Source organism: Methyloversatilis discipulorum (assembly GCF_000527135.1).
In the GTDB taxonomy this organism is placed as follows: Bacteria; Pseudomonadota; Gammaproteobacteria; order Burkholderiales; family Rhodocyclaceae; genus Methyloversatilis; species Methyloversatilis discipulorum.
This window is the reverse complement of sequence record NZ_AZUP01000001.1, coordinates 2,368,148-2,424,562: the sequence shown is the minus strand read 5'-3', so window position 1 is coordinate 2,424,562 and position 56,415 is coordinate 2,368,148. Positions and strand designations below refer to the sequence as shown.

General features: G+C 68.4%; 52 protein-coding genes (2 of these 52 only partly in view). 24 read left to right on the top strand and 28 right to left on the bottom strand.

What is annotated here, in order from left to right; translation table 11 throughout:
• The 10 genes from METFAM1_RS0111260 to METFAM1_RS0111215 form a co-directional block, all read left to right on the top strand.
• Positions 1-107, top strand: partial view of a hypothetical protein gene (locus tag METFAM1_RS0111260; protein ID WP_019915354.1) — the 3' portion only. The gene continues 613 nt to the left of window position 1, outside the view; the window shows 107 of its 720 coding nt (coding positions 614-720); the start codon falls outside the window, past its left edge; it ends in the stop codon at positions 105-107.
• Between the two features lie 32 nt (positions 108-139).
• Positions 140-460: an antibiotic biosynthesis monooxygenase family protein gene (locus tag METFAM1_RS0111255; protein WP_019915353.1), complete on the top strand. Its 321-nt coding sequence runs from the start codon at positions 140-142 to the stop codon at positions 458-460.
• 519 nt (positions 461-979) lie between these two features.
• Positions 980-1,303, top strand: a complete 324-nt coding sequence (locus METFAM1_RS0111250; RefSeq protein WP_019915351.1) for a YggL 50S ribosome-binding family protein — start codon at positions 980-982, stop codon at positions 1,301-1,303.
• A gap of 58 nt (positions 1,304-1,361) precedes the next feature.
• Positions 1,362-1,580 (top strand): hypothetical protein, encoded by a 219-nt coding sequence (locus tag METFAM1_RS20860; RefSeq protein ID WP_019915350.1) that lies wholly within the window; start codon positions 1,362-1,364, stop codon positions 1,578-1,580.
• Between the two features lie 55 nt (positions 1,581-1,635).
• Positions 1,636-2,199 (top strand): hypothetical protein, encoded by a 564-nt coding sequence (locus tag METFAM1_RS0111240; RefSeq protein WP_019915349.1) that lies wholly within the window; start codon positions 1,636-1,638, stop codon positions 2,197-2,199.
• A 22-nt stretch (positions 2,200-2,221) separates the two neighbouring features.
• Positions 2,222-2,857, top strand: a complete 636-nt coding sequence (locus METFAM1_RS0111235; RefSeq protein ID WP_019915348.1) for an HAD hydrolase-like protein — start codon at positions 2,222-2,224, stop codon at positions 2,855-2,857.
• A 63-nt stretch (positions 2,858-2,920) separates the two neighbouring features.
• Positions 2,921-3,358, top strand: coding sequence for a hypothetical protein (locus tag METFAM1_RS0111230; protein WP_024300643.1), 438 nt, complete (start codon positions 2,921-2,923; stop codon positions 3,356-3,358).
• Between the two features lie 67 nt (positions 3,359-3,425).
• A complete protein-coding gene (locus METFAM1_RS0111225) occupies positions 3,426-4,442 on the top strand; it encodes a magnesium transporter (protein ID WP_232419739.1) in 1,017 nt (338 codons plus the stop codon).
• A 489-nt stretch (positions 4,443-4,931) separates the two neighbouring features.
• Positions 4,932-5,339 carry a YciI family protein gene (locus METFAM1_RS0111220; RefSeq protein WP_019915345.1) on the top strand — a complete coding sequence of 136 codons (408 nt, stop codon included), beginning with the start codon at positions 4,932-4,934 and terminating at the stop codon, positions 5,337-5,339.
• 47 nt (positions 5,340-5,386) lie between these two features.
• Positions 5,387-6,658, top strand: coding sequence for an RNA polymerase sigma factor (locus METFAM1_RS0111215; RefSeq protein WP_019915344.1), 1,272 nt, complete (start codon positions 5,387-5,389; stop codon positions 6,656-6,658).
• 1,110 nt (positions 6,659-7,768) lie between these two features.
• On the opposite strand, the gene METFAM1_RS0111210 is transcribed toward METFAM1_RS0111215, so the two are convergent.
• From METFAM1_RS0111210 to METFAM1_RS0111160, 10 genes are all read right to left on the bottom strand, one after another.
• The gene (locus tag METFAM1_RS0111210; RefSeq protein ID WP_019915343.1) at positions 7,769-9,091 is read right to left on the bottom strand and encodes a hemolysin family protein; all 1,323 of its coding nucleotides are present in this window, start codon (positions 9,089-9,091) and stop codon (positions 7,769-7,771) included.
• A 98-nt stretch (positions 9,092-9,189) separates the two neighbouring features.
• Entirely contained in the window at positions 9,190-9,900 is a 711-nt protein-coding gene (gene kdpE, locus METFAM1_RS0111205) for a two-component system response regulator KdpE (protein WP_019915342.1), read from the bottom strand.
• Positions 9,897-12,641, bottom strand: coding sequence for a two-component system sensor histidine kinase KdpD (kdpD, locus tag METFAM1_RS0111200; RefSeq protein WP_019915341.1), 2,745 nt, complete (start codon positions 12,639-12,641; stop codon positions 9,897-9,899). Before kdpD ends, kdpE begins: the two co-directional genes overlap by 4 nt.
• 128 nt (positions 12,642-12,769) lie before the next feature.
• Positions 12,770-13,351: a potassium-transporting ATPase subunit KdpC gene (kdpC, locus tag METFAM1_RS0111190; RefSeq protein WP_019915338.1), complete on the bottom strand. Its 582-nt coding sequence runs from the start codon at positions 13,349-13,351 to the stop codon at positions 12,770-12,772.
• A 15-nt stretch (positions 13,352-13,366) separates the two neighbouring features.
• On the bottom strand, positions 13,367-15,451 hold the full coding sequence (kdpB, locus tag METFAM1_RS0111185; RefSeq protein WP_019915337.1) for a potassium-transporting ATPase subunit KdpB: 2,085 nt from the start codon (positions 15,449-15,451) through the stop codon (positions 13,367-13,369).
• Positions 15,452-15,460: 9 nt separating this feature from the next.
• Complete coding sequence (kdpA, locus tag METFAM1_RS0111180; protein ID WP_019915336.1) at positions 15,461-17,197, bottom strand: potassium-transporting ATPase subunit KdpA; 1,737 nt, start codon at positions 17,195-17,197, stop codon at positions 15,461-15,463.
• Positions 17,197-17,289 carry a K(+)-transporting ATPase subunit F gene (kdpF, locus tag METFAM1_RS20630; RefSeq protein ID WP_019915335.1) on the bottom strand — a complete coding sequence of 31 codons (93 nt, stop codon included), beginning with the start codon at positions 17,287-17,289 and terminating at the stop codon, positions 17,197-17,199. The genes kdpA and kdpF overlap by 1 nt, the downstream gene beginning before the upstream one ends.
• Before the next feature lie 137 nt (positions 17,290-17,426).
• The gene (locus METFAM1_RS0111170; RefSeq protein ID WP_019915334.1) at positions 17,427-18,371 is read right to left on the bottom strand and encodes a phosphatidate cytidylyltransferase; all 945 of its coding nucleotides are present in this window, start codon (positions 18,369-18,371) and stop codon (positions 17,427-17,429) included.
• A 31-nt stretch (positions 18,372-18,402) separates the two neighbouring features.
• Positions 18,403-19,002 (bottom strand): lysophospholipid acyltransferase family protein, encoded by a 600-nt coding sequence (locus METFAM1_RS0111165; RefSeq protein WP_019915333.1) that lies wholly within the window; start codon positions 19,000-19,002, stop codon positions 18,403-18,405.
• Complete coding sequence (locus METFAM1_RS0111160; protein WP_019915332.1) at positions 18,996-19,724, bottom strand: CDP-alcohol phosphatidyltransferase family protein; 729 nt, start codon at positions 19,722-19,724, stop codon at positions 18,996-18,998. Before METFAM1_RS0111160 ends, METFAM1_RS0111165 begins: the two co-directional genes overlap by 7 nt.
• 222 nt (positions 19,725-19,946) lie before the next feature.
• Between METFAM1_RS0111160 and msrB the strand changes: the two genes are divergently transcribed.
• Entirely contained in the window at positions 19,947-20,420 is a 474-nt protein-coding gene (gene msrB / locus METFAM1_RS0111155; RefSeq protein WP_019915331.1) for a peptide-methionine (R)-S-oxide reductase MsrB, read from the top strand.
• Positions 20,417-21,010: a peptide-methionine (S)-S-oxide reductase MsrA gene (gene msrA, locus METFAM1_RS0111150; RefSeq protein WP_019915330.1), complete on the top strand. Its 594-nt coding sequence runs from the start codon at positions 20,417-20,419 to the stop codon at positions 21,008-21,010. Before msrB ends, msrA begins: the two co-directional genes overlap by 4 nt.
• 324 nt (positions 21,011-21,334) lie before the next feature.
• Here msrA and METFAM1_RS0111145 read toward each other — a convergent pair whose 3' ends face one another.
• From METFAM1_RS0111145 to METFAM1_RS0111125, 5 genes are all read right to left on the bottom strand, one after another.
• The gene (locus METFAM1_RS0111145; RefSeq protein ID WP_019915329.1) at positions 21,335-22,279 is read right to left on the bottom strand and encodes an IS110 family RNA-guided transposase; all 945 of its coding nucleotides are present in this window, start codon (positions 22,277-22,279) and stop codon (positions 21,335-21,337) included.
• Between the two features lie 293 nt (positions 22,280-22,572).
• A complete protein-coding gene (locus METFAM1_RS0111140; RefSeq protein ID WP_019915327.1) occupies positions 22,573-22,938 on the bottom strand; it encodes a YciI family protein in 366 nt (121 codons plus the stop codon).
• Positions 22,939-23,421, bottom strand: a complete 483-nt coding sequence (locus METFAM1_RS0111135) for a VOC family protein (protein WP_024300642.1) — start codon at positions 23,419-23,421, stop codon at positions 22,939-22,941.
• Positions 23,422-23,529: 108 nt separating this feature from the next.
• Complete coding sequence (locus tag METFAM1_RS0111130; protein WP_019915325.1) at positions 23,530-26,154, bottom strand: EAL domain-containing protein; 2,625 nt, start codon at positions 26,152-26,154, stop codon at positions 23,530-23,532.
• Between the two features lie 62 nt (positions 26,155-26,216).
• The gene (locus tag METFAM1_RS0111125) at positions 26,217-28,733 is read right to left on the bottom strand and encodes a sensor domain-containing protein (RefSeq protein WP_232419733.1); all 2,517 of its coding nucleotides are present in this window, start codon (positions 28,731-28,733) and stop codon (positions 26,217-26,219) included.
• 277 nt (positions 28,734-29,010) lie between these two features.
• Here METFAM1_RS0111125 and METFAM1_RS0111120 point away from each other — a divergent pair, with 277 nt between their 5' ends.
• Together METFAM1_RS0111120 and METFAM1_RS0111115 are read left to right on the top strand one after the other, a co-directional pair.
• On the top strand, positions 29,011-29,862 hold the full coding sequence (locus METFAM1_RS0111120) for an ATP-grasp domain-containing protein (RefSeq protein ID WP_019915323.1): 852 nt from the start codon (positions 29,011-29,013) through the stop codon (positions 29,860-29,862).
• Positions 29,863-29,923: 61 nt separating this feature from the next.
• Positions 29,924-31,183, top strand: a complete 1,260-nt coding sequence (locus METFAM1_RS0111115) for an Hsp70 family protein (protein ID WP_019915322.1) — start codon at positions 29,924-29,926, stop codon at positions 31,181-31,183.
• A gap of 394 nt (positions 31,184-31,577) precedes the next feature.
• On the opposite strand, the gene METFAM1_RS0111110 is transcribed toward METFAM1_RS0111115, so the two are convergent.
• The 6 genes from METFAM1_RS0111110 to pdxR all read right to left on the bottom strand — a co-directional run bounded on the left by METFAM1_RS0111110 (position 31,578) and on the right by pdxR (position 37,884).
• On the bottom strand, positions 31,578-32,993 hold the full coding sequence (locus METFAM1_RS0111110; protein WP_019915321.1) for an FAD-dependent oxidoreductase: 1,416 nt from the start codon (positions 32,991-32,993) through the stop codon (positions 31,578-31,580).
• Between the two features lie 6 nt (positions 32,994-32,999).
• A complete protein-coding gene (locus METFAM1_RS0111105; protein WP_019915320.1) occupies positions 33,000-33,305 on the bottom strand; it encodes a ferredoxin family protein in 306 nt (101 codons plus the stop codon).
• Between the two features lie 3 nt (positions 33,306-33,308).
• Entirely contained in the window at positions 33,309-35,441 is a 2,133-nt protein-coding gene (locus tag METFAM1_RS0111100; RefSeq protein ID WP_019915319.1) for a molybdopterin-containing oxidoreductase family protein, read from the bottom strand.
• Positions 35,442-35,601: 160 nt separating this feature from the next.
• Positions 35,602-36,024: a type II toxin-antitoxin system VapC family toxin gene (locus METFAM1_RS0111095; RefSeq protein ID WP_019915318.1), complete on the bottom strand. Its 423-nt coding sequence runs from the start codon at positions 36,022-36,024 to the stop codon at positions 35,602-35,604.
• Between the two features lie 2 nt (positions 36,025-36,026).
• On the bottom strand, positions 36,027-36,284 hold the full coding sequence (locus METFAM1_RS0111090) for a type II toxin-antitoxin system Phd/YefM family antitoxin (protein ID WP_024300641.1): 258 nt from the start codon (positions 36,282-36,284) through the stop codon (positions 36,027-36,029).
• Between the two features lie 112 nt (positions 36,285-36,396).
• Positions 36,397-37,884 carry a MocR-like pyridoxine biosynthesis transcription factor PdxR gene (gene pdxR, locus METFAM1_RS0111085; RefSeq protein WP_157256614.1) on the bottom strand — a complete coding sequence of 496 codons (1,488 nt, stop codon included), beginning with the start codon at positions 37,882-37,884 and terminating at the stop codon, positions 36,397-36,399.
• Positions 37,885-38,083: 199 nt separating this feature from the next.
• Between pdxR and METFAM1_RS0111080 the strand changes: the two genes are divergently transcribed.
• Positions 38,084-38,872, top strand: coding sequence for an SDR family NAD(P)-dependent oxidoreductase (locus METFAM1_RS0111080; protein WP_019915313.1), 789 nt, complete (start codon positions 38,084-38,086; stop codon positions 38,870-38,872).
• 12 nt (positions 38,873-38,884) lie between these two features.
• Here METFAM1_RS0111080 and alkB read toward each other — a convergent pair whose 3' ends face one another.
• The gene (gene alkB / locus METFAM1_RS0111075) at positions 38,885-39,529 is read right to left on the bottom strand and encodes a DNA oxidative demethylase AlkB (RefSeq protein WP_019915312.1); all 645 of its coding nucleotides are present in this window, start codon (positions 39,527-39,529) and stop codon (positions 38,885-38,887) included.
• Positions 39,529-40,611, bottom strand: coding sequence for a bifunctional DNA-binding transcriptional regulator/O6-methylguanine-DNA methyltransferase Ada (gene ada / locus METFAM1_RS0111070; protein WP_019915310.1), 1,083 nt, complete (start codon positions 40,609-40,611; stop codon positions 39,529-39,531). Before ada ends, alkB begins: the two co-directional genes overlap by 1 nt.
• 329 nt (positions 40,612-40,940) lie before the next feature.
• On the opposite strand from ada, the gene METFAM1_RS0111065 reads away from it, so the two are divergent.
• The gene (locus METFAM1_RS0111065; RefSeq protein WP_019915309.1) at positions 40,941-41,570 is read left to right on the top strand and encodes a DNA-3-methyladenine glycosylase family protein; all 630 of its coding nucleotides are present in this window, start codon (positions 40,941-40,943) and stop codon (positions 41,568-41,570) included.
• 7 nt (positions 41,571-41,577) lie between these two features.
• On the opposite strand, the gene METFAM1_RS0111060 is transcribed toward METFAM1_RS0111065, so the two are convergent.
• Positions 41,578-42,381, bottom strand: a complete 804-nt coding sequence (locus METFAM1_RS0111060) for a ferredoxin--NADP reductase (protein WP_019915308.1) — start codon at positions 42,379-42,381, stop codon at positions 41,578-41,580.
• Positions 42,382-42,624: 243 nt separating this feature from the next.
• Between METFAM1_RS0111060 and METFAM1_RS0111055 the strand changes: the two genes are divergently transcribed.
• Both METFAM1_RS0111055 and METFAM1_RS0111050 read left to right on the top strand, forming a co-directional pair.
• The gene (locus METFAM1_RS0111055; protein ID WP_024300640.1) at positions 42,625-43,029 is read left to right on the top strand and encodes a putative zinc-binding protein; all 405 of its coding nucleotides are present in this window, start codon (positions 42,625-42,627) and stop codon (positions 43,027-43,029) included.
• A gap of 68 nt (positions 43,030-43,097) precedes the next feature.
• Positions 43,098-43,817 (top strand): hypothetical protein, encoded by a 720-nt coding sequence (locus tag METFAM1_RS0111050; RefSeq protein ID WP_232419732.1) that lies wholly within the window; start codon positions 43,098-43,100, stop codon positions 43,815-43,817.
• 1 nt (position 43,818) lies between these two features.
• Here the strand turns inward: METFAM1_RS0111050 and METFAM1_RS0111045 are convergent, their stop codons facing one another.
• A complete protein-coding gene (locus METFAM1_RS0111045) occupies positions 43,819-45,288 on the bottom strand; it encodes a YdgA family protein (protein ID WP_019915305.1) in 1,470 nt (489 codons plus the stop codon).
• A gap of 532 nt (positions 45,289-45,820) precedes the next feature.
• Complete coding sequence (locus METFAM1_RS0111035; protein WP_019915303.1) at positions 45,821-47,578, bottom strand: PQQ-dependent methanol/ethanol family dehydrogenase; 1,758 nt, start codon at positions 47,576-47,578, stop codon at positions 45,821-45,823.
• Between the two features lie 310 nt (positions 47,579-47,888).
• On the opposite strand from METFAM1_RS0111035, the gene METFAM1_RS0111030 reads away from it, so the two are divergent.
• From METFAM1_RS0111030 to METFAM1_RS0111005, 6 genes are all read left to right on the top strand, one after another.
• A complete protein-coding gene (locus tag METFAM1_RS0111030; RefSeq protein ID WP_019915302.1) occupies positions 47,889-48,353 on the top strand; it encodes a hypothetical protein in 465 nt (154 codons plus the stop codon).
• Positions 48,350-48,733 (top strand): hypothetical protein, encoded by a 384-nt coding sequence (locus tag METFAM1_RS0111025; protein ID WP_019915301.1) that lies wholly within the window; start codon positions 48,350-48,352, stop codon positions 48,731-48,733. The genes METFAM1_RS0111030 and METFAM1_RS0111025 overlap by 4 nt, the downstream gene beginning before the upstream one ends.
• The gene (locus METFAM1_RS0111020; RefSeq protein ID WP_019915300.1) at positions 48,730-49,344 is read left to right on the top strand and encodes a hypothetical protein; all 615 of its coding nucleotides are present in this window, start codon (positions 48,730-48,732) and stop codon (positions 49,342-49,344) included. Before METFAM1_RS0111025 ends, METFAM1_RS0111020 begins: the two co-directional genes overlap by 4 nt.
• Positions 49,341-49,589: a S4 domain-containing protein gene (locus METFAM1_RS0111015; RefSeq protein WP_019915299.1), complete on the top strand. Its 249-nt coding sequence runs from the start codon at positions 49,341-49,343 to the stop codon at positions 49,587-49,589. Before METFAM1_RS0111020 ends, METFAM1_RS0111015 begins: the two co-directional genes overlap by 4 nt.
• An 82-nt stretch (positions 49,590-49,671) precedes the next feature.
• Positions 49,672-51,393: a tetratricopeptide repeat protein gene (locus tag METFAM1_RS0111010; protein ID WP_019915298.1), complete on the top strand. Its 1,722-nt coding sequence runs from the start codon at positions 49,672-49,674 to the stop codon at positions 51,391-51,393.
• Positions 51,394-51,496: 103 nt separating this feature from the next.
• Entirely contained in the window at positions 51,497-54,301 is a 2,805-nt protein-coding gene (locus tag METFAM1_RS0111005; protein WP_232419730.1) for an EAL domain-containing protein, read from the top strand.
• A 31-nt stretch (positions 54,302-54,332) separates the two neighbouring features.
• Here the strand turns inward: METFAM1_RS0111005 and METFAM1_RS0111000 are convergent, their stop codons facing one another.
• On the bottom strand, positions 54,333-55,709 hold the full coding sequence (locus tag METFAM1_RS0111000) for a sensor histidine kinase (RefSeq protein WP_019915295.1): 1,377 nt from the start codon (positions 55,707-55,709) through the stop codon (positions 54,333-54,335).
• Positions 55,706-56,415: the 3' portion of a fused MFS/spermidine synthase gene (locus METFAM1_RS0110995; RefSeq protein ID WP_019915294.1), read on the bottom strand. 55 nt of this gene lie beyond the right edge of the window; only the last 710 of its 765 coding nucleotides appear in the window; its start codon lies beyond the right edge, outside the window; the stop codon is at positions 55,706-55,708. Before METFAM1_RS0110995 ends, METFAM1_RS0111000 begins: the two co-directional genes overlap by 4 nt.

Genomic DNA, 56,415 nt, shown 5'->3' with positions numbered 1-56,415 from the left:
ACGAATCGGAAGCTCCGACGCCATCCTCCGCCGAGAAACGCCCTAACCCCGCGCACAACCCGGACGCGGGGGAAGCGGGTTCCGCCCGCTCCCCGCGTGCAGGTTAGCGCGATCGTCAGGCCATCTTTCAGGAGAAGTTGTGATCCTCGAAATCGCACAACTCCAGGTCAAGCCAGAGCTGACGGCAGAATTCGAATCTGCGTTCGGCAAGGCTCAAACCATCATCGCGTCCATGCCTGGTTACTTGGGTCATGAGCTTCAAAAGTGCATCGAGCAAGTGAACCACTACATGCTTTTGGTTCGCTGGGAGTCCGTCGAACACCACGAGGTTGGCTTCCGAAAGTCTGCCGAATACCAAGAGTGGCGCATGCTGCTGCATCACTTCTATGATCCATTCCCAACCGTGCTGCACTATGAGCTGACCAATGGTCCGGGCTTGGCGGCAACCAAGGCCGACTAAGGAAGCATGGGTTGCAGTACTTCAACCGCTCAAGTACCCGCCACCAGCCTGACTGGTCGCATATGGACTCCCACCGGAATCAAGACTGACCGATAGTCCGGTTTCCCCGGTTGGATCACTTGCAGTGGTATATCCGGGATCCATAGTCGGTTCTGTGTGACCCCTGCAGAGATGGGATCTGCGCCGGGAGCGTCAATCGATACGAGCGGCGCGCGTTACGCGGCAGGAAGGGTCATCGCCGTTCGTCCCCGTGGGTTTGACCCGGTTGGCCATGACGGGCGATCTGTCTCGTGGCAAGCGGTGATGGGAAGTGAGCAGGTGCTGAACGCTCAAGTGGCTGTGGCGAAGGAGGCCCAGCAGGCCTTTCTTGCTAGCCAGGTTGCGGTTCCCCCGAGCTTGCGGGTCGATTCTGATGAAAGGTTCTGTTCCTGCGTTACCAGAACCGCGATCCGGGATAAGGTGCGCGACGATCGTGAGTGCAACGACGTTTTATCTCGTACTCGAATTCAGGAGCTTTACATGTCACACCACCGTTCGCGCCGCCTGCGCAAGAAGCTGCACATCGACGAGTTTCAGGAACTTGGCTTCGAGGTGGCCTTCCGGCTGCGCGATGGTCTGTCGGCGGACGAGATGGGCGCCTTCTGGGACGCCTTCATCGGCGACGCGATCGAGGGCAACGGGCTGCTCTATGGCGGCTCGACGCGCGGGATGGCCTGTCTGCGCAAACGCGGGTCGGCCAACGAACAGCATCGCGAAGCGGTGCGTGCCTGGCTCGCGGGGCGGCCGGAGGTGAGCGAGACGGAGGTCGGGCCACTGATCGACGTCTGGTATCCGGCGGCGTAGGGCCCGGCCGGTTTGTATTCGCGCGCTTGCCGGGGCCAGCATTCTTGGCGTGCATCGGATGCAACAGGTCGAACCCGGTCTGCTCGTGGTTTTCCGGGCAAGCCTCTCCATGGGCTTTCTGTCGCTGGTCTGGTGCTTCTTTGCCGGACAGGAACAGAGCCGGGACCTTCTTGTCACCTATGGCGTGCGGTTCAAACGCCGCCGTCTGGTGAAGCCCGACCTTGCGCTGGCTGCACTGTATCTGGCTCTGGGATGGACGCTCAGCGAAGTGATGTGATGGTGCGCCCCACGAGCAATCGCCCGGCAGAGGCCGGTTCCGGATCAGACTTCGCATGGACGGGCCGATGGATCACGTGAGCATCTGGTTCTGGGTCACAGTATCGGTGGCTGGGCTGGTATTCCATGGAATGGCTGCCGGCGCGTTCTACCTGCTCTATGCCTTCACTGTGTCCGCATTCGGTCGCACACCGCCTTCCGGGCCCGCCGCGCTCGGCCGAGCTTTCGGCCTGCTTTTCCTTTTCGAGGTGGTGGGCACCGCACTGCTCGCCTATCTGTGCCCGATCGTATTTCAGAGTTGGCAGCCGGACGCACGCGAGGTGGCGGAACTGGCTCTGCGCCTTGTCCTGTTCCTGACGACGCCGGTTCTTGCTGCGTCGGTTGCGGTTATCAGCAGCGAGGATGTTCGTACGCTGAATGCCTGGATCTACTTTCCGTTTGGGCTGTTCATACACATCATGATCTCGCTGTTCGCCTTTATTGAATCGTCTCTGATGCCTTATGCCATGCTGGCGTTCATGCCGTTCACATTGATCGGCTATCGGTGTGCGACGCATCTGCGTACCTGCCTGCATGCGTCCCATGATGAAGCCGCGAGGGACGGCTCTGCGGCCGGATGAAGCTGATCGGCTGAATGACACTTTGCGAACCCACCCCCTCATCCTGTTCGACTTCGACGGCACGCTCGCCGATTCCTTCCATCTGTTCCTCGACGCGTGGACCCACGCGGCGCAGCGGCATGGCTTTCGCGCCGTCGATACGACCGACCTCGACCGCCTGCGCCGGATGAGCGCGCGCGACATCGTGGTCGAGGCGGGTTTGTCGCTGTGGAAGCTGCCGGCGGTGGTGGCGACCATGCGTGGGTATGTGCGCGAACGGGCGGACGAGGTGAAGCTGTTCGACGGCGTGCCCGAAGCGCTGCACGCGCTGAAGGTGGAGGGTGTGCAGATCGGCATCGTCACGTCGAACGCGCGTGACACGGTCGAACGGGTGCTCGGCGACGATTTGCGCCCGCTGATCGACCAATGGGGCTGCGGCGCGTCGCTGTTCGGCAAGGCGGCGAAGACGCGGCGGGTGATGAAGGCAGCCGGCGCAACCGCGGCGCGAACGGTGAGCGTCGGCGACGAACTGCGCGACCTCGACGTGGCGCAGGCGCTCGGGCTGGATTTCGTCGCGGTGGCCTGGGGCTACACCGCGCCGGACCGTTTCGCCGGGCTGCCCGGCGTGCGGCTGTGCGCCACACCCGCTGATCTGCCGACAGTCGTGTTGCCGTCCTGAAGGGCTGGTCGAGCGCAGCCGCCCTGGCGTATCGTCCGTTCATCCATGCAGGAGCCGAACGTCATGTGCAGCGACCACGACCCCCTCGAACTCGCCCGCGCCCGCATCGCCGGCGAAACCGCGCGCCATTACGGCACGATGCGCTTCGCCATGTTCACGGTGTTCTCCGCGGTGCTGGGTGCGCTGCTGGCGTTCGCGTTCTCGCAGGGCGGTTCGCTCTTCCTCGGACATCCGCCGTACCGGGTCGGCCTCGGCGTGGTCGGGCTGATGCTGTCGGTGCTGTTCCTGCTGGCCGAGTACCGCATTTCGAGGCTGGTCACCTTCTACCAGGAAGAGGCGTTCGCGGCCGGCGCGCTGGCACCGTCGCCCGACCATGACAACTGGAAAGACGTGGTGCTGGTCACCATGCTCGCGCCCTACGCACTGTCGGCGGTGTTCTGGCTGCTCGCCATCTTCGGCCTCATCGTGTTCCCGGTCTGGCCGGCGCCAGCGGCCGGCTGATCCTGCGCATGACGAGGCGCCGCGCGATGCGGCACCATGGCGGAACACTGTCCGGATGGAACCCGTCATGAGCGCCCACGCCCCCACTGCAAACGATCCGTCGGCGCCGAGCGTTCTGCCGGCCGACGAAAGCGCCGGCCGCTACCTGCTTGCCGCCGTGCCGCGCGTGCACCCGGCGCAGACGGTCGATGCGGTGCTGGCCGACCTGCGCGCCCGGCACTACGACTGCCTCGACATCGTGTGCGTGGTCGATGACAACGAAAGCCTGGTCGGCATCGCGCCGCTGCCGGCATTGTTCCGCGCCGCGCAGGGCGCACGCATCGACACGGTGATGCAGCGCGACTGCCCCACCGTGCATGCGCACACCGACCAGGAGCGGGTCGCCTCGCTGGCGCTGCATCACGGGCTGGACGCGATGCCGGTGGTCGATGCGCGGGGCCGGCTGCTCGGCGTGGTGCCGACCGCTGCGCTGCTGCACATCCTGCGTCGTGAGCACGTGGAGGACATCCACCGCCTCGCCGGCATCACGCGCGAGACGCGGCGGGCGCGCGAGGCGATCGAGTCACCGCCGTTGCGTCGCCTGCGTCACCGTCTGCCCTGGCTGCTGATCGGTCTGGCCGGCAGCATGTTCGCCACCTTCATCATGGCCGGCTTTGAGCGCACGCTTGCGCTGAGCCCGGCACTCGCCTTCTTCGTGCCGGGTCTGGTCTATCTCGCCGATGCCATCGGTACGCAGACCGAAGCGGTCGCCGTGCGCGGCCTGTCGCTGAGCCACGCGTCGGTCGGCACGCTGGTCGGTGGCGAGGTGCGCACCGGGCTGCTGATCGGGCTGGTGCTCGGCGGGCTCACCTTTCCCTGCGTCTGGCTGGCCTTCGGCGACCCGACGCTGGCGTTCGCGGTGGCGCTGTCGCTGGTGATGGCCGGCGGCATCGCGACGACGATAGGCCTCTTCCTGCCCTGGCTGCTCGCCCGCCTGGGCAGCGACCCCGCCTACGGCAGCGGCCCGCTCGCCACCATCGTGCAGGACTTGCTGACCCTGCTCACCTATTTCGCGGTGGCGAGCGCGGTAATGGGGCAGGGGTGAAGGCGGCCCGGCGCGGGTCTTTCCCTCTCCTGTATCGACGGGGGAGGGCAGCGGCTTCGATCCAGGCTGCTATCGCGAGCAAGCTCGCTCCCACGAGACCCCGGCTCCGGCCGCGGATCGGAGTTGCCTCTCCGTTGGAGCAGCCCCTGTGGGAGCGATCCTTGTGGGAGCGGCCTTGGCCGCGACGCGGCTGTTGCTGTCCGCAGCCTTCGATACAGGTTGCTGTCGGGGTCAGAAGACCCCTCCCACAGCACCCCATCTCCGGCCGCGGATCGGGCGTGCTCCCGCGGTGGAAGCGGTCCCTTGTGGGAGCGGCCTTGGCCGCGATTCGGCCGCCGCTGTCCGCCGACTTCGATTCAGCTCGCAGTCGCGGTCAGAAGACCGCTCCCACACAAGCGTCCGAGCCGATGGCGCGCACTGTCGATTCGCGCACCGGTCGCTCGTCGACCCTGCGACGGCGCCTGTCGCGCCGACTCCAGGAGAGCAGCCATGCGTTACATGATCATCGTCAAGGCCACTGCCGACAGTGAGGCGGGCGTCATGCCGGAGGAAGCACTGATGGCTTCGATGGCCTCCTATCATGAAGAACTGATGCGCGCCGGCGTGCTGCTCGACGCATCCGGGTTGCAGGCCAGTTCGAAGGGCTGGCGCGTGCGTTACCGCGGTGCCGGGCGCAGCGTCATCGACGGCCCGTTTGCCGAAACGAAGGAACTGATCGCCGGCTACACGCTGATACAGGTCGCCTCGCGCGAGGAGGCGCTGCACTGGACACGCCGCTTCCCGAACCCGGTCGGCGAGGGGCGCGACGCCGAAATCGAGGTGCGCCAGGTGTTCGAGCTGGACGACTTCGCGCCGGGTGAGGCGGTGGAACGCTTCCGCCGGATGGACAAAGCCTGAGGGAGACGAAGCATGATGAACGGGACGACGACGGTGCACACCGGACGATGAAGACCGACCTGCACCGCACGCTGGACGCCGTCTGGCGCATCGAGTCGGCGCGCATCATCGGCGCGCTGGCGCGCATGGTGCGCGACGTCGGCCTCGCCGAGGAGCTGGCGCAGGACGCTCTGGTGACGGCGCTCGAACAGTGGCCCGACAAGGGCGTGCCGGACAACCCCGGCGCCTGGCTCACCGCCACCGCGAAGAACCGCGCGCTCGACCTGCTGCGCCACCGCAGCATGCAGGCGACCAAGGCCGACGCGCTGACCTGGGAAATCGAGGCGCAGCTGCAGGACGGCGCGCCGCCGGCGCCCGACAGCACGCTCGACGAACCGATCGGCGACGACGTGCTGCGCTTGATGTTCGTCGCCTGCCACCCGGTGCTGTCGGTCGAGGCGCGCGTCGCGCTGACGCTGAAGATGGTCGGTGGTCTCGCCACGCCGGACATCGCACGCGCCTTCCTGGTGCCGGAGGCGACGCTGGCGCAGCGCATCGTGCGCGCCAAGCGCACGCTGAGCGAAGCGCGCGTACCGTTCGAGCTGCCCGGCCCGGCCGAACTGGGCGAGCGGCTCGACGCCGTGCTGAAGGTGATCTACCTCATCTTCAACGAGGGCTATGCCGCCACCGCCGGTGAGCACTGGATGCGCCCGGCGCTGTGCGAAGAGGCCTTGCGCCTCGGTCGCATACTGGCCGAGCTGGCGCCGCAGGTCGCCGAAGTGCACGGCCTGGTGGCGCTGATGGAAATCCAGGCCTCGCGCCTGCACGCGCGCACCGACGCACGCGGCGCACCGGTGCTGCTGCTGGAACAGGACCGCACGCGCTGGGACCGTCTGCTGATCCGCCGCGGGCTGGCCGCACTGGAACGCGTCGACGCACTCGGCGGCGGCTACGGCCCGTACGCGCTGCAGGCCGCCATCGCCGCCTGTCATGCGCGCGCCGCCCACGCCGACCACACCGACTGGTCGCGCATCGCCGCGCTTTACGACGCGCTGGCGCAGATCGCGCCGTCACCGGTGGTCGAACTGAATCGCGCCGTGGCGGTGGGCATGGCCTTCGGCCCGGCGGCCGGGCTGGAGGTCGCCGATGCGCTGCGCGACGAACCGGCGCTGCGCCACTACCACCTGCTGCCCGCCGTGCGCGGCGACCTGCTGGCAAAGCTCGGCCGCCACAGCGAAGCCTGCGACGAATTCCGCCGCGCCGCCGCGCTGACGCAGAACGAACGCGAGCGCGAACTGCTGACCGAACGCGCGCGCGTCAGCGCGGATGCTGTTCGCTGACACTCAGCCGGATCGTTCCCGGAGACGGCGCGCGGCCATATCGATCAGCGCGGCGCCGGCAGCCGCGGCCGGGATTCTGTGGGAGGGGTCTTCTGACCCCGACAGCCGCCTGGATCGAAGCTTGCGGACAGCAGCGGCCGTGTCGCGGCCAAGGCCGCTCCCACAGGGATTGCGCCGATGCGTCAGGCATGAGCCGAGCCGCGGCCGGGATTCTGTGGGAGGGGTCTTCTGACCCCGACAGCAGCCTGGATCGAAGCTTGCGGACAGCAGCGGCCGTGTCGCGGCCAAGGCCGCTCCCACAGGAATCGCGCCGGTGCGTCAGGCATGAGCCCAGCCGGGGGCGGGGTTCTGTGGGAGGGGTCTTCTGACCCCGACAGCCGCCCGGATCGAAGCCTGCGGACAGCAGCGGCCGTGTCGCGGCCAAGGCCGCTCCCACAGGGATTGCGCCGATGCGTCAGGCATGAGCCCAGCCGCGGCCGGGATTCTGTGGGAGGGGTCTTCTGACCCCGACAGCAGCCTGGATCGAAGCCTGCGGACAGCAGCGGTCGTGTCGCGGCCAAGGCCGTTCCCACAGGAATCGCGCCGGTGCGTCAGGCATGAGCCGAGCCGCGGCCGGGGTTCTGTGGGAGGGGTCTTCCGACCCCGACAGCCGCCTGGATCGAAGCCTGCGGACAGCAGCGGTCGTGTCGCGGCCAAGGCCGCTCCCACAGGGATTGCGCCGATGCGTCAGGCATGAGCCCGGCCGGGGGCGGATTCTGTGGGAGGGGTCTTCTGACCCCGACAGCCGCCCGGATCGAAGCCTGCGGACAGCAGCGGCCGTGTCGCGGCCAAGGCCGCTCGCAGAGGGAGTGCAAACAACCATCGCACCGACGAAAAAAAAGGCGGCCCGCAGGCCGCCTTTGAGAACTCACAGCCATTGCTGTGGAGGAGGAGACCCGAGTATCGCCCTTGTCCGCCTGCGTGCAAGGGCTGTCACAAATACTTCATGCGCCTCTGTTCCGCAGACGGCTCAGGGTGCGCAACGGGGTGCGACAGGTGATCGAAGGGCGGTGCAGCTGCCCGGCGCATGCCGCTGCGTGGTGCATGCGTCGGTGGCTGGCGAGCTTCGGTTCACTCCGCGTCGACCGGCGCAGGCAGCGGTTCGAGTCGCTGCACCAGCACCTTGTCGACCCGGTTGCGGTCCATGTCCATCACCTCGACGCGCAGGCCGGCGACTTCGAAGAAGTCGGTGGCGACCGGGATGCGGCCGAGCATGTGCAGCACCAGTCCGCCCACCGTGTGGAAGTTTCCGCTGTCTTCACCCGGCAATACGTCGTCGATACCGAGCACGGATTTGACGCGCTCGATCGACGTGCCGCCGTTGACCAGCCACGAACCGTCGGCGCGCTGTACCACGTCCGCTTCCTCGTGCGCCGCCGGCACCGACATGTCGCCGACGATGGCGGCGAGCACGTCGTTGACGGTGACCAGCCCCTGCAGGTCGCCATACTCGTCGACCAGCAGCGCCAGGTGCTTGCGCGTGCGGCGGAAGTTCTCCAGCAGTTGTGCGGTGCTGACCGTGTCCGGCACATAGAGCGGCGGCTCGAGGAGCGCCTCGATGCTGCGTCGGTCTATCGTTTCGCCGGCCAGCGACTGCTTCAGCAGGGCGCCGCTCTGCAGCACGCCGAGCACGTGTTCGAGGCCGTCGCGGCACACCAGCAGGCGGCTGTACGGGCTGTCGGCGATGCGCCGGCGGATGTCGTCCTCCGGATCGTCGAGGTCGATCGCGTGAATGTCCTTGCGCGGCGTCATGATGGCGCCGACGTGCAGTTCGTCCAGGCGCAGCACGTTGGACACGATCTGCTGTTCGCTCTGGTGGAACACGCCCGCTTCCGCGCCTTGGCCCATCAGCACTTTGATTTCCTCATCGGTGATCGGCGGCTCGTCGGTGCGGCGCGCACCGGCGATGCGCAGGATGGCGTTGCTGGTGACCGACAGCACCCACACCAGCGGCCGCGCAACGCGCGCCAGCAGCACCATGGGCCGTGAAATGAGCGAGGCGATGCCCTCGGGCGCCAGCAGTGCCAGCCGCTTCGGCACCAGTTCGCCGACCACGACGGAGAAGTAGGTGATGCCGACCACCACGACGGACAGCGCCACCGTGCGCGCGTAGGGCTCGATCAGCGGGAATCCGGACAGCCAGGCGGCCAGCGGATCGGCCAGCACCGTTTCACCCATGGCGCCGCTCAGGATGCCGATCGACGTGATGCCCACCTGTATCGTTGACAGGAAGTTCGACGGGTCGTCGTGCAGCCGCACGGCGGCCTGCGCCCCCTTGTGGCCGTCCTCGGCAAGACCGATCAGGCGCGCCTTGCGCGACGACACGACGGCGATTTCGGACATCGCGAAGACGCCGTTGAGAAGGATGAGTGCAAACAGAAGTGCCACGTCCATGCCTGCAGGCCACCCGCTGTCCGATGCGTGGCCCGGGTGTGAAGGGAGTGCCATTATCCCCCACGGGCCATGACCGCCCGGCCGGTGCCCCACGCAGGCTAGCGGGCGTCGGCGATGAAGCGGTAGCCGACGCCGGTCTCGGTCAGCAGGTGCGCCGGCCGCGCCGGGTCCGCTTCGAGCTTGCGCCGCAGATGGCCCATGTAGATGCGCAGGTAGTGGCCATGCTCGACGCTGTTCGGCCCCCACACCGCGCGCAGCAACTGGCGGTGCGTCAGCACCTGGCCCTCGTGTGCCGCCAGCGTGGCGAGCAGCCGGTACTCGACCGGCGTCAGGTGCACCGGCTCGCCGGCGCGCGTGATCAGGCGGCGCGCCAGATCGAGTTCGCACTCGCCGAAGTGGAGCGGGCCTGCGGCGTCGGTCGGGGCGTTGCCGCGGCGGCGCAGCGCGACGCGTACGCGTGCCATCAGTTCGCCGACCGAAAAGGGTTTGATCAGATAGTCGTCGGCGCCGGCGTCGAGTGCCGCGATCTTGTCGTCGTCACCGGTACGCGCCGACAGCACGATGACCGGCACGCTGCTCCAGCCGCGCAGGTCGCGGATCAGGTCAACGCCGTCGCCGTCCGGCAGACCGAGGTCGAGCACCAGCAGATCCGGCTTGCGCGTGCCGGCTTCGATCAGGCCGCGCTGCAGCGCCTCGGCCTCGAATACCTGATGTCCGGCCTCCTCCAGCGCCTGACGTACGAAACGGCGTATCGCCGCATCGTCCTCGACGATCAGTACTCGGGACACCGGGGGCTGCAGGCTGCTCATGCCGCACAGTCTGCCGCAGGTGGCAGATCGGTGCCCGCCGGCGCGTCACGGTGCGGCAGGGTCCAGCGGAACACCGCGCCGTGCGCCGGCGGCGGACGGTTGGCAGCGCCGATGTCGCCGCCATGCGCACGCACGATGGCGCGGCAGATGGCCAGCCCGAGGCCGACGCCCGGCGTGCTCGATTCCGCCTCGCCGCGCGTGAACTTGCGGAACAGGTTTTCCGGATCGCCGGCCGGCAGGCCGGGGCCGTCGTCGCTCACCTCGATCGCGATCGCGTCGCCGTCACGCGCTGCGGTGATGCGTATCGTCGTACCGGCCGGCGTGTACTTGGCGGCGTTTTCCAGCAGATTGACCAGCACCCGTTCGAGCAGCACGGCGTCGCCATAGAGCAGCGGCAGATCGGGCGGCAGGTCCACGCGCACCACGTGCCGAGCCAGCGCGCCTTCGATGGCGCGGATCGCGCTGCCGGCCAGTTCCTCCAGCGACTGCCAGTCGTGGCGCAGCGCCACTGCGCCGGCCTGCAGTCGCGCCATGTCGAGCAGGTTGTTCACCAGCTGCGCGGTGCGCCGCGCCTGATCGACGATGGCGTTGATCGCCGGGCCGTGCACGGAACCTTCGCGCGCCAGCGCGCCGGACAGGTTTTCCGACATGCCGATCAATGCGGTCAGTGGCGTGCGCAGATCGTGCGACAGCGCGGCCAGCAGCGAATTGCGCAGCCGTTCGGATTCCATCGACAGCAGCGTGTCCTGTGCGACGGCGACGAAGTGCACGCGCTCGATGGCGATGGCGACCAGCGCGGCGTAGGTGTCGAGCAACTGGCGCTGTTCCGGAATCATCAGCAGCCGCGCGTGCGCCGGCTTCACGGCGATGACGCCGCGCGTGCGCATCGGCGCCTGCAGCGGCAGGTAGAGCGCCGGTGCGCCGGGCAGGGTTCCGGTGCCGGCGCCGGCCGGCTCGCTGTGGTCGTAAGCCCACTGCGCAAGGCCGCTATCGGGCGCGAAGCGATCGTTGTCGGGCGAGGCCGGTGCCAGCCGCTCGGCGGCGTCCGGCAGCAGCAGTGCGGCGTCGCCGCGGAAGGCGCGCTCGACCGCGCGTTCGCCGATTTCGGCCACCTGTTCCAGCGTCAGCGCGCGACCGAGATCGCGCGCCATTTCGAACAGGCTGCGCGCGCGGTCTTCGCGGTAGCGGGCGACGCGCGCCTGGTACTGCAGCGAGGCGGTGAGCTGGCCGACCACCAGACCGACCGCCATCATGACGGCGAAGGTGATCAGGTATTCCGCGTCGCTGACCGAGAAGGTGAAGCGCGGCGGCACGAAGAAGAAATCGAAGGCCAGCACGTTCAGCACGGCCGAGGCCAGTGCCGCCCGGCGACCGTGTCGCACGGCGATGACAATCACCGCCAGCAGGAAGAGCATGACGATGTTGGCGAGGTCGAAGTACGGCAGCAGCGGCGTCGCCAGCACGGTCACCGCGGCGCACGACGCGCCGGCCCACAGATAGCCACGCAGCGAGCGTGCGACCGCCTCGCCGTCCTCCTCCTGTGCCGGCGGCGGCGAAGCCGGTGCCGCGTCGTCGCGCCGCGCGATCACCATGAACTCGATTTCCGGCGCGAGTGCCGCCACCCGCTCGCCGAAGTGGCTGCGGCCGGTGGCGCGCTGCCACAGCGACCCAACCCTGCCGCGCAGCGAGTAGCCGGTCACCAGGGTGCCCAGATTGTGTTCGCGCGCGTAGGTCACGGCGGCCACGGCGGCGTCCTGCGCGGTCAGCGTGGCGGTGGTTGCACCCAGTGACTCGGCCAGCTTGAGCGTGGCCAGTATCGCCCGGCGACGCGCTTCGGGCAGGCGCTGCAGTGCCGGTGTCTCGATGTAGATGGCATGCCAGGGCGCGTCGGCCTGCGCCGCCCGGCGGGCCGCGGCGCGCACCAGGCGCTCGGCGCCGGCGTCCGGGCCGACACAGGCGAGCAGCGCGTCGCTCACCTGCCATACCGCGCGGCTGGCCTGCGCGACGTGTTCGCGCCGGTAGCTGCGCACGTCTTCCTCGACCCGCTCGGCCGTGCGGCGCAGCGCCAGTTCGCGCAGCGCCATCAGGTTGCCCTTGCGGAAGAAGTTCTTCACCGCGCGCTCGGCCTGCTCCGGCAGATACACCTTGCCCTCGCGCAACCGGCGCAGCAGGTCGTCGGTCGGCAGGTCGACCAGCACCACTTCGGAGGCGGAATCGAATACGTGGTCCGGCACCGTTTCGCGCACGCGGATGCCGGTGATGCCGCCGACCACGTCGTTCAGGCTTTCGATGTGCTGCACGTTCACCGTGGTCCACACGTCGATGCCGGCGTCGAGCAGTTCGTCGATGTCCTGCCAGCGCTTCGGGTGACGCGAGCCCGGGGCGTTGCTGTGCGCCAGTTCGTCGACCAGCAGCACGGCGGGTCGGCGCGCCAGCGCACCGTCGAGATCGAATTCCTCCAGCGTGCGCCCCTGCAGCGTGAGCGTACGTCGCGGCAGTCGTTCCAGCCCCTGCACCTGCTGTGCGGTTTCGCTGCGGCCGTGCGTCTCGACGATGCCCACGACGACGTCGATCTGCTGCTCGCGCAGGCGCTGCGCGGCATCGAGCATGGCCCAGGTCTTGCCCACGCCAGCCGACGAGCCGAAGTAGATCTTCAGCCGGCCGCGCGCGGCGCGCGCCTCCGCCGCCTGCGCGGCGGCGAGCAGTGCGTCGGGGTCGGGCCGTGTCGGTTCGTCGGTCATCGTCGCAGTCTAGCGTCCGGAACGTCGGTCGCGGCCGCTGCTGCGCCCGACCAGCCAGCCGACCAGCGCCAGCGGCGCGGCGATCGCCAGCAGTCCGAGCAGCAGCACGAGCAGGTCATGGTCCATGATCAGCGCAGCGCGTCGAGCGCGCGATTCAGCGCCAGCACATTCACCCGTGGCTCGCCGATGAAGCCCAGCCACGGATGACGCGCGTGACCTTCGATCAGCGCGTCGACCGCGGCCGGGTCGAGGCCGCGTACCCGCGCCACGCGGGCCGCCTGGTAGCGGGCGGCGGCGAGGCTGATGTCCGGGTCGAGCCCGCTGGCCGACGCGGTGACCAGATCGACCGGCACCGGCGCGCGGTTGTCCGGGTCGGCGGCGCGCAGCGCGGCGATGCGTTGTGCCACCGCGTCGATCAGCACGCGGTTGTTGGCACCCAGATTGCTGCCGCCGGACGCGGCGCCGTTGTAGGGCTGCGGTGCGGTGGCCGACGGGCGCGACCAGAAGTGGCCGGGCGACGAGAAGGGCTGACCGATCAGCGTCGAGCCGGTCACCTGTTCGCCGTCGCGGATCAGCGATCCGGCCGCGCGTTCGGGGAACAGCGTCTGCGCCAGCGCGGTGAACAGCAGCGGGTAGGCGAGGCCGGTCAGTGCGGACAGCAGCAGGAAAAGTGACAGCGCAGGACGCAGGGTATTCAGGGTGGCGTTCATGGCAGGACTCCGTGTTCAGGTGAGGTGCAGCGCGCCGAGCAGCACGTCGATGAGCTTGATGCCGACGAAGGGCACGACGAAACCGCCCAGGCCGTACAGCAGGCCGTTGCGACGCAGCAGCGCGGCGGTACCGAGCGCGCGGTACTGCACGCCGCGCAGCGCGAGCGGAATCAGCGCGACGATGATGAGCGCATTGAAGATGACCGCCGACAGGATGGCCGACTCGCCGGATGCGAGCTGCATCACGTTCAGCGCACCCAGCTGCGGATAGGTGGCGGCGAAGGCGGCTGGCAGGATGGCGAAGTACTTGGCGACGTCGTTCGAAATGCTGAAGGTGGTCAGCGCGCCGCGCGTCATCAGCATCTGCTTGCCGATCTCGACCACCTCGATCAGCTTGGTCGGATTGCTGTCGAGGTCGACCATGTTGCCGGCCTCCTTCGCCGCCTGCGTGCCGCTGTTCATCGCTACCGCGACGTCGGCCTGGGCCAGCGCCGGTGCGTCGTTGGTGCCGTCGCCGGTCATCGCCACCATGCGGCCTTCGGCCTGATAGCGACGGATCAGCGCCAGCTTGGCTTCCGGCGTGGCTTCGGCCAGCACGTCGTCGACGCCCGCCTCGGCGGCGATGGCAGCGGCGGTGAGCCGGTTGTCGCCGGTGATCATGACGGTGCGTATGCCCATGCGCCGCAGTTCGACGAAGCGTTCGCGGATGCCGCCCTTGACGATGTCCTTCAGTTCGACCACGCCGAGCACTCGCTCGCCGTCGGCCACCACCAGCGGCGTGCTGCCGCGGCGGGCGGCGTCCTCGACGATGCGCAGCAGTTCCGGTGCGAACTGCCCGCCCAGCGACTCGACATGCTGGCGCACCGCCTCGGCCGCGCCCTTGCGGATCTGCCGGCCCTCCCAGTTCACGCCGCTCATCCGGGTCTGCGCGGTGAAGGGCACGAAGACGGCGTCGTGCAACAGCAGTTGGCGTTCGCGCAGCGCGAACTTCTGTTTGGCGAGCACGACGATGCTGCGACCCTCCGGCGTTTCGTCAGCCAGCGAGGCGAGTTGCGCGGCGTCGGCCAGTTCGCGCTCGCTCACGCCGGGCGCCGGCAGGAAGGCGGCGGCCTGGCGGTTGCCCAGCGTGATGGTGCCGGTCTTGTCGAGCAGCAGTACGTCGACGTCACCCGCCGCCTCGACCGCGCGGCCGGAGGTGGCGATCACGTTGGCGCCCAGCATGCGGCTCATGCCGGCCACGCCGATGGCCGACAGCAGGCCGCCTATCGTGGTCGGAATCAGGCACACCAGCAGCGCCACCAGCGCGGTCACGGTGACCGGGCTGCCCTGTCCGCCGGCATCGACCGCGAACAGCGAGAAGGGCAGCAGCGTGACGGTGGCCATCAGGAAGGCCAGCGTCAGCGCCACCAGCAGGATGGTCAGCGCGACTTCGTTCGGCGTCTTGCGCCGCTTCGCGCCTTCGACCATGGCGATCATGCGGTCGAGGAAGCTGTCGCCCGGATTGACCGTGCAGCGCACGACGATCCAGTCCGACAGCACGCGCGTCCCGCCGGTGACCGACGAGAAATCGCCGCCGGCTTCGCGGATGACCGGCGCCGATTCGCCGGTGATGGCGCTTTCGTCCACCGAGGCCACGCCTTCGATCACCTCGCCGTCGCAGGGCATGGTGTCGCCGGCCTCGACCAGCAGCACGTCGCCGATGCGCAAGGCGCCGGTATCGACCGCGTCCCAGTGCTCGCCCTGGCGCGGCGCGCGCAGCTTCTTCGCCGTGCCGCGCTTCTGCAGGCTGCGCAGGCTGGCGGCCTGCGCCTTGCTGCGGCCTTCGGCCAGCGCCTCGGCGAAGTTGGCGAACAGCACGGTGAACCACAGCCACAGCGCATTGGCGCCGATGAACCAGGCCGGCGCCTCGCCCTGACCGGTCAGGGCCTGCAGCCACAGCGCGCTGATCAGTACGGCGCACAGCCAGACCACGAACATGACCGGATTGCGCCACTGCGCCACCGGATTGAGCTTGATGAAGGCATCGCGCACCGCGCCGCGCAGCAGTGCGGGGTCGAGCAGTCCGGCGGCCGGGCGCGAAGGATGAAGGGCGTTCGTCATGGTGCGTCCTCAGCGATACAGGTTGATGTGCTCGACCACCGGGCCGAGCGCCAGCGCAGGCAGGTAGGTGAGCGCGCCGACCAGCAGCACGGTCAGCACCAGCAGCACGACGAACATCGGTCCGTGCGTCGGCATTGCCGCGTCCTGGCTGCCCGCTTGCCGCATGGCGCGGGTGCGCGCGGCCAGCGCACCGGCCAGCGCCAGCACCGGCACGATGACGGCGAAGCGGCCGAGCGCCATCGCGATCGCCAGTGTCAGGTTGTAGAAGGGGGTGTTGGCCGACAGGCCGGCGAAAGCGCTGCCGTTGTTGTTGGCGGCCGACGAGAAGGCGTACAGCACTTCGGAGAAGCCGGCCGCGGCCGGATTCAGCAGACTGGCGCGACCGGCCTCCGTGCTCACCGCGAGCGCGCTGCCGGCCAGCACCAGCAGCGGCGTGACCAGGACGGCGACGGCCACCCATTTCATTTCCGCCGGTTCGATCTTCTTGCCCAGGTAGGCCGGTGTGCGCCCGGTCATCAGGCCGGCCACGAACACCGCCAGCACGGCGAACAGCAGCATGCCGTACAGACCCGAACCGACGCCGCCGAACACCACCTCGCCGAGTTGCATCAGCAGCATCGTGATGCCGCCGGCCAGCGGTGTCAGCGAGGCGTGCATCGCGTTCACCGCGCCGCAGGAGGCGGCCGTCGTGATGGCGGCGAACAGCGCGCTGGCGGCGACGCCGAAGCGCACCTCCTTGCCTTCCATATTGCCGCCGGCCTGCAGCGCACTGGCGGTCTGGTCGACTCCGAGCGCGGCGAAATGCGGGTTGCCCGCCTGTTCCAGCGACATGATGCCGACCACTGCGGCGACGAACAGTACCGTCATCGCGGCCAGCAGTGCCCAGCCCTGACGGCGGTCGCCGACCACGCGACCGAAGGCCATGCACAGCCCGGCCGGAATCGCGAAGATGGCCAGCATCTGCAGCACATTGGTCCACGCCGTCGGGTTCTCGAAGGGGTGGGCCGAATTGGCGTTCATGAAGCCGCCGCCATTGGTGCCCAGCATCTTGATCGCCTCCTGCGAGGCGACCGGCCCCATGGCCAGCGTCTGCGTGCTGACCGCACCCGCATCGGTATGCAGCGGTTCGAGCAGCGTGACCGTCAGGTCGGGCGACAGGTTCTGGATCACGCCCTGCGCCGCGAACGCCAGCGCCAGCGCGGCGGACAGCGGCAGCAGCAGCCACAGCGTGATGCGCAGGACATCGACCCAGAAGTTGCCGATGCCGCCCGCCCCGCTGCGCGCGAAGCCGCGCATCAGCGCGAAGGCGACCGCGATGCCGGTGGCCGCGGACAGGAAGTTCTGCACCGTCAGGCCCAGCATCTGGGTCAGGTGGCTCATCGCCGACTCGCCGCCGTAGCCTTGCCAGTTGGTGTTGGTGACGAAGCTCACCGCGGTGTTGAGCGCGGAATCCCAGGTCGGCGCGGCGAACTGCTGCGGGTTCAGCGGCAGTTCGGGCTGCAGCCGCTGCAGCGCGTACAGCGCGATCACGCCGATCAGGTTGAACAGCAGCAGCGCACCGGCATAGCCGCGCCAGCCCTGTTCTTCGCCGCTCACACCGCAGGCGCGCAGCAGCGCCGACTCGATGCCGGCAAACGGACGCGGCGCCCGTTCAGACACCAGGGCCAGCCAGCGGCCCAGCGGCAGCGCGATCAGCCAGACGGCCAGCACGAAGCCGCCCAGCAGCATCCACATCTGGGCGGTCATCACAGATCCTCCGCGCGCCACAGCGCCCACAGCAAATAGACGAACAGCGCCACGACCAGCGCGGCGCAGATTCCGTACAGCGTTCCCATCATGATTCCTCCGCAGACGATGTGCGAAGACTAGGAGGACGCGTGCAAAGACGGTCTATAAATCGCGGGCGCCGCTGTATACGCGGCGTAAACGTGTCGTCAGCGAACGATCAGGGCGTGAAGATTCAGGGGGTGAAGATTCAGGGGGTGAAGAAATAGCGTGTGAGGTGGAAGAACACCGGTGCGGCGAAGCTGACCGAATCCATGCGGTCCATCATGCCGCCGTGCCCCTGGATCATGCTGCCCCAGTCCTTCGCGCCGAGGCTGCGCTTGACCGCCGACAGCACCAGCCCGCCGAGGAAACCCATGATGACGATGGCGGCCGACATGCCGGCCGCCTGCAGCGGCGAGAAGGGGGTGATCCACCACATCGCGGCGCCGATCGCGGTGGCCGACAGCGCGCCGCCGACAAAACCTTCGACGGTCTTGGACGGGCTCACCACCGGCGCGATCTTGGTCTTGCCGAACAGCTTGCCGAACACATACTGCAGCACGTCGCTCAGCTGCACGACGAGCAGCAGGTAGAACAGCAGCAGCGCGTTCTGGCCGGCGTAGTCGGGGATGTCGAGCAGCAGCAGCGCCGGTACGTGGCTGATGCAATAGATGGTCAGCATGACGCCCCACTGGATCTTGGCGGCGCGTTCGAGGAAGTGCTCGGTGTCCTGTGCCAGCACCGACAGCGAAGGCAGCAGCAGGAAGCCGTAGACCGGAATCAGGATCGAGAACAGCGCGTACCACTCGTCGGCGATCAACGCGTACTGCAGCGGAATCGCGATGAAGAAGGACACCGACAGCGCGCGGTGGTCACCCGGTCGGGTCGGCGTCAGCGTCATGAACTCGCGTAGCGCGAACCATGAGATGAGCGCGAACATGACGATGGTGGCCATTTTGCCAAGCATGAAGGCGACCGCGAACACGGCCACCATGATCCACCAGGCCTTGATGCGCGCATTGAGGTTGTCGACCACGGCGCGCCCCGATTCACCGCTGACGCGCCGCGACAGCACCCAGCCGATCATGGACGACAGCAGCAGCACGGCACCGATGCCGCCCATCAGCCAGTAGAACTTGTCCTGTGCGCTCATTGCATCCCCTTTGTTGTTGTCGCGCGGCCGTTCAGGCCAGATCGATCACCGCCTGCCGGGCGCGTTCGAGAAAGTCCGCCTTGTCTTCGCCAGCGATGCGGGCGAGTGGCGCGCCGAAGCGCACGGTGCAGATCAGCGGCACCGGGAAGAAGGAGCCCTTGGGCATGCAGCGGTGCAGGTTTTCCAGGTACACGGGTATCAGTTCGACGTCCGGGAAACGCTCCGCGAGATGGAACAGCCCGGCCTTGAACGGCCCCGGCAGCGGCTGCAGGTTGCGCGTGCCTTCCGGGAAGATGATCAGCGAATCGCCGGCGGCGAGCGCTTCGGTCAGCGGTGCCAGCGGGTCTTTCGTCGCCTCGCTGCGCTGGCGCTCGATGAATACCGCGTTCAGCCCGCGCACCGCGATGCAGCGGCGCACCGCGTCGGTGTTCCAGTAGTCGGCGGCCGCCACCGGCCGCGTGTGCCGGCGCAGTTCGCGCGGCAGCGCCGACCACAGCGCCAGCGTGTCGACATGGCTGGAGTGGTTGGCGAAGTAGATGCGCTGCGCCGGCGACGGCGCACTGCCTTGCCAGCGCGGTGCGGCCCCCACCAGTGCGCGGGTGAGGCCGATCAGCAGCGCAGAGATCAGCATGTCGGCCCCGCCGCGGTGAGCTGGCGCGCGATGCCCTGCGTGCGCGTGACGCAGGTGAGGACGGATCCTGCGGCGATCACCACGCAGGCCGCCTGCAGCGCCCACTGGCTGCCGGCCCAGGCCAGTTCGCCGGCGCCGATCAGGCAGGCGGCGGTCATCACCGCCATCCGGTGCTGCTTGGCCATCGGCCCGCGGAAGCTCTGCGCCTGCCCGAGCGCGCCGCCGAACACGCGTACGTAGGCGGTCAGCGCCGCCGCCAGTGCGCCGAACCAGCCCAGCGCCGGCCAGCCGACGGCATAACCGAGCGCGACGATGAGCAGCGAGTCGGCGACGCGGTCCGGAAATTCGTTGTACAGCGCACCGAGCGCCGACTTCTTGCCACCCTCGACCGCCACCATGCCGTCCAGCAGATTGCAGATCAGCCGCCCCTGTATCGCCAGCGCGCAGCCGACCAGCCCGGCGGGCGTCGGCGACCACAGCAGCAGCGCCGCACCGGCCGCCGCGAACAGGATGCTGACCACTGAAATCTGGTTCGGCGTCACGTCGGTGCGCGCCAGCCAGGCCGCACTGCGCTGTGCCCAGCCGGCCGAGCGGGCGGCAATCGGACGCCGGTTTTCGTCCGTATCGTCTTTCGGACGACGGTTTCCGTCCGCGTCGTCTTTCGGACGACGGTTCTCGTCCGTGTCGTTCTTTACGTTAGGCAGCTCGTCCGCATCGTTCATGTTCTTGGGCTCCGCACGGGTGGTGGGATACGGCGCTGGCATTCTGCCCGGAATGCACGCGGCCGTCATGGGTGGGCGTCACCGCACGCCGATGTAAGCATTCGCCACCGCGCACGGTCTGCTGTGGTATCGAACCAGGACGCGGCGCCGGCGGAACCCCGCCCGGCGCTCCGGCGTCCGACAGTCAGTTCCGCACAGGGACGACACCGTGGAGGACACACGATGAACCGCCGCCAACTGCTCGGCCTGTTTGCGCTGCACGGCCTGGGCCTCACCACCTTGCCGCTGCGCGCCGAGACGCCGGCGCCGCTCAAACTGAGCGACGCCGAGTGGAAGAAGCGCCTGACGCCGGCGCAGTACGCCGTGCTGCGCGAAGAAGACACCGAGCGTCCGGGCAGCAGCCCGCTCAATGCCGAGAAGCGCCGCGGCACCTATCACTGCGCCGGCTGCGACCTCGCGCTGTTCTCGTCGGACGCCAAGTACGAAAGCGGCACCGGCTGGCCCAGCTTCCACACCGCGCTGCCGGGGGCGCTGGGCACGAAGACCGACTACAAGCTCATCCTGCCGCGTACCGAGTATCACTGTGCGCGCTGCGGCGGCCATCAGGGCCACCTGTTCAACGACGGCCCGGCGCCGACCGGCAAGCGCTACTGCAACAACGGCGTGGCGCTGCGCTTCGCGCCGGCGGCGGCATGATCACCCTGCGCACGCTGGCCGGATTCGTTGCGTTGCTGGCGCTGAGCGGCGGCGCAACGGCGCAGACCACCGCCCGCGCCACCTTCGCCGGCGGCTGCTTCTGGTGCGTCGAGGCGGATTTCGACAAGGTCGACGGCGTGCTCAAGACCACTTCCGGCTACACCGGCGGAAAGACCGCCAATCCGAGCTACGAGGAGGTGTCGTCGCACGCCACCGGTCACGCCGAAGCGGTGCAGATCGAGTACGACCCGGCGAAGGTGAGTTACGACAGGCTGCTCGACGTGTTCTGGCACAGCATCGACCCGACAGTGAAGAACCGTCAGTTCTGCGACATCGGCACGCCCTACCGCACCGCCATCTTCGCCCACGATGCGGCGCAGTTCGAAGCGGCGAAGCGCTCACTCGCCGCGCTGGAGAAGAGCAAGCCGTTCAAGGCGCCCATCGTGACCGAGATCCATATGGCCGACACCTTCTATCCGGCCGAGGATTACCACCAGGACTACTACCGGAAGAATCCCGCGCGCTACACCTATTACCGCTGGAGCTGCGGCCGCGACGCGCGCCTGCGCGAGCTGTGGGGGGCGAAGTAGACGGGGCGGCTCCCGCAGGAGCTGCCCCTGACCCGCTGCCCGGTCCGGAGCCGGGTTTCTGTGGGAGGGGTCTTCTGACCCCGACAGCGGCCTGTATCGGAGCCGGCGGATAGCGGCGGCCGTGTCGCGGCCAAGGCCGCTCCCACAGGGGGGCCGTCTGACCCGCGGCCCGAGCCGGAGCCGGGCTTCTGTGGGAGGGGTCTTCTGACCCCGACAGCGGCATGTATCGAAGTCAGCGGACAGCAGCGGCCGCATCGCGAGCAAGCTCGCTCCCACGAAAGCACCGCTCCGGCAAAGATCCGGGAGGGCTTCTTGTGGGAGATTCTATGTTCCGCCGCAAGCGTTTTCGTGTTGTTTCGGGACATAGTCTGCGGCGTTCTTCATCAGTGAGAAGGCAACGCGCGCGAGCTTTCGGGCCAGCGCAACGAGCGCCTGGGTGCGACGGAATCCGCGCTGGAGCATGCGCTGGTAGAAGGGCTGCCAGGTCGTGGATCGGCTGGCTGCCATGGCGGCGTTGTAGAGCAGGCGGCGCATCTCCGAGTCGCCCTTCTTGCTCAGCACACGGCGTCCGGTCTTCTTGCCCGAGTCGCGCACACTGACGTCCAGGCCAAGGAAGGCGATGAAGGCGTCGGCGCCGCTGAAGGGAGCGCGATGGAACGCCGCGCACAGGCCGGCGGCGGTGAGCGCGCCGACGCCTTCTATCTTCAGGATGCGCCGATACGGTTCAGTCCATCCGCTTTCGTTGATCAGCGAGGCGATGCGCTGCTCGAACTGTTTGATCAAAGCGGTGAGCCGCGCGAGGGCCACACGCACGTCGCGACCAAAGCCGGGCAGATCTTCCATGCTCTGACGGATGCGGCCGAGGCTGCGTACCACGGTTGCGCGCCGACGCAGCAGGCCGCGCAGTTCGGTCACCGAAGGCGCTGGCAGGCAGAAGGGGCGCAGATCCGTGCCCTCGTGCGCGAGGTAGCGGGCGATCAGGCGTGCGTCATGCCGATCCGTCTTGGCGCGCTGGCCCACGGTATCGCGGTACCTGGACAGCTTGAAGCCGTCGATCAGAAACACCTGATGTCCGGCGCCGATGAGCAGCTCGACGAGCGTGCGGTGATAGGTGCCGGTCGATTCGCAGGCAATGCGCTGGTGGCCTTTCGGCAGGGTGCGCAACCAGCCGCGGATGGCCGCAGCCGTGTTGTCGATGCGCGTCACCCGCGCACTGGGGTACTCGGCGATGTCCAGCCAATGCTTGGAGATATCGATGCCAAAGCACACTGTCTCGTTCTGACTTGTCACGATGGGGCCCTCCCGACTAAGGTTCAAAAGGCTTGTCGGGATTCACCACAGCACTGGCTTGCAGGGTATGGACGGTACCGCGGTCACACGGTCCGATGGATTCCTGATCGGTGCTTGGGGTGAGGGCGGGACATCTCTCCCACTGTCTGTACGTGCTTGCCGTCAGATCCGAGCTCGGTCCCTCCGCCCGACAAGCTATTCCTACGCCTGCCGGGGTAGAACATACAAGCGAGCTTGCTCGCGATTGGGCGAGTGCCTGCGCGCAGCGGCCGTCAGCCCGGCGCTTTGCTGTCGTCGAAGCAGGGGCCGAAGCCGCGGACTTCGACAGTGGCCCAGGCGGCGGCGGGGCAGGCGCGGGCGATGTCGAGCGCCTGCTGGCGGTCGTCGGTGGCCAGCATGAAGAAGCCGCCTATCATTTCCTTCGCCTCCGCGAAGGGGCCGTCGATGATCTGGGTGCGGCCGTCGCGTACCTGTACGCGCGTCGACTCGACGCGCAGCGATTCCGATCCCATCAGCAGGCCGCGTGCGGCGAGGCCTTCGCCGAAAGCCACCATCTGTGCATAGAGGTCGCGGCCTTCGGCTTCGGTACGGGTGGCGCGCTGGCCGACCGGTTCGATGATGAGCAGCATGTGCGGCATTCAGGTCTCCTTGGTGACGCTTTCAGGGCAGGGATTCGCACTGGCAGCGCGTAGTTCTTCCGGGCTGACGTCGCGCACATGGGTGGCGATGGCCCAGACGTGGCCGTTCGGATCGATCACGCGGCCGTAGCGGTCGCCCCAGAACATGTCCTCGGGCGCCATCTGCGCGGTCGCTCCGGCGGCGACCGCCTGTGCGAACAGGGCATCGACATCGGGCACCTGCAGGTGCAGCACGACCGGTGTGCCACCGTAGCTGTTCGGATCGCGCATGAACCACTCCGGGTGGGCGTCGACGATCATGACGACGGAGTCGCCGATGCGCACCTGCGCATGGAGGATTCTGCCCTCACTGCCGGGCAGGCGCATCAGTTCCGTCGCGCCGAAGGCGCGCACGTAGAAATCGATGGCGGCCGCAGCGTTGTCGCAGACGAGGTGCGGGGTGACGGTGTGCATGCCCGCGGGCACGGGCTGGGGTGAGGTCATGGCCGGATCTCCTTCGACGGTGAAGTGAACCGGCACGCACCGGTCCTGCCTGGTCGACGAAGCAGCCGGCGCGGATTCGACAGCCCCCGCGGAAGATTTCCGGTCGGTTCATTGCGTGCGCAGGAGATTCTCGAACTCGTTGGCCGGCAGCGGCCGCGCGAACAGGTAGCCCTGGAAGAACTGACAGCCGTTGCCGGCCAGCGCATTGCGCTCGTCTTCCGTTTCGACGCCTTCGGCGATCACCTTCACGCCGAGCGCCGAGGCCAGCGCGACCACTGCGCGCACGATGGCCAGATTGCCCTCGTTCTCCGGCAGCTTATGCACGAAGGAGCGGTCTATCTTCAGTTCGTTGATCGGCAGGCTCTGCAGATAGGCCAGCGACGAGTAGCCGGTGCCGAAATCGTCGATCGAGAAGCGGATGCCGCGTGCGCGCAGGCGCTGCATCACCTCGATCGCGCCATCGACGTCGCCGAGCAGGATGGACTCGGTCAGTTCGAGCACCACCTTGCCCGGCGGCGCGCCGGTGCGGGTGATGGCTTCGAGTACCGAATCGGCGAATTCCGACTGGTAGAGCTGGGCGGCGCTGATGTTGACCGCCACCGACAGGTGGGCGGTTTCCGGTTTGCGCGCCCAGCGCGCGAGCTGTTCCAGCGCGTCTTCCATTACCTGCTGGCCGAGTGCGGACATCAGGCCGGCGCGTTCGGCCACCGGGATGAACTGCGCCGGCGGGATGAAGCCCTTGTCCGGGTGGCGCCAGCGGGCGAGCGCCTCGGCCGACACGATGCCGCGACCGTTCTCCACCTGCGCCTGGTAATGCACGCAGAACTGTCGCGTCGCCAGACCGCTGCGTATTTCGTCTTCGAGCCGCAGTCGCGCGGTGACGGTTTCCTGCATGACCGGGTCGAAGAAATGCAGCCGGTTCTTGCCGCGCTGTTTCGATTCGTACATCGACAGGTCGGCGCGGCGCAGCATTTCGTCGATCGAGTGCGTGCTGCCGCTGAACATCGCGATGCCGATGCTGGCGCTGGTCTGGCGTGTCTGGCCGTCGAGCACGTAAGGACGATTGAGCGCGGCCAGCATCGCCTCGGCGACGCGCTCGGCCTGTTGCGCGGCGTCGACCGAGTGTTCGGGCAGGTCGGCCAGCAGCACGACGAATTCGTCGCCGCCGAAGCGGGCGACGGTGTCGCTCTCGCGCACGATGTCGCGCAGCCGGGCGCCGGCCTTCTGCAGCAGCAGGTCGCCGTTGTGATGGCCGAGCAGGTCGTTCACGTTCTTGAAGTCGTCGAGGTCGATGAACATCAGCGCGCCGTGGCGCGAAGTGCGCGAGGTCGACGCCATCGCCTGGCCGAGGCGGTCGGACAGCAGGCGGCGGTTCGGCAGACCGGTCAGTGCGTCGTAGAAGGCGAGCCGGCGTATCTCGTCCTCGGCTGCCTTGCTGAAGGTGATGTCCATGAAGGCGGCGACGTAGTGCGTCACCATGCCGTCGGCGTTGCGCACGGCGCTGATCGACAAGCGCTCCGGGTATACCTCGCCGTTGCGCCGCCGGTTCCAGATTTCGCCTTCCCAGACGCCGTCGGCGTGCAGCTTGGACCACATGGCGCGGTAGAAGGCGGTGTCGTGCCGGCCGGATGCGAGCAGGCTGGTGCGCTGCCCGATCGCCTCTTCGGCGCTGAATCCGGTGATCGCGGTGAAGGCCTTGTTCACGCGCAGGATGACGCTGTAGGCGTCGGTGATCATCATGCCCTGCTGCGATTCGAAGGCGATGGCGGCGATGCGCTGTTCTTCCTCCAGCCGCACGCGGTCAGTGATGTCTCGCGTCAGCAGCACCACCGCGCGGCGGCCTTCGAAGGGGGCGTCGAGCGCGCGGGCGCGCGCCTCGAACACGCGCGGACCGCCCCGCGTGTCCAGCGTGTATTCGAGTACCTGCGCGCTGTCCGACGCGAGCGTGCGGCGGACGTAGTCCTGGAACGTGGCCGCCTTGTCCGGCGGCAGCACGTCGGTCATCAGCTTGCCGTTCAGCGACTCAGCGTCGGCGACGAGCAGCTTCTCGTCCGGCGCGCGTATCTTCAGGTAGCGCCCGTCCTCGTCGAGCACCATCAGCACGTCGGGCACCGCTTCGGTGATCGCCCGCATGCGCGCTTCGCTGTCGCGCAGCGCCTTGCCGGTGCGCTGACGTTCGTCGAGGTCCAGCAGCAGCATGCCGAGCAGCGCGGTGGCCGGCGCCAGCGTCAGCAGATAGGGCAGGGCCAGCATCTCGAACACGCGTTTGGCGGTGTCGCCCGGCAGTCCGAGGAAGAACAGCAGCGCAACGACGTGTACCACGACGCCGAGAGCGAGAAAGGATGCGAAGCCCGGCCTGACCTTGTCATTGCGGACCAGTGCGCGCATCCCCAGGCCGAGCAGCACCGAAACGGTGATGACGCCAACGCCGACCAGCGCGCCGCCGCCGCCGAGGTGCAGGCGGTAGGCGGCGGCCACCGTGCCGGCGATGGCGCCGACCAGCGGGCCGCCGAACAGCGCGGCCATGCTGAGCACGGCGGAACGACCGTCGAAGATGACGCCGGGGGTGAGGGTGATCGGCATCATCATGCCGACCACGCACATGACGCCGAAGATCAGTCCCGAACCGATGGCACGGGCCGTATGGCGCTCACCCCAGAAGCGGGCATTGAAGCCCTGCAGCAGGCTGAGCGCCAGGATCAGTGCAGTGGCCTTTATGAGGTCTAGTGCCATTCTCTCTATTTGAAATGCGGGCTGCGGGGCCGTCCGCCAGGGCGCCGGACGAGTGGTGCATTTCAGCCATTCTCGCGCAACCAGGCTTCGAAGTGTTCGGCCGGCAGCGGGCGCGAAAAGAGGTAACCCTGGGCGTAGTCGCATTGCGCGGCGCGCAGCAGGTCGAGCTGGTGGATGGTTTCGACGCCCTCGGCGATCACCTGCATGCCCAGCTTGTGCGCCATCACGATCATCGCTTCGCACAGCGCCAGTTCGCTCGAATCGCGCGACAGGCCACGCACGAAGGACTGGTCGATCTTCAGGTAGTCGATGTCGAACTTCTTCAGGTAGGACAGCGATGAATAGCCGGTGCCGAAGTCGTCCAGCGACACCTGGACGCCGGCGTCGCGCATCGCGTAGAGACATTCCAGGGCCGGTTCGTCGGCCTCGACCAGCATGCCTTCGGTGATTTCGATCGCTACCAGGCTGCCCGGTGCGTCGAGCTGGTGCAGCAGCTCGACCACGCCGGGATAGTCGCCGTTTCGATTGCGCAGCTGCAGCGGCGAATGGTTGATGCTGATCTGCACGGTGTCGCCATGGCGCTGCTGCAGATGGCGCGCGAAACCGACCGCAGTGCGCGTGATCCAGTCGCCCATCGGCAGGATGAGGCCGGTTTCCTCGGCGATCGGGATGAATTCGGTCGGCGATACATGGCCGCGCTCCGGGTGCTGCCAGCGTATCAGCGCTTCGGCCTTGCGCACGCGGCCGGTCGCGATCTCGACGATGGGCTGGTAGACGAGGTGGAACTGGCCGGTGGTCAGCGCGGTGTGCATGTCCGACACCAGGCGCAGACGGCGTTCGGAACTGGCCTGCATCGACGGCGTGAAATAGCTCATCCGGTTGCGTCCGGCGCGCTTGGCGTCGTACATCGCCTGATCGGCCTGCTTCAGCAGATCTTCCTGGCTCTGCGCGCTGTCCGGGTACAGCGTGATGCCGATCGAGGCCGACACATAGACCAGTTCGTTGAACAGCTGGAAAGGTTGGTGCAGGGCGCTCAGTATCTTGCCGGCGATCTGCTCGACGACGTCCGGGTGCTCCAACCCGCCCAGCACCACCGCGAATTCGTCGCCACCGAAGCGGGCAACCACGTCGGTGTCGCGCATGCAGCCGGTGATGCGCTGCGCCGCCTGCTGCAGCAGGCTGTCGCCGGCCGGGTGGCCCAGCGTGTCATTCACTTCCTTGAAGCGGTCGAGGTCGATGAACAGCACCGCCAGCTGGTGACCGCTGCGCTGGCTCAGGCGCATTTCCTGGCGCAGGTGATGCAGCAGCAGATGGCGGTTGGGCAGATTGGTCAGCGCGTCGTAGTTGGCCTGCTTCCAGATGGTCTGTTCGTTGATCTTCTTGTCGCTGATGTCGCGCACGATGCCGAGCACGGCAGGCTCGTCGCGATAGGTGAAGCGGGAGGCGATCAGTTCTATCCACAGCGGCCGGTCGCGGTCGCGGTTCAGCAACTGCACTTCGTAGCGACGTTGCGGTTCCGGCCCGGAACCGATGCGCCGCTCGTAGCGTTCGCTCCACAGTTCGAGGAAGTCGGGGTGCAGCACATCGGCGAAAGTGAGGCCGGTGAATTCCTCGACCGTATAGCCCAGCATGCGCGGCAGGGCCGGATTGACGAATACGAAACGGTGCTCCTGCGCCACGAACACGCCGTCGGCCATGGCGTCGAGCAGCGCGCGCTGGGTGGCTTCGGCGCGTTCGAGTTCGGTCTGCACGCGGCGACGTTCGGTGATGTCGGTGTGGGTGCCCACCATGCGCAGCGGCCGGCCGTCGGCGTCATGGCTGATCACCTTGCCGCGGTCCAGTATCCACTTGTAGTCACCGTTGCGGCAGAGCATGCGGTGCTCGTTGCGGTAGCCCGGCGTGCGGCCGTCGAGGTGGGCCTGCACGTCGGCCATCACCCGCGGCAGGTCGTCCGGATGTACGCGTTCCGACCATTCGGACAGCGCGTTGCCGATGTCCTCTTCCTCGTAGCCCAGCATGGTTTTCCAGCGCGGGCTGAAGAAGACGGTGCCGTCCTGGATGTTCCAGTCCCATACGCCGTCGCCGGCACCTTCGAGCGCGAATTTCCAGCGCAGCTTGTTGGCCACCAGATCGCGCTCGGTGCGCTTTTGCTGACTGAGGTCGCGCCAGGTGGTGATGAACACCTCACGGCCGTCGATGGCGATGGTGGTCAGCAGCACCTCGATCACGACCTCGCTGCGATAGGGGCTGCAGATGGTCCACTCGAAGCGGTGGCTGCCTTCGCGCCGCGCGATGTCCATCATTTCGCGCGCTTTTTCGTCCGATGCACGACCGTCCGGCTGCTGCGCCGGCGAAATGTCGGCCGGGCGCAGCGCGATCACCTCCTCGCGGGCCGGGAAGTTCAGCATGCGCATCGCCGCCGGGTTCCAGTCGATGAATACGCCCGATTCGACGTCGAGCAGCAGCATCGGGTCCGGGATGCGCTCGAACAGCAGGCGGAATCGCCGGTCGCCCTCCGCCTGCTCGTGCGCAGGCCGTTCTGAATAGGTGGAGTTCGAGGGATGCGGGGTTGAAGTCAAGGTTCTGCTGCTCATCGCGATTGCCAAAAGGCCCGCCATGCTCACATCGGCGGCGCTCGCATCAGATATCGGCGCGCCGCTGGCGGACTGTACTTGTGCATTGCAAAAAATGTTTTCTTTCATGAGGATGGCGAGTTTCCCGCGCGCCTGACGGATACGGCGCGAGGGTGCCCGGCGCCGGTATCATGGCGCCTCTCCCAGGGTCTGCCGGCGTGCGAACCGGACGTCGTCGGGCCCGCGTTCCACCACACCTCCACGCCAAGGATTCCCGCCCGCCATGAGCGCCCGTCCCGACATCGCCTTCGTCACCTGCGCCGACATGCCCAAGCCCGACAGCGACGCCGAACTGCTGATGGCCGCCTGCGGCGTGCCGGTCGATCTGGTCGCGTGGGACGCCGACATCGACTGGTCGGCCTACCGCTGCGTGCTGCTGCGTTCGCCCTGGGACTACCACACGCGCCTGCCCGAATTCCTCGCCTGGGCGCAGCGGGTGGATCGCTGCAGCCGGCTGCTCAATCCACTGCCGGTGATCGAGTGGAACAGCCACAAGCGCTATCTGTTCGAGCTGGCGGAGCGTGACGTGGACATCGTGCCGACGCGTTTCATCGAGCGGCACAGTGCGCAGCTCGCGCAGGCGCTGGCTGAATTCGGCAGCGAAGAGGTGGTGGTGAAGCCGGCGGTGTCGATAGGCGCTTTCGGTGCTTTCCGTGGCGCCGCCGACAGCGCCGCCTGCGCCGATCATCTGCGCGCGCTGGCGGCCGACGGCGACGTGCTGCTGCAGCCCTTCGCGCCGGGCATCGCCGACGGCGAGGTGTCGCTCATCTTCTTCGGCGGCCGCTGTTCGCACGCGGTGCGCAAGGTGCCGCAGGCCGGCGACTACCGCTGTCAGGACATCTGGGGCGGTGTCGCCCATGCGCACGCGCCTGCGGCCGACGAGTTCGCGCTGGCCGAAGCGGCGCTGGCAGTCGCCCCCCGACCCTGCGCCTATGCGCGCGTCGACATGCTGCGGCTCGACGGCCGGCCGGTGCTGATCGAACTGGAACTGATCGAACCCTCGCTCTTCTTCGACACCGCGCCGGGCAGCGCGCGCGCGCTGGCCGACATCGTGCTCGCAGCGGCGGCATCCTGAACTTGCGCACCGCGCGCCGCCCCCGTACGCTGCGCGGCCTTCCGCTCCACCGCACTGCCCGATGAACACCTCCGCCTGCGGCATCGACTTCGGCACCTCGAACTCCACCGCCGCCATCCACGACGGCCCGCTGGCCCGCCTGCTGCCGCTCGAAGATGGCAAGCCGACCTTGCCGTCGGCCGTGTTCTTCAATCTGGACGAAGATTCGATCGCGGTCGGTCGTGCGGCGCTTAGCGAATACCTCGAAGGTTTCGAAGGCCGGCTGATGCGCTCGATGAAAAGCCTGCTCGGCAGTGGCCTGATGGACGCCGGCACCGACGTCGGCGGCCGTCACCTGGCCTTCCGCGATCTGATCGGCGGTTTCATCGGCGAAGTGAAGAAGCGCGCCGAGACGGCGGCGCAGACGCGCTTCGAACAAGTGGTGGTCGGCCGCCCGGTGCGCTTCGTCGACGACGACGCCGAGGCGGACAAGCTGGCCGAAGACACGCTGGCCGACATCGTGCGCCGCGCCGGCTTCCGCGACGTGAGCTTCCAGTTCGAGCCGATCGCCGCCGCGCATGCCTTCGAGCAGACGGTCGAACGCGAATCGCTGGTGCTGGTGGTGGACATCGGCGGCGGCACCTCCGACTTCTCGCTGGTGCGGCTGTCACCCGAGCGCCGACGCCATGTCGACCGCAGTGCCGACCTGCTGGGCAATACCGGCGTGCACATCGGCGGCACCGATTTCGACAAGCGTCTGTCGCTCGCCTGCGTGATGCCCGAACTGGGCATGGGCGGCCTGCTGGCCAGCGGCGCCGTACTGCCCAACAGCACTTACTTCAACCTCGCCACCTGGCACACCATCCACCTCGCCTACCGCCGCGACGTGCTGCCCGGTCTGCAGGACATGGCGCGCGACGTGGTCGATGGTCGCCGCTTCGAGCGGCTGTTGCGCGTGCTGCGCGAGCGCAGCGGCCACCATCTGGCGATCCGCTCGGAAGCGGCGAAGATTGCGCTGTCGGATGCGCCCCTGGTCGATCTCGATCTGGGCGTGGCCGAGGCCGGCTTGCACGTACCGGTCAGTCGCGCCGCGTTCGAGGACGCCATCGCGGCAGAGATCGCCCGCGTCGGCGACGCCGCGCTTGCCTGCATCGCGCAGGCCGGTCTCGCACCGTCGGCAGTCGACACGCTGTTCTTCACCGGCGGCTCCAGCGGCGTGCCGGCACTGCGCCAGGCCCTGGCCGCGCGCTTTCCGGACGCGCAGCCGGTCGAGGGCGACCTGTATGGCAGCGTCGGCTGCGGTCTCGCCGTGGTGGCACGCCAGCGCTACGGCCGCGCCTGACGGTCGGGTCGGAATCGCGAGCAAGCTCGCTCCCGCGAACCCTGGCCCGAGCCGCGACCCGCGAGTGCTCTTGTGGGAACGGCCTTCTTGGCCGCGACACGGCCGCTGCTGTCCGCAGGCTTCGATCCAGGCGGCTGTCGTGGTCAGAAGACCCCTTCCACAGAAACCCGGCCCAGGCGCCAGCCGTGGATCGGGCGCATTCCTTGTGGGAGCGGCCTTGGCCGCGACACGGCCGCTGCTGTCTGCAGGCCTCGATCCCGGCGGTTGTCGGGGTCAGAAGACCCCTCCCACAGAACCTCGGCCCTGGCGCCAGCCATGGATCGGGCGCATTACTTGTGGGAGCGACCTTGGTCGCGATGCAGCTTAGGCTGGCCGCGGGCTCCGATTCAGACCGCTAGCGCGAGCAGGCTCGCTCCCTCGACTGCGGGGCTTCGGCGACCGCGGCGGCATCCAGCATGTCTTCGACGCGGACGAACTTCTCCGCCAGCTTTCCGCTTGCGCGTCCGCGCTCGGCCTCGGCCTGCGCTATCGCGCGCCACCCGGCGAAATCGACCACCTGTCTGCGGTCCGCTGACAGTTGCGCCAGCAGGCCGGCGCGGCCGGCTTTCGGGGTGTCGAGCTGCGCGAGGTCGGCCAGCAGGCTGGCCACCGTGTCCACGCTGTCGGCGCGGTTGGTGCCGATGACGCCGGTCGGGCCGCGCTTGATCCAGCCGGTCGCGTACCAGCCGCGCAGCACCTTGCCGCCGGTGTCGACGATGCGACCGTCGCGATGCGGCAGCGCGCCGCGCACCAGATCGAAGGGCAGGCCGGGCAGCGGCGTGCCGCGGTAGCCGACGCTGCGCAGCACCAGCCCGGCCGGCAGGCTCAGGCGCTCGCCGGTCGGTGTGGCCGATTGCGCGCCGGCTGTACCCGACAGCGCCTGCGCTTCCAGTTCGATCCGTTCCACCCGCGACTCGCCGCTCAGCGCCACCGGCGCGCGGTGGAAATGCAGGTGCAGCGGGCGCCGCGCGTCGTCGACCGGCGCTTGCGCGAAGCCGCGCAGGATGTCCACGTTGCGCGGGGCGTGAACGAAGCCCGGCATGGCCAGCTCGGCCTGGCTGGCGTCGTTGAGCACGAGTGCCGCCGGATCGATGCGTGGCTGCCAGCCGGGCAGGGTGCCCAGTTCGCGCAGTTCCTTCGGCGTGAACTTCGCCTGCACCGGCCCGCGCCGGCCGACCAGGTGGATTTCGCGGATGCGCGACCGCGCCAGCGCGTCGATGGCATGCGTGGCGATGTCGGTGCGTCGCAGCACATCGACCGGGCTGGCCAGGATGCGGCACACATCGATCGCCACATTGCCCTGGCCGATCACCACCGCGACCTCCTGCTGCAGATCGAATTCGAGCTCGGCGCATTCCGGCCGGCCGTTGTACCAGCCGACGAAATCGCCGGCCGCGTGCACGCCCGGCAGGTGTTCGCCGTCGATGCCGAGCCGGCGGTCGCCAGCCGCACCGGTGGCGACGATGACCGCGTGGTAGAGCGCGCCCAGCTGCCGCACCGACAGGTCGCGTCCGAGCTCGACATTGCCGAAGAAGCGCAGTCGCGGGTCTTCGGCGATCTGCGAGAACACCGTGGTGACCGACTTCAGTTTCGCGTGGTCGGGCGCGACGCCGAAGCGCACCAGGCCGAACGGCACCGGCAGGCGTTCGATCAGGTCGATCTCCACCTGCAGGCCGCTTTCCAGCAGGGCTTCGGCGGCGTAGAAGCCGCCGGGCCCGCTGCCGACGATGGCCACGCGCAGGGGCTGGCCTTCAGTTCCGGGTATCGCCATCGCGCATCACAGTCCCAGTTGCTGCCGGCGCGCGTCGGCGCCGTCGAGCGGCGCCAGACGCGCGCGGATGACCGGATAGCGCTGCGCCGCCTCAGCGTTGATGCGTATCCAGTGCTGCTGGTCCTCCGCCAGGTCGAATTCCTCGACGATGGCGTGCACCGGGCAGGCCGGAATGCAGGCGCTGCAGTCTATGCACACCGCCGGGTCGATATAGACGCGCACCTCGTTCACATGGAAGCAGGCCACCGGGCAGCTCGCCACGCAGTCGGTGTAGCGGCAGCCGCGGCAGTTGTCGGTCACGACATGGGTCATGGCTCAAACCCTCTGCACGTCGACGCGGTTGTCGGAATAGGTGCCTGCCTGGCCGAGATTGCAGTGCCGGGTCGAGGTGGTCGAGTTGACCGCGGTGCCGCTGCGGTTCAGCCCCGGCCAGTGGCCGACATTGGTCATCATCAGTCCGGGCGAAACGTCCTCGCTCACTTCGGCGCGCGCCTCGAAGGCGCCGCGCTCGTTGAACACGCGCACATAGCTGCCCTGTTCGATGCTGCGCGGGCCGGCGTCCATAGGGTGGATGACGATGATCTGTTCGCCCTGGCGACGCTGCTGCGTCGGCTCGTTCGCGTATTGCGTGTTCAGGAAGGCGTGCGGCTTCGGCGACACCAGATTGATCGGGAAGGCGCTGGCGCCATCCGGCAGCATGGTTTCGACCGACGGGATGTAGTTCGGCACCGGATCGACCGGCGTACCCGGCTGCATCGCCTCGTAGCCCGAGCGCCATACCGGCACGACGAAGTTGCCGCCGGCGGCCAGACTGGACGCGAATTCGCACTTGCCGGACGGCGTCTTGAAGTCGCCGGTGGCGTGCGGCGTGCGCTCGTCCGGCAGGCCGACGTCGAGCCGCATCCAGCCCTTTTCCTTCAGCGTTTCCAGCGTGATGCCCTTCATGACCGGCGCGTCCCAGTCGTAGCAGCGGCGCAGCATTTCCCAGTCGTCGAGGTCCCAGTGTTCGTCGGTGAAGCCCATCGTTTTCGCCAGCCGGCGGAACAGTTCGACGTTGGGCACGCACTCGCCCGGCGGCGCGATGGCCGGCTGGTTCAGGTGCATGTAGAGGTGGCCCCAGGTCACCATGATGTCCAGCTGTTCGGCCTGCATGGTCGCCGGCAGCAGGATGTCGGCGTACTTGGCGGTGTCGGTGATGAACAGTTCGCTGCACACCATGAACAGGTCTTCGCGCTGCAGCCCCTCGACGATGGTGCCGGCGCCCGGCGCCTGCGACACCGGGTTGGAGTTGTAGACGAACAGCGACTTGATCGGCGGGTCGAGCGGCATCGCCCCGGTCAGCGCGGCGCCGAGGTCCAGTTCATTGATTACGCGGGTGCCCGGCGGAATCCAGTCCGGCCGGCACATGAAGTCGAATTTGAACGGGAATTCCCAGATCGGCATTTCGATGGTGCCGCCGCCCGGGTAGCGCCAGGCGCCGGTCAGCGCCGGCAGGCAGGTGATGGCGCGCACCGCGTCGCCGCCGCCCGGGCTGCGTTCGACCGCCACGCCCTGGCGTATCGCCGAGCGCTGCGTGCCGGCGTATTCGCGCGCCAGCGTCAGGATGTCGACCACCGGAATGCCGGTGATTTCGGATACGCGCTCGGGCGGGAACTCCGCCACGCGCGCCTTCAGCTGGTCGAAGCCCAGCGTGTATTTCTCGACGTAGTCGTGGTCGTACAGGTCCTCGCTGATGATCACGTTCATCATGCCCAGCGCCAGCGCGGCATCGGTGCCCGGCTTGATGCGGATGTGCCAGTCGGCCTGCTTGGCGGTGCGGGTGCGCACCGGGTCGATCACCACGATCTTGGCGCCGGCCGCCTTGGCCTTCAGTACGAAGGGCCAGCCGTGCAGATTGGTGTTGAGCATGTTCATGCCCCACACGATGATGTACTTCGACACGGCCAGGCTTTCCACGTCCATGCCGCCGGTCGGCCCGACGGTCATGATCCAGGCGGTCGACGAACCGGATTCGCAATAGGTCTTCTCGGCCACCGTCGAACCCAGCCGGTTGAAGAAGGCGTCACCGGCGGTCAGCCCGTTCAGCGTGCCCTGATGGCCGAGGTAGGCGTGCGGCATGATGGCCTGCGTGCCGTACTCGGCGATGATGTCGGTCCACTTCGACTTGATGGTCGCCAGCGCCTCGTCCCAGCTGATGCGCTCGAACATGCCGGAGCCCTTGGGGCCGACCCGCTTCATCGGATGCAGCAGACGGTCCGGGTTGTAGTGGTGCTCGGCGAAGTTCTTCAGCTTCACGCACAGCCCGCCGCGCGTCATCGGGTGGTCCGGGTCGCCGGTCACTTCGACCAGCTTGCCGTCCTCGACGTGGTACAGGAACGCACAGGTATCGGGGCAATCCTGCGGACAGGCGCCGCGCACGACAAGGGTCTCGCTCGAATGGGTGGACATGGCTTTCTCCCGGTAGAAAAGGTGACAAGGGGCGGATGGGCGGGCCCTCTGCGGAGCCCGGTCCCGATGTCTGCCGGATGAAAGTTAGTCAGTGGCGGGGAGGGGAGACAGGGCCAGTCGGAGAAAAAAGGATGGTGCCAGCGGGTGGCGTCCCCTTCCTTCAGTCGGTGGCTGTGGCCGATCGCGAGAACGGATTGAAGGCCTCGACGCCGAGCGCCTTGAAATCGGCCACATTGCGCGACGCGACAGTCAGGCCGTGGGTCAGCGCAGTGGCTGCGATCATCGCGTCCTCGTACAGCGTGTCGGACTTGCGGTGCATCAGTGCTGCCCAGCGTCTGAATGCTGTCGCATCCATCGGCAGTACGTTGTAGGCGCTGGCGACCTGATCCAGCCACGCTTCGATCTCGGCCGCCTTGACCGCGTCCTGCTCGCGCGTCAATTCTATTCCTGCCTGGATTTCTCCGACCGTCACCGCCGACAGGAAAAGACTTGCGTCGTCGATGGACTGCAGCCAGGCCACGACGCCACCGTGTGGCCGCGGCCGGCGCAGTTCGGACACGACGTTGGTATCGAGCAGGTACATCGTCACTTGAGCGCTTCCACCGGCCGCCGCCGGGCGCGCCCGCGCGGCGGTGCCAGCGACTCGGCGCGGGCATCGTCGGACAGCAGCAGTGCCTTCAGCGACGGGCGTGCTGCCGACTGCAGCCTGCGCCATTCCTGTACCGGTACCAGTACCGCTGCTTCGATGCCGCGGCGGGTCACCATCTGCGGTCCCTCTGACAGGCAGGCATCGAGAAATTCGCTGAAGCGTGCTTTTGCATCCTGAACAGGCCATGCGTCCATGATCACCTCCAACAGACTAGATTTCTGACTAGTTTTTCAGCGCCCGCGCGCGCTGTCAAACCGTCGGTCGGCATCCGGCTTCAACTGCCCGGCTCGCGACGGAAACATGCGCTCAGGAGAGCGCCTGCGCCAGCCCGTCGATGCCGCGCTCGATCTGCGCCTCTGCCAGGTGCCCGTAGCCCAGCATCAGGCAGCGTTCGTGCCCCGGCAGGCCTTCGTGGAACCACACCGGGCTGTCGGACAGCGGATAGACGCCGGTGCCGAAGCCGCGTGCCGCGGCCTGTACCTCGACCGCCGGCGGACAGGATTCGGGCAGGCGCAGCAGAACGTGCTGGCCGGCGTCGGCGCCCTGTATGCGCACTTCCGGCAGTCGCGCACGCAGCGCGCCGACCAGCGTGTTGCGCCGCGCTTCGTGGGCGGTGCGCAGGCGACGCAGATGAGTGTCGTAACTGCCGTCGCGGATGAACTGTGCCAGCGTGGCCTGTTCCAGCCAGGGCAGACCGTTGTCCATCAGCGATTTGATGGTCACTGCGGTGCGCACCAGATCGCGCGGCAGCACCAGGTAGCCGATGCGCAGGCCGGGGCCCAGCGTGCGGGTGAACGAATTGACGTAGATGACGCAGCCGTTGCGGTCGAGCGACTGCAGGGTCGGCAGTGGCGCGCCTTCGTAGCGGTAATCGGCGTCGTAGTCGATCTCCAGGATGTAGGCGCCGTTGCGCGCCGCCCATTCGAGCAGCGCAAGGCGCCGGTGCAGCGGCATGGTGCCGCCGGTCGGGAACTGGTGCGACGGCGTGACATAGACCAGCTTCACGCGCCGCTGCGGCAGCTGGCGCACGTCCACGCCGTGCGCATCGACCGCCACCGGAATGACCTGGGCGCCATAGCTTTCGAACAGGAAGGCCGCACCCCGGTAGGTGGGCGCTTCCATCACCACCGGTGTGCGGGTGCCGACGAAGAGGTGGGCGACCAGATCGATGCCTTGCTGGAAACCGGCCACCATCAGCACCTGTTCGGTCGACGCCACCATGCCGCGCGTGGTGGCGAGGTGGTTCACGATGAGCTGGCGCAGTTCGGGCAGGCCGGCCGGATGGCTGTATTCGCTCATGCGTTCGGCCGCACCGCCCAGGCATTCGACGATGAGCTTGCGCCAGATGCGCTCCGGAAAGCTGCGCGGATCGGCGCGCCCGAACACGAAGTCGGCCGCGAGGCCTGGCTGGGCCGGACGGTGTAGGCCCGTCAGGCCGCGGCCGCCGTAGGGCAGCGGCAGGTTCAGTGCCCGGTGCTCGGCGCCGCTGCGCAGATCGTCGATGCTGTCCGGCGAGCGGATCAGGGTATCGGGCAGCGTCTTCGCGACGAAGGTGCCGACCGCGCGCTCGGTGTACAGATAGCCCTGCGCGATCAGTTCCTCGTAGGCGGCGGTGACCGTGTTGCGCGATACGCCGATCTGCCGCCCGAGGTCGCGTGTCGCCGGCACCGGCGCGCCGGGCGGCAGCAGGTGGTGCTCGATCAGCGCGCGCATCTGGGCAACGATCTGCGCCTGCAGCGTGCTGTCGAGGGTCGGGTCTACGAGGATGGGAAGGTGCACGGCGTGAGCTCGCATGGCGACATGCGGTCGACCGTTCGGTCGCCCGCTTTGTGCGAGATTAACAGCACAAACTGCTTCGGCCGGCAACGCGTGTTCATCGGGTCTATATCGAAAGAGCGTCCGGAGCGCGCAGTACGACGGATGCTTCACCAACGCACGAAAAGATGCGCGACGCCGGGTGCACGCCCGGCGCACTACAAACAGGGAGACGGACATGGGTGCAGCAGATGAAGGCGGCGGCTGGGCACTGGTGACCGGTGCGTCGAGCGGGCTGGGCGTCGAGTTCGCCCGACTGCTCGCCGCGCGTGGTCGCAATCTGCTGCTGGTGGCACGCAGCGCCGAGGCGCTGGAGACGCTGGCAGCCGAGCTGACCGCCGCCCACCGGGTCGTTGTCCGGGTGGTGGTGCTGGACCTGTCGCAGCGGGACGCCGTGATCGAGCTGAAGCGACGGACCGATGGACTGGGGCTGCGTGTCGATACACTGATCAACAACGCCGGCTTCGGCGTGCATGGCGACTTCGTCGTCGCGGACTCGCGGCGCCTGCAGCAGATGCTGGACCTGAACGTGTCGGCGCTCACCCAGCTGGCTCGCCTCTACGGCGAGGACATGCGCCGCCGCGGCGACGGGCGCATGCTGCTGGTGGCCAGCCTGCTCGGCTTCATGGCGTCGCCGGTCTACGCCGCCTACGCGGCGACCAAGGCCTACGTGCTCAGTCTGGGCGAGGCCCTGCACGACGAACTGGCGCCGCACGGCGTCACCGTCACCGTGCTGGCGCCTGGCCTGACCGACACCGCCTTCACCCGCACAGCCGGGCATGAGGCGTCGGCCACGCTGAAACTGATGCTGATGCAGCCGCGACCGGTGGCCGAAGCCGGCTTGCGCGCCCTCGACGATGGTCGCGCCTGCGTGGTGCCCGGGCTGCTGAACAAGCTGTCGGCATTCTCGGTCCGTTTTACGCCGCGCGGCATGCACCGCCGCATCATGCAGGCGCTGCTCGCCTGAACGCCGGCGGTGTCATGCCGCCGCGCGGAAGGTGAGATTGATGCGGCAGGCGCCGGTCAGCGGATGTTCGGCGTGCGCCAGCGGCAGCACGCCGTGAAAGCGCAGCCGCGACGGTCCGCCCCACACCACCACGTCGCCATGCACCAGACGCAGCTTCTGCGTCGGGTCCTTCCGCCGCAAGCCGCCGAACAGGAAGACGGCGGGAATGCCGAGCGATACCGACACGATGGGCGCGCCGTAATCGCGTTCGTTGCGGTCCTGGTGCAGCGTCAGCCGCGCACCCGGCACGTAGCGGTTGATCAGGCAGGCGTCGGGCGCGAAGCCGGGGAAGCCGGCGCGCGCCGCCGCTGCGTGCGCGAGCGCGCTGAAGCAGGCCGGCATCGCCGGCCATCGTCGCTCACTGCCGGGGTCACGCGAGGTGTAGCGGTAGCCCTGTTCGTCCGAGTGCCAGCCCAGCGTGCCGCAGCTCGTCGTGGCCACCGACATCGTGTGGCCGCCGGGCGTGATCAGGTGACGGAAGGGCGCGTCGGCGGCGATGGCGTCGATCGCCGCCAGCAGCGCGGGCGCCGCATCGCGGGCGAAGCCGCGCAGCAGGGCGGCACCGGGCGCCAGCGCATGGAGGCCCGCTGCGCATTCCTGCTCGTCGAACAGATCCATCAGTCGCTGCGCTCGCGCTCGAGCAGCGCGCGCTTGCGCGCCACACCCCAGCGATAGCCCGACAGACTGCCGTCGGTGCGCACGACGCGGTGGCAGGGCACCGCCACCGCCAGCGTGTTGGCGGCGCAGGCGCTGGCGACTGCCCGCACCGCGCTCGGTGCGCCGATGCGCTGCGCCAGTTCGGTGTAGCTCAGCGTCTGTCCCGGCGGTATCGCGCGCAGCGCTGCCCACACGCGTTGCTGGAAGGCAGTGCCGCGGATGTCCAGCGGCAGGTCGAGGCCGATGCGCGGCGCCTCGACCAGACCGACCACCTGCGCCACCAGACGCGCGAAACCGGCGTCGTCACCGGTCAGCCGTGCGTGCGGAAAGCGGTCCTGCAGGTCGCGCGCCAGCGCATTGGCGTCGTCGCCCAGTGCGATCGCGCAGACGCCCTGCGTGCTGGCAGCGACCAGCAGCGCGCCGAGTGTGCTCTGCGCGATGGCGAAGCGGATGTCCATGTCGGCGCCGCCCGCGCGGTAGCGGCGCGGGGCCATGCCCAGTGGCCGCGCGGACTTCTCGTACACGCGGCTGGTCGAACCGTAGCCGGCGTCGACGATGGCCTCGGTCACGCTTGCGCAGTCGGCCAGCCGCTCGCGCAGTCGGGCCGCGCGGCGCGCCGTCGCCCAGGCGCGTGGCGTCAGTCCGGTGTGCGCCTTGAACACGCGCAGCAGGTGGAAGCGGCTGAGCCCGGCCGACGCGGCCAGCACGTCGAGCGAGGGCAGCGTGTCGGCATCGTCGATCTGTCGGCACAGTGTGGCCACCATGGCGGCCTGCCGCTCGGTCAGGGGCGGCAGGTCCGGCCGGCAGCGTTTGCAGGGTCGGAAGCCGGCCGCCTCGGCCTCAGTGCGGCTGGCATGGAAGTCCACGTTCTCCGGCCGCGGCGTGCGTGCGCCGCACGACGGGCGGCAGTACACGCCGGTGCTGATGACCGAGTAGACGAACCGTCCGTCTGCGCCCGCATCGCGCGCCCGCACCGCCGCCCAGCGCGGGTCGGCCTGTGTGGCTGCGGCGCGTGCTTCTCGGCGGCTGGCGGTGTTCGTCATCGTGCTGGCGCTTCTTTCGGGTGGTCGATACCGGGACATTAATCGCTGCGCACCGACAACGCACTCCGCCGATTGCTTTTGAATCCGGGTGGGTCGCCGCAGTCAGCAAGCTTCGATCCCGGCCGCTGTCGGGGTCAGAAGACCCCTCCCACAGAACCCCGATCGAGGCTCAGGTCGTCGATCGGGCGCACCACCCCTGTGGGAGCGGTCTTCTGACCGCGACGCGGCTTCGGCAGGCCGCTGGCGGTGGCTGAGGCCGCCCGAACGGGTCCTTCCGGAGGCACGTCACGGTCGACATCGCCCGGCCACGGTCGCGATACTGCGCTGCCATGGACACCCTCGACACGATGCATCACCACCACGAGGCAGCGCACTTTCTGGCTGCGCTGGACGACGACTGGGCGGCGCTGGTCGCCACGGTCGGCCCCTGTCTGCACGCGCCGAAACCGGCGCGTGAACCGTGGCAGGCGCTACTGCGCGCGGTGGCCTACCAGCAGCTCAGCGTGCGCGCTGGCGACACGATGATCGCGCGCTTTCTCGCGCTGTATGGCGCCGCGGATTTTCCGACGCCGGAACAGGTCTGTGCCACCTCGCCGGACGCGCTGCGCGGCTGCGGTTTTTCGGGTCGCAAGGCGGACACGATACGCGGCATCGCCGAAGCGGCCCGCAGCGGTGTCGTGCCGACGCTGGCAAAGGCGCGCGAAATGGAGGACGAGGCGTTGGTCGCCCGGCTGACCGCGCTGCACGGCATCGGCCGATGGACGGTGGAGATGATGCTCATCTACACGCTGGGCCGGACCGACCTGCTGCCGGCGGACGACCTCGGCGTGCGCGAAGGCTACCGTCGGCTGCGGCGGCTCGACCGCCCGCCAACGCCGCGGCAGATGACCGAACTGGCGCTGCCCTGGTCGCCGTACCGCACCGCCGCCAGCTGGTATCTGTGGCGGGTGCCGCGCTGACCGCGCCCTACCAGTACTTCTCGAACAGCATGCTGCCCGGGCTGTTGCGCCGGCACGGCGTGAAGCCGCGCTCGGCGAGCAGCGCGCGCATCTCGGTCGTGAATTCCGGGTTGCCGCACACCATGACGCGGCTGTCGGCCGGTTCCAGCGTGCGCGCGACGTGCGCCTGCAGTGCGCCGTCGGCGATCAGTTGCGGAATGCGGCCGGCGAGCGCCGTGACGCCGGGTTCGCGCGTGACGATGGGGACGTAGATCAGCCTGCCGTGCGACACCGCGGCCGGTGCCTCGATCTCGTCGCGGTAAGCCAGTTCGTCCGCGTGGCGCGCGCTGTGCACCAGTACCACGCGGGCGTAACGGTCGAGCGCGTCGGGTGTGCGCAGCAGCGAAACGTAGGGCCCGAGGCCGGTACCGGTCGCCAGCATCCACAGCGTGTCGCCGGGCGCGAGCTGGCTGTCGAGGAAGAAGCCGAATACCGCCTGTTCGAGCAGCACGGTGTCGCCCTCGCGCAGCGCGGCCAGCTGTGAGGTGAAGGCGCCGCCTGGAATCAGTACCAGCAGGAATTCGAGTTCGCTGTCGGTGGTCGCCGATACGATGGAGTAAGGACGCCAGACCGCGGCCTCCGGCGTGTCGACCGGCAGCCCGAGGCGGGCGTAATGGCCCGGCTGGAAGAGGTAGTTGGCCGGCCGCTCGATGCGGATGGACCACAGGACGGGCGTCCAGCGCCGGATCGCGCGGATGCGCTGTGCGCTCGAGCGCGGCACGCGGGCCGCGGGTTTGGCCAGTGCAAGGGCTGCTGCGTCGGTTTCAGCCATGTCCCTCTCCTTCGTTGCGGTGCAGGGCAGACACCCATCGTGACAGCATGGATCGGTGGTGGTTCGCGCAATTCTTGTCGTAGCGCAAAGCGGTGCGACCGGCGGCGCACCAGACTGCGGGAGGTCTGTCCGGCTCCGGCGCCCGCTTCGCCTCGCTGACGCCGCTCAGTCCGGATCACCGGATACGGACAGGCTCCACGGTCGGCCGCGCGAGTCGCCGACGCACCGGCAAGGAGAATCGTCTTGAGCGCCCGTCACCGCCAGTTGCCCCTCGTCTATGCCTGCTCCGGCTGTTCGAGCGCGGCGCAGATGGCCAACCACATCGCCGTGAAACTGGACCGCAGCGAGCGGGCTGAAATGTCCTGCATCGCCGGCGTCGGCGGCAATGTCGATCACCTGGTACGCATCGCCCGTTCCGGTCGCCCCATCCTGGCACTCGACGGCTGCCCGCTGGAATGCGTGCGCAGCAGCCTGGCGCAGCGCGACGTCGTACCGACCCGCCACCTGCTGCTGCACGAGCACGGCGTGCGCAAGCGCCAGCACGGCGAATTCGACGCCGACGAGGCGGCGCGGCTGTTCGAACGGGCCGCCGGCATCGCCGCCGAACTGACACCGGACGAGGTGTCGGCTGAACGCGCGGAAGAGTGATCCGGATCAACGCAGTGTCGTCGGCGCCTGCTTGACTGAAAGTTCGGACAACAAAGAGGAGAGGGCAGATGAAACCAGGTGGATTGCGGGCGATTCAGCGCATCTGTGCGGCGGCCGCGACAGCAGTGGCGATGCTGGCAACGGTGCCGGCCGAGGCGGTGACGCGACTCAGCTTTTCGGGCGTGGTGGACAGCCTCAGCGCGGGCTATGCGCTGCCGGGGATCGATGTCGGTGACGCGATCGCAGGCTCGCTGCTGTACGACCCGTCGGTCGCCGACGGCCAGCCGCTGAACTGGATCGGCTACTACCCTGGGGCGATCAACGGTTTCAGCGCGACGATAGGCGCGTTGAGCTTCACCCAGTACACGGCACAGTCGCCGAACAGCGAAATCGACGTGATCAATGACGACTTCGCCGCCGGGCTGTACCGCGACAACCTCTATTTCCGCGTGGCAGTGACGGAAGCGGCGACGCCCGACATCGCGCGCTTCCTGCAGCTCAGCTTTTCGGTGGCCGGCACGACGCGGCCCGGCGTGCTGGTCGATGACACCCTTCCGGCCGATTTCGACCCGCTGGAATTTTCGCTGCGACGCGGTTTTGTCACCGTGCTGCCGCCCGGCGCAAGCCAGGGCAACAACTTCGTGCTGAATTCGGTCACCGTGGCGCCGGTGCCCGAACCGCGCATGTCGCTGTTGATGCTGGCCGGGCTGTCACTGCTGTGGCTGGGCGCCCGCCTGCACGAGCGCCGCCGGAGGCCGGCCGCGCCGTCACCGACGCGGCCCGGTTGATTTACTCGCTCAGCGCCGACGGTGCCGGCTGCGCCAGCGCGGCCGGGTTGAAGGGCAGGCCGTTCACCGTCAGTTGGCCCTTGCTGAAGGCGATCTTCGCCGACAGCTGGCCGTCGGCGCGCGTGACATAGCCTTGGCCGGTCAGCGGCTGCAGCGTCTGTTCGAACTGGGCGTCGGCCATTGCTGCAAGTTCGTCCGGATCGGCGTCGTCGCCGACTACCGCCAGCAGGCCGGCCTTGCTGCGCTCGACCATCAGGCTGCGCACCAGCGCTTCCGGCAGCGATACGGCGCCGGTGGCATCGACCTTGCCGATCAGACCGAGCGGATTGGCCAGTTCGTCCGGCGTGATCGCCGGCAGCGACACCTTCACATTCATCGACGCCGGACCTTGCGGCGTGTTGACGGACAGGCGGTCGATGGCGACCACCGGTGCGTGGCCGAGCAGTTCGATCGCCGGCCCCATCAGCTGCCCCATCTGCGCCTGCATGGCCTCAGGATTCGCGATCAGCGCCGGGTCGGCCGACATCGTCATGAAGCTGCGGTACAGGCGCGAGGCGGTGCGCGCGTGCAGGTGGCGCATCGAGAAATCGTAGTGTGCCGGGCCGTAGGCGGTGCCGGCCACGTCGACCTTCTCGGCGCCGATGCGGGCGATCATGTCGATGAAGTCGCCGTCCTTCGGCACATCAGCTTCGTACACCAGCTTGCCCAGCGCGATCTTCGGCAGTGCGCCGCTGCGGTCGTCCACGGTGATCGCGTCGACGGTGAAGCGCTGCAGGCCGGAGTACAGCAGCGGATCGTCGTCGAACAGGCGCGTCTGCTCGCCGGTCAGGCCGAGACCGCTCAGCACGATGTGCGTGCCCTTGGCGTCGGTCACCTCGAGCTTCGGCGCGCTGCCGCTCATCGTGTAGCGGGTCATGCCCTCTTCGAAGTCGACGCGGGCGGTGATGCCGTCCCAGCTCACGCGCAGCGCGTCGTCGGCGTCCTCCGTCGGCACGTCGAACACGAAAGCCGGGCTGGACAGTTCGCTGCGGCCACCGCCAGCGAAGTGGTAGACGGTGCGCAGATCCAGCGGTTTGCGGTCGCCGAACACCTTGCGCACCATTTCGAGCGCCTCGCCTTCGAGCACCAGTTCCGATTGCGCGACGCCGGCGTCGAACTCGGCGCCGCCCAGCCACGGCCCGTGGCGGATGTCGGTGCGCACGGTCAGCCGTATCGGCTCCATCGTTTCCTCCTCGCCGGCTGCCTGCAGCGCGCGCGCGGTATCGCCCATCAGTTCGATGGTGACGGTTTCGGTCGACGAGAAAAGGCCGCGCTGATAGTCGCGCTTGAGCAGCTTTACGTTCGGAATGCCCTCGACCTGCTTCGCCTGGCTGTCGTGAGAGTTCTGTATGCGCTGGCCCAGGTACCAGGCGCCGCCGGTGTAGGCGATGAGCGGAAGGGCGATGACGGCGAGCGCGGCGGCTTTCTTCATGAGGAGTCCCGTGTGGATGCGGATGGAATGTGAAGCGGGCGGCATCGTGACACGATAAGCCGGTGCCCGCTGTGACATCGCACGCGTTCGCGCGGGAATCGGTCGGACTGGGGGGCGACGGCTTCGATCCCGGCCGCAATCGCGAGCAAGCTCGCTCCCACAGAAGCCCGGCTCCGACGGTGGATCGGGAGTGTGTTTGTGGGAGCGACCTCTGGTCGCGATACGGCGTCGGAAGACCGAGGGCTTCGATTCGGGCGGCCGTCGCGAGCAAGCTAGTGCCCGCCGGTCCTCAGCGCGCCGACGCGGTGACGGTACGGGCAGGCGCTTCGGTCGTGACGTCGGGCAGGCTGGCGATCAGCAGGGCGAGGCCGAGCAGGGCGGCGGCGGTACGGGTGCTCATGTCCATATGCAGAAGTACAAAAAAAGACCGGCGCACGAGGCGCCGGTTGCGCTCACCCGGTACAGGCGAACACCATGAGGAGACGTTGTCCCGGGTGGCTGTCGCGCCACGCCGGGTCGGCGGGTGGGGTGCTCAGTCCTTCATCAGCTTGAACACCCACATCGAACCGCCCTGGTTCAGATAGCTCACCTTCTTGGCGACGTCGCCGCCCCACAGCGGCACTGCGCCGCCCCAGCCGGCCGTCACGGCGACGTACTGTTCGCCGTCCTGTTCCCAGGTGATCGGGGGCGCGACGATGCCGGTGCCGACCTGGAAGGACCACAGCTCCTTGCCGGTCTTGGCGTCGGCTGCCTTGAAGAAGCCCTCCGGCGTGCCCCAGAACACCAGGCCGCCCTTGGTCGTCATCGCGCCGCCCCAAAGCGGCGCGTTGTTGGTGATTTCCCACACCACCTTGCCGCTCTTCGGGTCGACCGCACGCAGCGCGCCGATGTAGTCGCCGCCGATCTCCTTCGGGTCGGCGGTCTTGATGGTGAAGCCGGCGCCGAGGTAGGCCGCACCCTTCTTGTAGGTGATCGGCTCGTTCCAGATTTCCATGCTCCACTCGTTGGCCGGCACATAGAACAGGCCGGTGTCCGGGCTGTAAGCCATGGGCATCTGGTTTTTTCCGCCGAGGAAGGACGGCGACACGTGCACCACCGAGCCCTTCTTGCCGTCCTCGCTGGCGGTCGGGTCGCCCGGGCGCTTGGCCGGGTCGTAGATCGGGCGGCCGTTCTCGTCCAGGCCCTTGGCCCAGTCCAGCTTCTTGACGAAGGGGAAGCCGCGCTCGAACTTGCCGGTGTTCGCGTCCAGCACGTAGAAGAAGCCGTTGCGGTCGGCCTTGGCGCCGAGGCGCTTGCCGCCGGCGTCGAAGGTGACGAATTCGTTGGTGCCGTCGTAGTCCCAGCCGTCGTTCGGCGTGCCCTGGAAGTGCCACTTGATCTGGCCGGTGGCGACGTCGATGGCGACGGTCGAGCACGAGTACAGGTTGTCGCCGGGGCGCAGGTGGCTGTTCCACGGCGCCGGATTGCCGGTGCCGAAATAGGCCAGCCCGGTCTTCGCGTCGAAGGTGCCGCCGAGCCAGGTGGCCGCACCCCCGGTTTTCCACAGGTCGCCCTGCCAGCTGGCGTTGGTGGTGCCGCTGATGCCGTTGTCGACCTTGTTGCCGGACTCGTCGAACTTGTAGCCCATGTGGCCTTCGATGGTCGGGCGCACCCACACCATCTTGCCGGTCTTCGCGTCGCGCGCCTCGACCCGGCCGATGATGCCGAATTCGCCGCCGGACACACCGGTCAGCACCAGGCCCTTGGCGATGATGGGGGCGGCCGACGACGAGTAGCCGGCCTGGTAGTCGTCGATCTTCTCCTTCCACACCACCTTGCCGGTGTTCTGGTCGAGCGCCACCAGCTGCGCGTCCAGTGTGGCGTAGATGACCAGGTTGTCGTACACCGCGGCGCCGCGGTTGATCACGTCGCAGCAGGGCATGATGCCTTCGGGCAGGCGGTGCTCGTAGGACCACAGCTTGCGGCCGGTCTTGGTGTCGAGCGCGAAGATGCGCGAGTAGGACGCGGTGATGAACATCTTGCCGTTCACCACCAGCGGCTGCGCTTCCTGGCCGCGCTGTTTCTCGCCGCCGTAGGAGTAGGACCAGACCGGTACCAGACGCTTGACGTTCTTCGTGTTGATCTTGGTCAGCGGGCTGTAGCGCTGGCCTTCCGTCCCCATGCCCCAGGACAGCACGTCGCCGGTCGTGCGTGCGTCGTTCTCGATGTCGGCAGTGGTGACGCCGGCATGCACCGGGCCGCTGTGGGCGAAGGCGGCGAGGATGAACGGGGCAAGGGTGGATCGCTTCATGTGTCGTCTCCGTCTGTGCGGATCGGTGTCCGCGGATGGAGCGGCAGACGCAAGGCGCGTACCAGAGCCGGGAATCCGTCCCTGCGCGCCGTCTCGTTCTGCCCGAAAGCCTTGCCGGGCGCGGATGGCCACCGTGCGGTCCGGTGTGCGTGGGTGACTGGCGGCGGCGTCCGCCGCGGACAGGAATCGAACGTGGCGACCGCGGCCGCCGTCCGGATTCCGGACTGCCCGGCGTCCATATGGATGACTGGCCGAGAGCAGGATGGGCGTCCTAAACTTCACTCACCACGTCGTCATCGCTGGAACCGTCATGAATACCCGCCTGCCGATACTGTTCTTCGCCGGTCTGGCGGCGTCCTCAGGTGTGCTGGCCGGGCCGCCCGGCGGCATACCGTCCGACGGGCGTCACTGTGCGCTGCAGACGCCGCCGCCGGACGCCGGTGCCTACGTGACCCCGGGCGGCTTCCTGCTCGCCTTTCCGCGCAACAGCGGCGTCGGCCGCGACTACACCGGCTGCCGCACGCTGTGGGTGGTGCAGGGGCCGGACGACACCCCGCTGCTGATGCGTCTGTATTTCCGCGGCGGCCGGCTGGCGGTTGCCGAAGCGCAGGACGGTCGCGGCGGGGGCGACGTGCGCCGGTGCGTGCTGCCGTCGGCCGACCGGGCCTGCGCCGGGCTGCAGGACAACCCGCTGGTCGCGCTCGATCTGCCGACCTGGCCGCGCGTCTGCACCGAACAGCCGGATCTGCCCGCATGCGCGCAGGACCCGGAGTGAAAGCCCTGACCCTGGCGCTGGCTGTGCTCGCCGCCGGCGCGCCATCGCTTACCGGCGCAGCGGATGCCGGCCGCGACTTCGACCTGTTTGTCGAACGGTTCCGCGCCGCGCTGCGTGCGGGCGACGCGGGGGCCATCGCCGACCTGACCCGCCTGCCCTTCCTGTACGAAGGCCGCCGTCTCGACCGCGCCGCCTTCGTGCAGGCCGTGCCCACGCTGTTCGATGCACGCCTGCGCCGCTGTCTGGCGCAGGCGCGGCCGCAGCCCGACGGTACCGACCGTCTGCTGTACTGCCCGCCCTACACCTTCCATCTGCGCGCCGACGCCGACGGCCGCTGGCGGCTCGCCGAGTTCGCCGCTGACGGGGAGGACATGCCGTGAACTGGCAGCCGGTCTACGACGTGTCCGGGCAGGGCGCCCCGGAGTTCCACGGCTACGTGCTGTTCGGACTGGCGCTGCTCGCCGTGGCCGGAGGCTTCTGGCTGCGCGCGCGCCGGCGCGGCGAACGTTCGGGTACCGCGCGCGTGATTGCGCTCTTTGCGCTGCTGATCGCCGCGCTCGGCTACGGCGTCAACACCTGGGACCGCAACCGGCTGGCCGACCATCTCGCGGCTGGTCGCGTGCTGACGGTCGAAGGTCCGGTGTTCGCGCATGCGCAGTGGCGCGAGGACATCACCCACCCGGGGCAGGGCAGCACCCGCCGCTTCCAGAACTGGGAGCGCATCGTGGTCGGCGGTGTCAGCTTCATCTGGTCGCCCGGGGCGCACGAGGCCGCCTTCACCAATGCGCAGACACCGCCACTGGCGCTGCGCGACGGCCTCTGGCTGCGGGTGACCTGGGTCGAGGACGCGCCGGACGAAGCGACGCAGCGGCGCATCGTGAAACTGGAAACCGGCGATCCGCCGCCCGATGCGACCCCGTGGGGCGTGCCGGCCAAGGTGTTGCCGGACGCACCCTATCCGTCGGTGCTGGTGATGCCGGGGCAGCGATGAAGTCATTCCATCGTCGCAGCGCCCGACCGGCGCCGGCGCCCGCCGCCAAGGAAAGACCGGCGCCGGAGCGCCATGGCCGGGTGCGCATCGACGCGCTGCTGGTCGAGCGCGGGCTGGCGCCGTCGCGTGCTGCAGCGCAGCGCCTGATCGATGCCGGTGTCGTGCTGCTGGATGGACAGCCCGTCACGCGGTCCTCGCATACCGTGGCGGCCGATTGCTGCATCGCACTTCGTGCGGAGGACTGAGCGTGGTCAACTGGCGCTGCCGCTTAGCTCGCTATATATATGCGCCCGGCGTCCGCTCCGACCTGTTACCCGCACCGACATCATGAAGCCCACGCAAGCCTCCGTCCGTCAGCCCGGCCCCGGTGAACTGCAGCCGGTATTCAATCTGTACAACGCCGGCCGTCTGGCCGAAGCGGCGAACGCGGCGCGCCAGTTGCTGACCCGCTACCCCGGCGCCGTGGTGCTGCACAGCGTGCTCGGCTCGGCGCTGGCCAGTCTCGGCCGGCTGGACGAGGCGGAGGCCGCTTTCGCTGCCGCGGTGAAGGCGAATCCCGGCTCGGCCGAACTGCTCAGCAATCTCGGTCTGGTGCAGCAGCAGCGCGGCCGGCTGGACGAGGCGCTCGCCACCTACACCCGTGCGGTGGCGATCAAGCGCGATTTCCCCGAACTGCTCTACAACATGGGCGTCGTGCAGGACGCGCTCGGCCGTCGCGACGACGCGGCCGCGAGCTACCGCCGCGCCATCGCGCTGCAGCCACGCTTCGCGCTGGCGCTGTTCAACCTCGGCACCGTGCTCGACCGTCAGGGCGCGCCGGACGACGCGATCGCGAGCTACCGGCGCGCGGTCGAGGCCGAGCCCGGTTTCGTCGAGGCGTGGTCGAATCTGGGCGCCGCGCTGCAGAAGACGGGGGATGCCGAGCAGGCGGTGGCCTGCTACCAGAAGGCGCTGGACATCCAGCCGACGGCGACCGCATGGTTCAACCTCGGCACCGCGCAGCGCGCCTACGGTCTGATGATGGATGCTGCCGAAAGCTACCGCCGCGCCATCGCACTGGCGCCGGCCTACGCCGACGCACACAGCAACCTCGGCGAAGTCCTGCGCGATCAGGGCGACGGCGAGGGCACGCTGGCCGCCTTCCGCGCCGCCCTCGCGCTCGATGCGGAGCACGGCATGGCCAATTACAACCTCGGCCTGCTGCACCACGACCTGCACGAGTACGACAAGGCGCTGCCGTATTTCGAGCGCGCCCGTGTGCTCGACTGGCAGGACCGCGTGCTGTACTGCCTGTACAAGCTACGCCGCAGCGACGAATTCGAGGCGCGGCTGCACGGCCTGCTCGACAGCCGACACCGCTCGCCGATGATCGCCACGCTGTCCGCCCACCACGCGCGCAACCGGCGCACGGCCGACCCTTACCGCTTCTGTCCTGACCCGCTGGCGCTGGTCCATCATGGTCACCTCGACGCGCTGACCGACGCCCGCGACAGCCTGCACGCCGATCTGCTGCGCGACATCGCGAACGCCGACATCCAGAGCAGAAAGCAGGGGCGGCTGTACTACGGCATCCAGTCCTCCGGCCACCTGTTCCGCCGCGGCGAAACGTCGATCGCGCGGCTGGTCGGGCTGATCCGCGACGAGGTCGCGCGCTACCGCGCCACGCTGGCGGCGCACGACTGCGTCTATGCGCAGGACTTCCCGGCGCGCACCGAATTCGCCAGTTCCTGGTACGTGAAGATGAGCAAGGGCGGCCACCTGACCTCGCACATCCACGAAGAGGGCTGGCTGTCCGGCGTGCTCTACCTGGCGATGCCGTCGGACCGGCCGGCGGGCAGCACGGCCGGTGGCATCGAATTCAGCACCGACGGCGACGATTATCCGCGCGAGCACGACGATTTCCCGCGCCGGACCCTGCTACCGGTGGTCGGCGACATCGTGCTGTTCCCGTCCTCGCTGTTCCACCGGACGATTCCGTTCGAATCGAACGAGGAACGCATCTGCATCGCGTTCGACGTGAAGCCGGCCGACGGGGAAAGCGGGCACTGAGGTGAGCGACAAGCATTCCGCCCGGTCCGTATCTTCACGGTTCGAAAGGCGGATCCTTGGCGCATTCCTGCTGGCCGTGCTGATCGTGTCCGGCATGGCGGCAATGACCTGGAAGGTTGCCGACGACGCCAATGCGGCCGCGCTGCGCGTGGCGCACACGCACGACGTGCTGAACGGCCTGGCGCGCGTGCGCGTCGAGACGTTGCAGATAGAACTCAGCACACAGAACTTCAGGCTGACCGGCGATCCGGCGCGGCTGAACGAGCGCGACCGGGCGATCGCCCGCCGCGAGATCGAGCTGGACCGCGTGCGCACGCTCACCTCCGACCATCCGGCGCAGAGTGCGCGCTGGGCGCAGCTGCGCGCCGTGATCGACGAGCGGCTGGGCCTCTCGCGCCGGATCGAAGCGCTGCGCAGGAACGAAGGCCAGGACGCCGCCAACGCCTTCGTGGCCGCGGCGCCGCTGCGCGAGACGCGCGAGCGCGTCGATCGCATCCTGGGCGAGATGGACAACGAGGAGCGTCGGCTGCTGGTCGACCGGAACGTCGCTCAGAAGCACTCGAGCGACCTGCTGGTCGGTGCCGGCGGGGCCGTGCTGATACTGATGCTTGCGCTGCTCGGCGCCACCTACGGACTGATACGGCGACAGCTGAGTGCGAGCGAAGGGCATTTGCGCACGGTCATCAGCCGTGTGCCGGCGCTGATCGCCTATGTCGATGCACAGCAGCGCTACGTGTATGTGAACGGCCACTACCGCGAGCGCTTCGCGCCTCATCACCCGGACATTGCTGGTCGCTCGGTGCGCGAGGTGCTCGGCGAGACGCGCTACGCGATCGCCGCGCCGCTGATCGCCAAAGCGCTGCAGGGCGAGCCGCAGAGCTACGACTGGGAGCCCTTTCCGGGCGTCTGGCAGGTGATCAACTACATGCCGCGGCAGGACGAACGCGGCGACGTGACCGGCTATTACGTGCTGGGCGCCGACATCACCGAGCGCAAGCGCGCCGAGGAAAGGATACGTCTGCTCAACAGAGAGCTGGAGCAGCGCGTGCGCGAGCTGGAACGGGTAAGTCGCGCATTGCGTACGCTCAGCGCAGGCAACCGCGCGATGCTGCGTGCCACCGGTGAACACGAACTGCTGGACAGCATGTGTCGCGCGCTGGTTGAAGTCGGCGCCTATCCGATGGCGGTGGTCTGGTTGCGCAACGCCTCGGGCGACTATGTTCCGACCGCCCAGTGCGGTCATCCCGACGGCATCGACGGACTGCGCGCATGGGCCGCCGCCAACGCCTCCGACGCCCGCACGGCGATGGACGCCATCGTTGCCGGCGGACAGGTGCGCTGTTTCAACGCCACCGATACGGCCGATCACGACGCGCTGCTGACGCCCGCCGACGGCCCGGTGATCGCCTGCCCACTGCGCGTCAGTGGCAGCGGTATCGGCTTGCTGACCGTTCACGGAGCGGGCGCCGAGGTTTTCGGCGACGAGGAAAGCGCGCTCATCGGCGAGTCGGCCGACGACCTGGCCTACGGCGTATCCACGCTGCGCACGCACGCCGAACAGTCGCGCACGCGGGAAGCGATGTACCGGCTTACCCAGTTCGATCTGCTCACCGGTCTGCCCAACCAGACCCTGTTCAGCGACACGCTGGCGGCCGAGCTGCGCAGCTGCCGTCAGCACGAACGCCCGTTCGCACTGCTGCAGATGAATATCGAGCGGCTCAGCGAAATCAATGACGCGCTCGGTTTCACCCAGGGCGACCAGATCCTGTGCGAATTCGGCGGCCGGCTCAGTCGTGCGACGCCGGACGGTGCCTTCGTCGCCCGACTGCGCGGCGACGAATTCGCGCTGCTGTTGCCGGACAGCGACCGTGCCGCGGCGCTGTCGATGGCGCGTCGCTTGCGCGAGGTGCTGTCGCAGCCCTTCCAGCTGGTCGAGTTGCCGATCGATGTATCGACGCGGACCGGCATCGCGCTCTATCCGGACCACGGATCGACGCCGCACGACCTTTACCGGCACATGGACATCGCCGTGCGCCAGGCGAAGAAGCAGGGCGTCGACTGCGTCGTGTTCGATCCCGCGCTGTACCCCGCGCCCTCGCACCGGCTGAACATGGCCGGCGATCTGCGACGCGCGATCGAGGCGGACGACCTGCGGCTCTATCTGCAGCCCAAGGTCGATATGCGCAATGGCATCGTCTGCGGTGCCGAAGCACTGGTGCGCTGGCAGCACGCGACGCGCGGTCTGATTCTGCCGTCCGAGTTCATCGAACTGGCCGAGCACACCGGCCTGATCCGGCCGCTCGCCGAGTGGATGATCGCGCGCGTGCTGCGCCTGAACAGGCAGTGGGACGACGCGGGGCGCGCGTTGCCCATCGCGGTGAATCTGTCGGCGCGCAATCTGCGCGACGAGGACCTGGTCGACAAGATCCGCCAGATGCTGGCGCACTGGGGCACCGCGAGCGGACTGCTGGAGATCGAGATCACCGAGAGCGCCGTGATGGAAGACGCGGACTTCGCGCTGCGCGTGCTGCACGGTTTGCGCGCAGAGGGCATACGGCTCTACATCGACGATTTCGGCACCGGTTACTCCTCGCTCAGCTATCTGCAGAAGCTGCCGGTCGGTTGCATCAAGATCGACCAGTCTTTTGTGCGTGCGATGGCGGTCAGCAGCGATTCGGCCGCCATCGTCCGCTCGACGATAGACCTCGTGCATGACCTCGGACGCAAGGTGGTGGCCGAGGGCGTCGAGACGCAGCAGCACTGGGACGCGCTGTGCGCACTTGGCTGCGATGTTGCGCAGGGCTATCTGATTGCCCGGCCGATGCCGGCCGAAGACTTCCCTGCCTGGCTGGACCGCTACCAGCCAATGCGCGCCAGCGATCCGGCGGACGCGCACGGGGCGCCCTGAATTCCGGTCGCGCGGCGTCTGCTGTGGCCGTTCAGTGCGGGCCGGCAGGTCTGGCCGGCAAGCGCAGCGCGACGGCCAAGCCGGGCGCGGCGTCGTCAAGTCCAATGGTGCCGCGGTGCAGCGCGACCACCGACTGCACCAGACTCAGGCCGAGGCCGAGGCCGGGCGTGTCGCGGGCACTTTCCAGCCGGTACAGGCGCTCGAACACGCGCTCGCGCTCGGCGGCCGGAATGCCCGGCCCTTCGTCGCGCACGCACAGCCGCCAGTCGTCGCCGTCGCGCGTCAGCGACAGCTCGACCGTGCCGCCGTGCGGGCTGTACTTGATGGCGTTGTCGATCAGGTTGAGCACGGTCTGGAACAGCAGGTCGCGGTGACCGGTGCAGAGTGCGCCCTCCGGCGCGCTGACTGCGAGGCGCAGGTCGCGCTCCTCGGCCAGCGGCTCCATCAGTTCGGCGGCGTCGCGCACCAGGCGGCCGACATCCAGTTCGCTGAATTCGCCGCGCAGCAGGCCGGAATCGACGCGCGCGATGCGCAGCAGCGACTGGAAGGTGGACAGCACCTGGTCGACGTCGGCCAGATTGCGCTCCAGCCAGTCCGGCAGCTCGTCGGCCGCGGGCGGGTGCTGCAGCGCCGCCTCGATGCGCGCGCGGTGGCGGGTGAGCGGCGAGCGCAGGTCGTGCGCGATATTGTCGGTGGCGCCGCGCACGCTGGCGATCAGCCGCGCGATGCGGTCGAGCATGCCGTTCAGCGTCTGCGCCAGGCGGTCGAATTCATCCGCACCGTCGCCGCTGCGCAGCGGCACCCGGTGCTGCAGGTCGCCGTCCATGATCTGCTGCGCGGCGCGGCGTATCGTTTCGACCGGCCGCAGTGCGGCGCGCGTGATCAGGTAGCCGCCGCCCAGCGAGGCGATCAGCATCAGGCCGAAGCTCACCAGCGCGGCGCGGCGGATGTCGCCGCGCACCTGTTCGACCTCGTATTCGTCGAAGCCGACCAGCAGCCGGCTGCCGTCCGGCAGGCGCGCCCAGCGGGCGACGATTTCGGTCTGGCCGCGGTGGAGCTGGCTGGGCAGGCGCAGCGGCAGGCTTTCGCGGCCGGCACTGGCCGGCCACTGATCGAGGTTGCCGATGAGTAGCTGGCCGGTGGCGTCCTCCAGCCGGTAGATGCGGTCGTGATTGGCCGAGCGCACGTCCAGCCGCTGGCGGATCAGGCCGCTGATGCCGCGCACGCCATCGACCCGGAACTCGGCGGTGAGGATGTCCAGTTCGGCTTCGACGCTCTCTTCGACGTGGCCCAGCATGTACTGCCCGGCCAGCCAGCTCACCAGCATCAGCAGCAGGCCGAAGCCGGTGGCGAGCAGGGCGCTGTTGGCCAGCGTCAGCCGGGCGGTGGTGCTCAGGCGCAGCTTCATGGCTCGCTGCCGGCCCGCGCGCGTCGCCGGCCGTCGATCAGTGCGCGGGCGATGCCGGGCAGCGCGATGCCCAGTCGCGCTTCGAGTGCGCGGGCGCGCTGCGCCAGCTTCATTTCCGACAGCCGGAAGGCGTTGCCGCGGGCGGCGAACACGATGCGGTTCGCACCGTCGGCAGTGTCGACGACGCTGACCGAGCGGGCGAAGCTGGCTGCTACGCGCTCGACCCAGGCGCTGTTCAGCGCGTCGCCGGCGTACATATTGATGACCAGCACGCCGCCGTCGCGCAGTGCGGCGTGGCAGTCGTCGTAGAAGCGCTGCGTGGTCAGCGCCGCCGGCATGCCGCCGATGTCGAAGCCATCGACCCACAGCAGGTCGAAGACGCCGTCGTGCGCCGCCACCCACTCGGCGCCGTCGGCGCAGCTGACGGTGAGCCGCGCGTCGTCCGGCGGAATGTGGAAGCGATCGCGCAGCGCGATCACCGCCGGCGAGATTTCGGCCACCGTGATGCGCGCCTCGGGCAGGTGGCGGTGGCAGGTCTTGACCAGCGAACCGCCGCCGAGACCGACCATGCCGATGTGCCGCGGCTCGGGCACGAACAGCAGCGAGGCCAGCATCAGTCGCGAATATTCGAGCACCAGCCGCTCGGGCGCGGCGGCGTCCATCGTGCTCTGCACCGCCAGTTCGCTGAAGGCCAGCGTGAGCTGGC

Bases quoted from the DNA above. Each gene is read 5' to 3' on its own strand.
- msrA (WP_019915330.1), top strand. From the start codon at position 20,417: ATGATCACCCTGCGCACGCTGGCCGGATTCGTTGCGTTGCTGGCGCTG.
- METFAM1_RS0111030 (WP_019915302.1), top strand. From the start codon at position 47,889: ATGAATACCCGCCTGCCGATACTGTTCTTCGCCGGTCTGGCGGCGTCC.
- METFAM1_RS0111140 (WP_019915327.1), bottom strand. From the start codon at position 22,938: ATGCCGCACATGCTGCTCATCATCGAACCGGTCGGCCAGCGCGCCACC.
- METFAM1_RS20860 (WP_019915350.1), top strand. From the start codon at position 1,362: ATGCAACAGGTCGAACCCGGTCTGCTCGTGGTTTTCCGGGCAAGCCTC.
- METFAM1_RS0111005 (WP_232419730.1), top strand. From the start codon at position 51,497: ATGACCTGGAAGGTTGCCGACGACGCCAATGCGGCCGCGCTGCGCGTG.
- METFAM1_RS0111010 (WP_019915298.1), top strand. From the start codon at position 49,672: ATGAAGCCCACGCAAGCCTCCGTCCGTCAGCCCGGCCCCGGTGAACTG.
- kdpC (WP_019915338.1), bottom strand. From the start codon at position 13,351: ATGAACGCCACCCTGAATACCCTGCGTCCTGCGCTGTCACTTTTCCTG.
- METFAM1_RS0111095 (WP_019915318.1), bottom strand. From the start codon at position 36,024: ATGTACCTGCTCGATACCAACGTCGTGTCCGAACTGCGCCGGCCGCGG.
- METFAM1_RS0111165 (WP_019915333.1), bottom strand. From the start codon at position 19,002: ATGCTGATCTCTGCGCTGCTGATCGGCCTCACCCGCGCACTGGTGGGG.
- METFAM1_RS0111060 (WP_019915308.1), bottom strand. From the start codon at position 42,381: ATGGCTGAAACCGACGCAGCAGCCCTTGCACTGGCCAAACCCGCGGCC.
- METFAM1_RS0111115 (WP_019915322.1), top strand. From the start codon at position 29,924: ATGAACACCTCCGCCTGCGGCATCGACTTCGGCACCTCGAACTCCACC.
- METFAM1_RS0111000 (WP_019915295.1), bottom strand. From the start codon at position 55,709: ATGAAGCTGCGCCTGAGCACCACCGCCCGGCTGACGCTGGCCAACAGC.
- METFAM1_RS0111230 (WP_024300643.1), top strand. From the start codon at position 2,921: ATGTGCAGCGACCACGACCCCCTCGAACTCGCCCGCGCCCGCATCGCC.
- METFAM1_RS0111210 (WP_019915343.1), bottom strand. From the start codon at position 9,091: ATGGACGTGGCACTTCTGTTTGCACTCATCCTTCTCAACGGCGTCTTC.
- METFAM1_RS0111035 (WP_019915303.1), bottom strand. From the start codon at position 47,578: ATGAAGCGATCCACCCTTGCCCCGTTCATCCTCGCCGCCTTCGCCCAC.
- ada (WP_019915310.1), bottom strand. From the start codon at position 40,611: ATGACGAACACCGCCAGCCGCCGAGAAGCACGCGCCGCAGCCACACAG.
- kdpE (WP_019915342.1), bottom strand. From the start codon at position 9,900: ATGAGCAGCCTGCAGCCCCCGGTGTCCCGAGTACTGATCGTCGAGGAC.
- METFAM1_RS0111225 (WP_232419739.1), top strand. From the start codon at position 3,426: ATGAGCGCCCACGCCCCCACTGCAAACGATCCGTCGGCGCCGAGCGTT.
- METFAM1_RS0111160 (WP_019915332.1), bottom strand. From the start codon at position 19,724: ATGAACGATGCGGACGAGCTGCCTAACGTAAAGAACGACACGGACGAG.
- METFAM1_RS0111170 (WP_019915334.1), bottom strand. From the start codon at position 18,371: ATGAGCGCACAGGACAAGTTCTACTGGCTGATGGGCGGCATCGGTGCC.
- METFAM1_RS0111215 (WP_019915344.1), top strand. From the start codon at position 5,387: ATGAAGACCGACCTGCACCGCACGCTGGACGCCGTCTGGCGCATCGAG.
- METFAM1_RS0111065 (WP_019915309.1), top strand. From the start codon at position 40,941: ATGGACACCCTCGACACGATGCATCACCACCACGAGGCAGCGCACTTT.
- METFAM1_RS0111110 (WP_019915321.1), bottom strand. From the start codon at position 32,993: ATGGCGATACCCGGAACTGAAGGCCAGCCCCTGCGCGTGGCCATCGTC.
- METFAM1_RS0111130 (WP_019915325.1), bottom strand. From the start codon at position 26,154: ATGGCACTAGACCTCATAAAGGCCACTGCACTGATCCTGGCGCTCAGC.
- METFAM1_RS0111240 (WP_019915349.1), top strand. From the start codon at position 1,636: ATGGACGGGCCGATGGATCACGTGAGCATCTGGTTCTGGGTCACAGTA.
- alkB (WP_019915312.1), bottom strand. From the start codon at position 39,529: ATGGATCTGTTCGACGAGCAGGAATGCGCAGCGGGCCTCCATGCGCTG.
- METFAM1_RS0111120 (WP_019915323.1), top strand. From the start codon at position 29,011: ATGAGCGCCCGTCCCGACATCGCCTTCGTCACCTGCGCCGACATGCCC.
- METFAM1_RS0111045 (WP_019915305.1), bottom strand. From the start codon at position 45,288: ATGAAGAAAGCCGCCGCGCTCGCCGTCATCGCCCTTCCGCTCATCGCC.
- kdpB (WP_019915337.1), bottom strand. From the start codon at position 15,451: ATGACGAACGCCCTTCATCCTTCGCGCCCGGCCGCCGGACTGCTCGAC.
- METFAM1_RS0111135 (WP_024300642.1), bottom strand. From the start codon at position 23,421: ATGACCTCACCCCAGCCCGTGCCCGCGGGCATGCACACCGTCACCCCG.
- pdxR (WP_157256614.1), bottom strand. From the start codon at position 37,884: ATGCGAGCTCACGCCGTGCACCTTCCCATCCTCGTAGACCCGACCCTC.
- kdpD (WP_019915341.1), bottom strand. From the start codon at position 12,641: ATGACCGACGAACCGACACGGCCCGACCCCGACGCACTGCTCGCCGCC.
- METFAM1_RS0111250 (WP_019915351.1), top strand. From the start codon at position 980: ATGTCACACCACCGTTCGCGCCGCCTGCGCAAGAAGCTGCACATCGAC.
- METFAM1_RS0111080 (WP_019915313.1), top strand. From the start codon at position 38,084: ATGGGTGCAGCAGATGAAGGCGGCGGCTGGGCACTGGTGACCGGTGCG.
- METFAM1_RS0111050 (WP_232419732.1), top strand. From the start codon at position 43,098: ATGAAACCAGGTGGATTGCGGGCGATTCAGCGCATCTGTGCGGCGGCC.
- kdpA (WP_019915336.1), bottom strand. From the start codon at position 17,197: ATGACCGCCCAGATGTGGATGCTGCTGGGCGGCTTCGTGCTGGCCGTC.
- METFAM1_RS0111090 (WP_024300641.1), bottom strand. From the start codon at position 36,284: ATGGACGCATGGCCTGTTCAGGATGCAAAAGCACGCTTCAGCGAATTT.
- METFAM1_RS0111100 (WP_019915319.1), bottom strand. From the start codon at position 35,441: ATGTCCACCCATTCGAGCGAGACCCTTGTCGTGCGCGGCGCCTGTCCG.
- METFAM1_RS0111220 (WP_019915345.1), top strand. From the start codon at position 4,932: ATGCGTTACATGATCATCGTCAAGGCCACTGCCGACAGTGAGGCGGGC.
- msrB (WP_019915331.1), top strand. From the start codon at position 19,947: ATGAACCGCCGCCAACTGCTCGGCCTGTTTGCGCTGCACGGCCTGGGC.
- kdpF (WP_019915335.1), bottom strand. From the start codon at position 17,289: ATGATGGGAACGCTGTACGGAATCTGCGCCGCGCTGGTCGTGGCGCTG.
- METFAM1_RS0111015 (WP_019915299.1), top strand. From the start codon at position 49,341: ATGAAGTCATTCCATCGTCGCAGCGCCCGACCGGCGCCGGCGCCCGCC.
- METFAM1_RS0111105 (WP_019915320.1), bottom strand. From the start codon at position 33,305: ATGACCCATGTCGTGACCGACAACTGCCGCGGCTGCCGCTACACCGAC.